Genomic DNA, 56197 nt, shown 5'->3' on the forward strand with positions numbered 1-56197 from the left:
TCGACAACATGAGCCCCGAGATGCTGCGCCAAGCCGTCGGCATGGTGGACGGGTGCGCCCTGACCGAGGCCTCGGGCCGGATCAACCGCGACACCGTCGGCGCGGTCGCAGCCTCGGGCGTCGATCTGATCTCGGTCGGTTGGATCACCCACAGTTCGGCGATCATCGATCTGGGGCTGGACGCGGCGTAAGCCCAAGCCGGGCGCCCCGCTCCACCACCGCCCGCGCCAGGACCTGACAGAGCGGCGATCGCACAACGCGACGCAAGTCCCTCCCCCTCTGCGGGGGAGGGTGGCCGCGGAGCGGACGGGAGAGGGGCAGCGCGAGGCTGCCGCCTGGCCGCCGTCGACCAGCCATCTCGTGAAACGGGGTTCCCCTCTCCCGACCCCCTTCGGGGGCCACCCTCCCCCGCAGAGGGGGGAGGGATGCGGCGATGGCGTTGCGTCGGAAAACAATCACGTCGCGCTGGCCGCCCGCCTCGACGACGAGGTGGCCGATCCAACGCGCCCCCGACACGCACGGCAGACGCATTCCTTCCCCTCGAACGGCCAAGCTGACATAGTGTGGCCACATGGTCACGAGGCCGGCCGAACCGGTGGTGCGGCGCAAATCAAGCTTGGCTTTGACGGCCGAGCGTTTACGCCTTGGCGATGATCCGCACGGCATCGTGCGCCGAGAGTTCGCCGCGTTCCCCCACATCCCGCCTGTCCCCAAGAGGACCTGATGCGCCGTTTCGTCACCGCCCTGAGCGGGCTCGCCTGCGCGACGATCGCGCTGGCCGGCCCCGCCGCCGCCTACGAGATCGACCCGCTCACCCGCCAGCCGCTCTCCGACGTGCTCACCGTGCGCGTGCGCGCGCAGCCGGTCCCGACCGCCAACGCCGCCCTGCCGGCCGCCGACCCGCTCCAGCAGAGCCCGGCCGCCGCCGTGCCGCAGGCGACCGCCATCGGCCGCGAGACGGTGCCGTATTCCGGCCCGCACGCCCCCGGCACCATCGTGGTCTCCACCGCCGAGCGGCGCCTCTACCTCGTGCTGCCCGGCGGCGAGGCGATGCGCTACGGCGTCGGCGTCGGCCGGCCCGGCTTCACCTGGGGCGGCACCCAGACCGTCACGATGAAGCGCGAATGGCCGGATTGGCGCCCGCCGGCCGAGATGCTGCGCCGCCGCCCCGACCTGCCGCGCTACATGAAGGGCGGCATCGAGAACCCGCTCGGCTCGCGCGCGATGTATCTCGGCAACACGATCTACCGCATCCACGGCTCCAACGAGCCGGAGACGATCGGCACCGCCGTCTCCTCGGGCTGCATCCGCATGACCAACGAGGACGTGGCCGACCTCTACACCCGCGTGAAGGTGGGAACGCGGGTGATCGTCCAGCGCTGAGCAGAAGCCTCGACACGTTCGAAGAGCGTCGGCCCGATGGGCCGGCGCTCTTTTCGTTTCCGGTGTTAAGCGAACGGCTCCCCATACCAACCCCCTCATCCTGAGGTGCCGCGCAGCGGCGTCGAAGGAGGGCTCCAGCGGAACGCGCGATCCCTGGAGCCCTCCTTCGAGGCTTCGCTACGCTTCGCACCTCAGGATGAGGGCGAGGATGGGATGGGCTGTCTTGCGGGGGCCGTGCCGGCTCGGCGGCGTCTCAGCGCGCCTCGCCGCGATCCGTGATCGGCCGCAGCACGGGCACGTCGAAATAGACGCGCTCGACCTCGATCTCGAAGCCCACCGCGTCGAACCGCAGCGTCTCATCGGGCGCGGTCAGCACGTCGAGGCGCCAGCCCTCGTCGGTGCGCTCGTAAGGCTCCACCTGCATCTGGTCCTGATAGACCAGGGCGATGTGCCGAAGCGTCGGGAGCGACTTGTAGAACTTGAGCTTTCCGCCCCGGTCGTGGTCCATCGTCGAGGGCGACAACACCTCGACCACCACGAGCGGATCGGTGACGGCGGTCCGGTTCTGCCGCGGGCCGCAGCGGACGACGATGTCGGGGCGGGTCTTGTCCCGGCCGCGGCTGTCGTCGGAGCGCTGGACGCGCATGCCGCCCTGGTAGCTCCGGCACCCGGTCGCATCCATCGCGAGCTTGAGCGGCGCGCCGATATTGCCCGCGATCTGCTCGTGGTTCTCGGTCGGATCGCTCATCATGACGAGCTCGCCGTCCACGAGCTCCCAGTCGCAGTCGTCGGCCTGCGCCGCCACGAACCGGTCGTAGTCGGCGATGGTCAGGGCGTCGGGCTGATGGGCGGAGCCGGCCATGGAGCACTCCCGTCGGATGAACCTAACCGACCGCTCACGCCTGCGCGAGCCAGGAACATCGCCGTTCCGCCCCCGGTTGCGCCAGCGACAACCAGGGAGAAACACATGGTCGATGCCAGCCACATCCGCGAACACGCCACCGTCGTCGGCTCCGACGGCGGCCATGTCGGCACCGTCGATCACGTCGACAAGGGCGAGATCAAGCTGACCAAGACCGATCCGGACGCGGGCGGCCTGCACCACTACATCCCGCTCGACTTCGTCGATTCGGCCGACGGCGATCAGGTGCGGCTCAATAAGCCCGCCGACGAGGTGAAGCGCGAGTGGAGCACCTCGGGCGCCGCCTGATTCTCTTGTGAGTGAGGGGCGGCGCTTGGCCGCCCCGTCTCAGTGGCAGCCGCAGCTTCCGCTGCCGCATCCGCCGCCGCTGGTCTGTCCCCCCTTGGCCGGCGCGCTCGCGGTGCGGTCGCGGGTCAGGCCGCGCTCGTCGAGTTCCTTGAGGTAGGTCTGCCAGCGGTTCCGGTACTCGCGGCCGAGATCGTACAGGTAGCCCCAACCGTAGATGCCGGTGTCGTGCATGTCGTCGAAGTGGAGTTTTACTGCATAATTGCCGACCGGCTCGACCGACAGGATCGCCACCTCGCGCTTGCCGCCGATCACCTTGCGCTCCGCCGGGGAATGGCCCTGCACCTCGGCCGAGGGGCTCGACACCCGCAGGTACTCCGCCGGCAGATCGAACCGGCCGCCATCCTCGAAGGCCACGCGCAGCGTCCGCTTGTCGCCGGTCAGGCGGATTTCTGTGGGCCAGCGCTCGCTCATCGGGCAAGTCTCACGTATTTGCTCGCGTATCTGATCCGCGCCGGGATCGGTTGTGGGCCGGCGCATAAACCCTCATATGGCCGAAGATGTTGGATCTGTCAGCCGACAAGCCGAACGCCGCCGAAGCCCCCCGCGACGAGGCGCCGCCGCGCCTCAGACCGGCGCCCCTGATCGACCCGTTCCAGCGGGCGATCACCTACCTGCGCCTGTCGGTCACCGACCGCTGCGACTTCCGCTGTGCCTATTGCATGGCCGAGGACATGCAGTTCCTGCCCAAGCGCGACCTGCTGACGCTGGAAGAGCTGGACCGGCTCTGCGGCGTGTTCGTGGAGCGCGGCGTGCGCAAGCTCCGCATCACCGGCGGCGAGCCGCTCGTGAGGCGCGATATCATGCAGCTCTTCCGCCGCCTGTCGCGCCACCTCAAGAGCGGCGCGCTGGACGAGCTGACGCTGACCACGAACGGCTCGCAGCTCGCCCGCTTCGCCCCGGAACTCGCCGATCTCGGCGTGCGCCGCATCAACGTCTCGCTCGACACGCTCGACGCGCAGAAGTTCAAGGAGATCACCCGGCGGGGCGATCTCGGCGTGGTGCTCGCCGGCATCGAGGCGGCGCAGCGGGCCGGGATCAAGGTGAAGATCAACGCCGTGGCGCTGAAGGGCGTCAACGAGGACGAGATCGAGCCGATGCTGGTCTGGGCGCACGAGCGCGCCATGGACATGACCCTGATCGAGGTGATGCCGCTCGGCGAGATCGACGGCGATCGCACCGACCAGTTCCTGCCGCTCTCGGTCGCCCGGCAGCGGCTCGAAGAGCGCTTCACCCTGACGCCGCTGCCCGACCGCACCGGCGGCCCGGCCCGCTACGTGCGCGTCGAGGAGACCGGCGGGCGGCTCGGCTTCATCACGCCGCTGACGCATAATTTCTGCGAGAGCTGCAACCGCGTGCGCCTCACCTGCACCGGCAAGCTCTACATGTGCCTCGGCCAGGAGGACGCCGCCGACCTCCGAGCGGCGCTCCGCGCCTCCCCCGACGACGCGCTGGTGACCCGTGCCGTGGTCGAGGCGATCTCGCGCAAGCCCAAGGGCCACGACTTCGTCATCGAGCGCGCCCGCCCGGCGGCCGTGCCGCGGCATATGAGCGTAACGGGGGGCTGAGGCGTCGCCTCTCGCCCCCTTCATCCCACCCACACCCTCATCCTGAGGTGCCGCGAAGCGGCCTCGAAGGAGGGCTCCAGGGATCGCGCGATCCGCTGGCAGCCTCCTTCGAGGCCTCCGCTTCGCTCCGGCATCTCAGGATGAGGGGGTGGGGTGGGAGGCGCGTCGATCCGACGAATCCTCATGCCAGCGGCCGCAGGGTCTCCAGCACGTCCCGCTTGCCGAGCCAGCCCTGTACCCGGTCGCAGTACTGCGCGATCCGCGGGATGTTCGCATAATGCGCCAGCGATCCCTCCACCATCGCCCGTAATTCCAGGCAGCGGGCGGCGTCGAGGAGGAAATCGAAGCCGCCGAGCGGCGGCTTGAAGGTGGTGCTGCCGGAAACCCCGTAGCGGGCGGCGATCTCAGGGTAGACCGGCCAGACGCTGCCGCTCAGCGGATCGGGCAACACGTCCTCGCAGCGCACCGCGCGGGCCGGGATGCCGGCCCGATGCAGGGCAGCGCGGGCCAGATCCTCCAGCACGAACAGCTTTGGATGGTTGATCGTGTGCATGAAGCAGCCGCGGCGCATCCAGCCGGCGAACAGGCGGTCGAGGTCGAAGCCGTGCGCGCGGCTCGTCGCCAGAAGCGAATCGCGGGAGGCAAACCAGCCGTCGAGATAGCCGACCTTGGAGAACACCTCGGCCCGGAACAGCGAGACGATCGCGTCGGCGGAAAAGCCCTGCGCGAAGCCGTAGACGATCAGCGCCGAGTGGTAGTCGCCCATCGGCGAGCCGAAGTTGCGGCCCTTGTGGCCGATATAGACGATGTCCGGATGGAAAGCCGGGAAGACGATGGTCGGCAGCGGGACGAAGACCCGCGCGGCCGCGCGCAGGCGCGCCGGCGTGAGCGCGCCGAGCCCGGTCCCCTCGATCGGCAGGGCGATCGTGAGGTCGGCCCCCGCCGCACGGTCGAGCAGCCCCTCGGGGCTCGTCTCGAAATGCGCGAGGTTGGCGGGCTCTACCGCGGCGACCTCAGCCTCCGGCGCAAGGAACTGAAGGCACCCACCCAGGACCGCGACCTGGCAGTTGGTGCCGACGACGAGGATGCGTCTAGCCACGGCCGCGCGTCTCCGGCCAACAGCTCCTCGTCGCAGATGACCGCGGCCTGCGCGGCAAACTCGACCTGCGCCTCGTGCAGGCTGCGCGACGAGGCGGGAAGGGCGTCGGCATCGCCGCCCTCGGTGAGATGGCGGAAGAACACCCGCATGACATGGTCGACACCGTCCTTGCTGACGGATCTGAGATCGCTCTCGAGATAGCGGAAGGCACCCTCGGGCGAGGTGACGATCTCGTAGGAGGGGAAGTAGAGCGTGTCGTCGCGGGTGTCCGCGAGGCGCTGCGCGGCGACCCGCAGCACCGCCTTGCTGTGCACCGTCGATTGCAGCACGTGGCGCGGCGCGTAGGTCGCCACCAGCGGCACCGGCGACACCGTGAGGATGATCCGCGCGCTCGGGTTCACCGCCTTCAGCGCGTCGGCGAAGGCGGTGAGGTCGGCGATGACCCCCTCGACCGGCTGGTCGACGAAGACGTACGTTTCCGGGTCGAAGCTGCCCGCCGCGACGCCGGGGCAGAGCGGGAAGGCGGCACCGTCCACGGCGGCCTGCCAGCCCTCGGTGAGGCCGAGGGTGAAGACGAACACGTCGAGTTCTTCGAACAGCCGCCGCACCTGCGCGAGATGCGTCTCCCGCTCGGCCTCGATCGCCTCCGGCGAGGCGAAGCCCTCGGGCTCGATGCGCGGGCGAAAGGGATCGGCGAAGCGTCCGTCCGGCCGGGTCCAGGCGGCGTCCTGCGGCGTGAACCGGCCATAGGCCCGCTCGATGAGCTGGCGCAGCTGGCGCGCGGTGTAGACGTTGCCGTAGCGCGCCGAGAACAGGCGGAACCCCCGCGCCCGCGCTGCCTCCGGCGCCGTGCCCTCGGGCGCGTCCTCGGTGACGAGATAACGGTAGCCGCTTGCCTGGAGCCGGTCGGCGATGTGCTGCGCGAAGCAGCTTCCGGCGGTGGCGATCCGGGTCTGGCGGGTGAGGCGGAACGCGGGCGGGATCGGCGGCCCGGCCATCGGATCGAGCGCGAACAGCGGAACCCCGCCGACCGAGCGGTCCCAGAAGGCGTGATCGGCGAGCCCCGAGTAAGGGTTCTTCTTGGGTGAGGGGCGGTCCGTCATCGGCGGGCGGACCGTAGCGGAGCGGGGAGAGGGCGGCAACGTGGGGGGCGGCCAGTCTGGTCGCGGGTTCTACGATGCCTTGGACGAACCTGTCCGCTCCATCGGCTCATCGCGTGATACGACCTTCAAAAGGCCGGCATCCACGGTGGCGAGCGCGTCCACCGGTCGCGTGAACTCGACCTCGAAGGCCGCGCCGCCGGCCCAGATCGCGACGACGGTCCCGACCGACCCCAGCGGCACCGGGGCGCCCTCGTCCGCGAGCACGTCCGCCAGCAGTTCGACCCGATCGAGCTCGCGGAGGCCTTGCCGCTCGCCGCCGACGGCTGGAGACGACGGCGCCTCCGTGACGACGGTGAGGATGCGGTGGACCATGTCGGGAAACTACGTCCTACGGCGTGTACCGCAAGCCCCGACACCTTGTCCGCATTTTGAATGCGTCTACGTCGGCGATAGAGCGAGCCTTACAGAATCCAACCAAGAGCCGGAGACACCACACCCATGGCAAACGTCGCATTCCTGGGGCTCGGCGTGATGGGCGCGCCGATGGCGGGGCATCTTGCCAAGAAGGGTCACGCGGTCACGGTCTACAACCGCACGGGGGCGAAGGCCGAGGCGTGGGTCCAGGCGAATGGTGGGAAGGCCGCCGCGACGCCGCGGGAGGCGGCGGCGGGCGCCACAATCGTGTTCGCCTGCGTCGGCAACGACGACGATCTGCGCTCGGTGGTGCTCGGCGAGGACGGCGCCTTCGCCGGGATGGAAAAGAGCGCGGTGTTCGTCGATCACACCACGGCGTCCGCGGAAGTCGCGCGCGAGCTGTCGGCGGCGGCCGATGCGGCGGGTCTGCGCTTCATCGATGCGCCGGTCTCCGGAGGGCAGGCGGGGGCCGAGAACGGCGTGCTCACCGTGATGTGCGGCGGCGAGGAGGGTGCGTTCGCGGAGGTCGAGCCGGTGATCGCGGCCTTCGCCCGCTCCTGCCGCCTGCTCGGGCCCTCGGGCTCGGGCCAGCTCACCAAGATGGTCAACCAGATCGCCATCGCCGGGCTGGTGCAGGGGCTGTCCGAGGCGATCCACTTCGCCAAGCGGGCCGGGCTCGATGTCGAGGCGGTGCTGGAGGTGATCTCCAAGGGCGCCGCCGGCTCCTGGCAGATGGAGAACCGCGGCAAGACTATGAACGCCGAAAAGTTCGATTTCGGCTTCGCGGTGGAGTGGATGCGCAAGGATCTCGGCATCCTGCTGGCCGAGTCGCGCCGCAACGGCGCGCGCCTGCCGGTGACGGCGCTGGTCGATCAGTTCTACGCCGAGGTCGAGGCCATGGGGGGCAAGCGCTGGGACACGTCCTCGCTCATCGCCCGGCTGCAGCGCTCAGGCGCGTGAGCGCGAGGGCTCGCGCTTCGTCCGGCGCGAGCCAGTGCCAGTCCGCCCCCATCTGGTGGCGGAACCACGTGTGCTGGCGCTTGGCGTAGCGGCGGGTGTCGCCCTGGCCCCGGGCGATCGCCTCGTCCAGCGAGAGCGTGCCGTCGAGATGCGCGATCAGCCCCGGCACGCCGTGGGCGCGCATCACCGGCAGCAGCGGGTCCAGGTTTTTCGCGCGCAGGGCCGCGACTTCATCCAGCGCGCCGTCCTGCATCATGGTGAGGAAGCGCGCGTCGATCCGGCGGCGCAACTCCTCGCGCTCGACGGCGAGAAACATCTTGAGGAGCGGGCGGCCCGCGAGCGGACCGGGCTGGCGGCTGTCGTGGAACGAGCCGATCGGTCGGCCGGTGGCCGAAAAAATTTCGAGCGCCCGCATCACCCGCATCCGGTCGGAGGGGCGCAGGCGCGCGGCGCTCTCGGGATCGCGCTCGGCGAGCCACGCGTGCAGGGCTTCGGTCGGCCGGCTCTCGGCTTGCGCGCGGATCGCGTCGCGGATGGCGTCGGGCACCTCGGGAAGGTCCGACAGACCCTCGTCGAGGGCGCGGAAGTAGAGGCCGGTGCCGCCGACGAAGATCGGCAGCCGGCCCGCCACGTCGGCTTCGGAAAGAATCGCCGCGGCCTGCCGCTGGAAGTGCCCCACGGAAAAGTTCACGGCGCCGTCGATGCTGCCGTAGAGACGGTGCGAGGCCAGCCCCTCCTCCGCCGGGCTCGGCCGGGCGGTGAGGACGCGCAGATCGGAATAGACCTGCATCGAGTCGGTGTTGATCACCACGCCGTCGAAGGCGCGCGCCAGCGCCAGCGCCAGGGCCGACTTGCCCGAGGCGGTCGGCCCTGCGATGAGAACCGCCGCCGGGCGGTCGCTGTCCGATCCGTCCGCCACCGGCACGGCGTCCTCTCCGAAGATTTTTCCGCAATGACTCTCGTCGCGACGCTGATAGCAAACCCGGACCGGCCCGCCATCACCGACGCGGTGCTGGCCGAGGCCCGCCGGGTGCTCGGCACCGATCACCAGCCGCGCATCCTGCACGGCGAGGTCGCCGCGGAAGTGCTGGTCCCGGCCGAGCCCGAGGAGGCGGGCGCGCTCACCGAGCGCCTGCGCGCGGCGCTCGACGGCGAGCCCATCGACATCGCCGTGCTGCCCGGCGGCGCCCACCGCCGCAAGCGGCTGTTTCTCGCCGACATGGATTCGACCATGATCGAGCAGGAATGCATCGACGAACTCGCTGACCTCGTCGGCATCAAGCCCGAAGTGAGCGCCATCACCGAGCGGGCGATGCGCGGCGAGATCGCGTTCGAGCCGGCGCTGCGCGAGCGGGTCGGGCTGCTGAAAGGTCTGCCGGTCGGCGTGATCGACGGGCTGATCCGCGACCGCATCCGCCTCACGCCGGGCGGGCGCACCCTGGTCGCGACGATGCGGGCGCACGGCGCCTATGCCGCCCTCGTCTCGGGCGGGTTCACGCTGTTCACCGGGCCGATCGGCGCAACCATCGGATTCGACGAGACCCGCGCCAACGTCCTCGACGTCACTGAGGGGCACCTGACCGGCTGTGTGGTCGAGCCCATCGTCGGGGCGGAGGCCAAGCGCGCGACCCTGATCGAGCTGCGCGGGCGCCTCGGCGTTTCCGCGAGCGAGACGCTGGCAGTGGGCGACGGGGCGAACGACCTGCCGATGCTCGGGGAGGCGGGGGTGGGCGTGGCGTTCCGGGCCAAGCCCAAGGTCGCCGCGGCGGCGCGGGTGCGGATCGAGCACGGCGACCTGACGGCACTGCTGTACCTGCAGGGGTACTCGGCGGCGGAGTTCGTGAGCTGAAGAAGCCTTCTTCCCACCCAACCCCCTCATCCTGAGGTGCGGAGCGAAGCGCAGCCTCGAAGGAGGGCTCCAGTTCGCGCGCGATCCCTGGAGCCCTCCTTCGAGGCTGCGGCGCGGCACCTCAGGATGAGGGGGTGGGATGGGAGACGCCTTGTAATGACGGCGCGCCTCAGCTTGAGGCCTTCCGGCGGTAGAGGACGCCGACCAGCGCCAGCGACACCGCGAGCGAGAGCGACAGCGCCGCGACGTAGGTGAGCGCGATGCCCTCCGTCGGCGCGAGCCGGATCACTGCGAGGTTGAAGGCGCACAGCCCCACTGCGCCCGACACCGTGCCGCGGATGGTGGCGACCGCCGCATCCCGGCCGCTCTGGGCGTGGACGAAGACGATCAGCGGCCACGCGATCACCGGCACCGGCGCGAGCAGGCCGCTGAGCGCGGGGCCGAGCAGCGGCGCAGCGAGCGTCACCATCACGACGAGGCCGGTCGAGACGGCGATGCGGGCGGGCAGATCCCAGGGCGGCAGGCGAGCCGGGCGGGTGCCCGCGGAGGCGCCGCGGGTGAGAACCAGCAAGAGACCGGTCAAGGCGAGGTCGGCGAGGACCAGGCCGGTGTCCGAGCCGATCCGGCCGGCGGCGAGCGCCCAGAGCGCGAATCCGCCGAACCCGGCGAAGCAGGAAAAGAGAACCGAACGTCGGCTCGCCAGGAGGTAGGCGAGATACGAGACCAGCACGGCGCCGACGCCGACGAGGGAGCCGTGGGCGGCGGCGCCCGCGAAGGGCAGGCCCTGTTCCAGGGCGAGGTAGAGCGAGATCGGCCCGGAGGTGAGCGGCAGGCCGGCGACGATGCCGCCCGCGGCCGCGCCGAAGCGCCGGTTCACGAGCGTGACCAGCGCCATCAGCAGCGGCGTGACGGCGAGTTTGACCGCGAACAGGCCCACCCGCCGTCAGTCGGTGATCAGTCGAGGCCGATCGCGACGAAGCGCACGTCGCCGCTGAGGCTGGCGACCAGCAGCAGCACCGACTTGCGGCCGTCCTTCTTCAGCGCCTCGACGCGCTTGGTGACGTCGGTGGGGGACGACACCGCCTCCTGGCCGACCTCGACGATCACCTCGCCCGGCTGGATGCGCTTGTCGGCGGCGGTCGAGTTCGGATCGACCTTGGTGACGACGACGCCGCTCTTCACCGTCTCCTTGATGTTGTAGCGCTTGCGCGCCTCGTCCGAGAGACCGGTGAGGTTGAGGCCGAGAATCTGGCGGTTGACCGATTCCGGCTCCGGCTGCTTGGCGTTGGCGGTCTGGACCTTCTCGCCGTCCTCCAGGCGCCCGAGCAGCACGGACTTGGTCTGCTCCTCGCCCTTGCGGACGACCTGCACGTCGACCGTCTTGCCGACCGGGGTCGCCGCGACGATGCGGGGCAGTTCGCTCGACGACTTCACCGGCACGCCGTTAAACTTCACGATCACGTCGCCGACTTCCAGCCCCGCGGTCTTGGCCGGGCCCTTCTCGTCGATGCCGGCCACCAGCGCGCCCTTGGCGCCGCCCTTGAGGCCGAGCGCCTCGGCGGTGGCGTCATCGACGTTCTGAATGCGCACGCCGAGCCAGCCGCGGCGCACCTCGCCGAACTGGCGCAGCTGCTCCACCACCGGCGAGGCGGTGCCCGAGGGCACGGCGAAGCCGATGCCGACCGAGCCGCCCGACGGCGACAGGATCGCCGTGTTGATGCCGATCACCTCGCCGTCCATGTTGAACAAGGGACCGCCCGAATTGCCCTTGTTGATGGCCGCATCGGTCTGGATGTAGTTGTCGTAGGGACCGGAATCGATGTTGCGGCCCCGCGCCGAGACGATGCCGGCGGAGACCGAGCCGCCGAGCCCGAACGGATTGCCGATCGCCATCACCCAGTCGCCCGGGCGCATCTTGTCGGAATCGCCGAAGGGCACGGACTTGAGCGGGCGCTCGGCCGTGGGCTTCACCCGCAGCACGGCGAGGTCGAGCTTGGGGTCCTTGCCGACGATCTCGGCCTTCAGCTTCACGCCGTCGCTGAGGATGACCTGGATATCGTTGGCGTCGCCGATGACGTGGTTGTTGGTCACCACGATGCCCGACGCGTCGATGATGAAGCCCGAACCCAGCGAGTTCGACTTGCGCGAGGGCGAGCGCGGGCTGTCGTCCTCGCTCTTGGGGCTGCCCTGGTTGTTCCCGCCGCCGCGGCGCTTGAAGAATTCCTCGAACAGGTCCTCGAACGGCGTGCCCTGCGGGAGCTGCGGCAGGCTGCGGCCGCTGCTCTTGGCCTCCACCGTGGTCGAGGCCGAGATGTTGACCACCGCGTCCGTCACCTTCTCGGCGAGGTCGGCGAGGGATTCCGGGCCCTTGGCCAGGGCGGGCAGCGGCAGCGCGACCGCGACGCCCAGACAGACGCCGGTGAGCGCCGAGGCGGCGCGCCGGGCGAACGAGGGCCGACGGGCCCGGTCGGCATTCGCGGCGAGTCTCGCAGCGGGCATCATGGGCGGTTTCCTCATGGTCTCGGGTGCGGCCCCGTTCGTCGGGCCCGCCTATAGATTCCGCGGCCGGCACCCCGATCAAGGTGCCGGCCGCGGATGCCGCAGTGGTCTCTCTAGTGCCGCATCGACTTTTTCCGAAAGCCGGTGTCCACCTTTCGGGTCGATGCTCTAGCGCACCGTCCCCGTCGTGCCGGGGCTCGCGTCGGACTTCGCCGCGTCGCCCTTCGCCTCGGGCTTACGCCCCTGCGGATCGGCGAAGTAGCGGAAGAAGTCCGAGTTCGGGCTCAGCACGAGGCGGGTGTCCTGACCCTTGAGCGCGTGCTCGTAGGCCTGCATCGAGCGGTAGAAGGCGAAGAAGTCGGCGTCCTTGCCGAAGGCCTCGGCGAGGATGCGGTTCTTGTCGGCCTCGCCCGCACCGCGCAGCTCCTCGGCCTTCTGGTTGGCCTCGGCCAGGATCACGGTGACGTCGCGGTCGGCCTTGGCGCGGATCAGGGTCGCGGCCTGATCGCCGTTGGCGCGGATGTCGGTCGCCTCCTTCTTCCGCTCCGAGGTCATACGGTCGTAGACCGCCTGACTGTTCTTGGCGGGGAGATCGACGCGGGTCATGCGCAGATCGACGATCTCGACGCCGAGCCCCTTGGCCTCGCGGTTCACGCTCTCCTGGATGTCGTTCATCAGCTGGGCGCGGTCGGTCCGCACCAGCGCGTCGCGGCTGGAGCGGGCGAGTACGTTGCGGAGCGCCGAGTTGGTGAAGCTCGCCAGACGTTGGTTGGCCTGGGGAATCGTGCCGACCGACTGGTAGAACTTCAACGGATCGACGATGCGGTAGCGGGCGAAGGCATCGACTTCGAGGTTCTGCCGGTCTGCGGTCAGCAGGGGCTGCACCGGCAGGTCGAGGTCGAGCACGCGCTTGTCGAACAGCACCACGCTGTCGACGAACGGCACCTTGAAGTAGAGGCCCGGCTTGTTCTGGCCGACGGGGTTCAGCACGTCGCGGACGCGGCCGAGCTGGAGCACCAGCGCCTGCTGCATCTGCCCGACGGTGAAGACCGAGGCGTAGAGGCCGACGGCGATCGCGGCCGCGATCACCATCAGGCCCGTGCGGAGGGCGGGATTGTTCATCGGCTCGTCGCTCCGCTCGCAGCAGGGGCCCGCAGGGTGTCGGTCAGGGGCAGGACCGGCAGCACGCCGGCCGCCGCCCCGGCGCCGGACACGCCGGAGCCGTTCTGATCGATGATCACCTTGTTCACGGAGCCGAACACCTTCTCCATCGTCTCCAGGAAGATGCGCTCGCGGATCACCGCGGGCGCGGCCTTGTAGGATTCGTACACTTGGCTGAAGCGGGCGGCCTGACCGGTCGCGTCCGCGGTCGCCTGGGTGCGGAAGGCTTCGGCGCCCTGCACCACCTGGCTCGCCTTGCCTCGGGCCTGGGGCACCTCGCGGCTGGCGTAGGTCTCGGCCTCGTTGCGCACCTGCTGGGCGTATTGCTGGGCGGCGTTCACATCGATGAAGGCCGGGCGCACTTCCGGCGGCGGGTTGACGCTGGTGAGCTGCACCACCTCGATGCGCACGCCCGCGCCGTACTCGTCCAGCGCCGATTGGAGGATCTCCTTGACCTCCTGGGCGATGCTCGACTGCTCGTTCGTCAGGATCGGCTGAATGTTGCGCCGGCCGATCACCTCGCGCATGGCGCTCTCGGCGATGGCCTTGATGGTGCCGTCGGGGTTGGCGAGGTTGAAGACGTAGTCCTCGGCCTTCAGCGGGTTGACGCGCCACTGCACTTCGAAGTCGAGATCGACGATGTTCTCGTCGCCGGTGAGCATCAGGCTCTCTTCCGGCACGTCGCGGGTGCGGGTGGTGCCGCCGGCGACGTAGCCGATCGGGATCGAGTTCACGACGCCGACATTCGGCTTCTGCACGGTGCCGATCGGGTAGGGGAAGTTGTAGCGCAGGCCCTCGCCCGTCGAGCCGGTGTAGCGCCCGAAGATCGTGTTGATGCCGACCTCGTTCGGCTTCACGATGTAGAAGCCGGTGAGCAGCCACGCGCCGACCACGAGGCCCGCCGCGATCAGGAGGCCCTTGCCGCCGCCGAAGCCGCCGCCGGGCATCACGCCGCGCAGGCGGTCCTGTCCGCGCCGGAGCAGATCCTCGAGATCGGGAGGCGTCTTGCCGCCGCCCCCGCCACCCCAGGGACCGCCGCCGTTACCGCCGCCACCGCCGCCGGGCCGGCCCCAGGGGCCGCCACCGCCGCCGCTCTGATTGCTCCAAGGCATTCTCGACGTGAACTCCTGCTCAGGCTGCGCCGGCACGGCGCGACGATTTTCTCAAGCCGCGAGAACGCGTTTACCGCAGCCTCGGAACACGCCGCGCACCAGAGTGGCCGCGGGCATTCCTGTCAAGGCTGGCAGGTGGGCGCGGGCGCCGTCAATGGCAACCGCAACCACCGGCTCATCCCCCGCCGGGGCCCTGCGGCCAATGCGCCCCGGTTCGTTCAACGGCCGGACCGGCGCTCCCAATCCACGAAGTGGAAAGGAAACTCGTCGCGCTCCCCCGCCGGATGACGCTCCCGCAGCGTCTCGTGAAACTGCGAGCGGTCGAACTCGGGGAAATGCACGTCGCCCTCGGGCGCAGCCTCGACCTCGGTGAGGTGGAGCCGGTCGGCGTACGGCAGGGCGAGTGCGTAGATCTCGGCCCCGCCGACCACCATCAGTTCGTCTTCGCCCGCCGCCGCCACCGCCTCGTCCCAGGAATGCACGATCTCGGCACCGGGGATCGTCAGGGCGCGGTCGCGGGTCAGGACCAGGCTGCGCCGGCCCGGCAGCGGCCGGCCGATCGAGTCCCAGGTCTTGCGGCCCATCAGGATGGGCTTGCCGAGCGTCAGCGCCTTGAAGCGCTTGAGGTCGCTCGACAGGCGCCAGACGAGGCCGTTGTCGCGGCCGATCACGCCGTTCTCGGCGATTGCGGCGATGAGGGAGACGCGGGAGGCCATCAGACCGCCACCGGGGCCTTGATCGCGGGATGGGGCGCGTAATCCTCGATGGCGATGTCGGCGAACGTGAAGTCGAACAGGGAACGGACCTCCGGGTTGAGCCGCAGTTTCGGCAGGGCCTTGGGTTCGCGCGAGAGCTGGAGCCGGGCCTGATCGAGGTGGTTCACGTAGAGATGCGCGTCGCCGAAGGTGTGGACGAAGTCGCCCGGAGCGTATCCGGTCACCTGCGCCATCATCGCGGTCAGCAGGGCGTAGCTCGCGATGTTGAACGGCACGCCGAGAAACACGTCGGCCGAGCGCTGGTAGAGCTGGCACGAGAGCCGCCCGTCGGCGACGTAGAACTGGAACAGGCAGTGGCACGGCGCCAGCGCCATCCTGTCGAGGTCGGCCGGGTTCCAGGCTGAGACCACGAGGCGGCGCGAATCGGGGTTGCGGGCGATCTCGTCGAGCACCCAGGCGATCTGATCGACCGTGCCGCCGCCGGGCTTTTCCCACGAGCGCCACTGGCGCCCGTAGACGGGGCCGAGATCGCCGGCCTCGTCCGCCCACTCGTCCCAGATCGTGACGCCGTTCTCGCGCAGGTAGCGGACGTTGGTGTCGCCCTTCAGGAACCACAGCAGCTCGTGGATGATCGAGCGCAGATGCAGCTGCTTCGTCGTGACGAGGGGGAAACCCTCGGCGAGGTCGAAGCGCATCTGGTGGCCGAACACCGACAGTGTACCGGTGCCGGTGCGGTCCTCCTTGCGGGTGCCACCCTCGAGGATGCGGGTCAGGAGATCGTGATACGCGCGCATGTCCGCTCCGGTCTGACGGGGCGCGCGGCGGATGTCGAGTCGCGGCTCACTTCAGCGTAAACCAGCCGAGCTGGTAGGTGACCAGCGCGAGATTGCTCCAGGCGTGGAGCAGGATGCAGGGCCAGAGCCGGCCGGTGCGCCAGCGCAGCCAGCCGAGGGTGAGCGCGAGCGGCAGCAGGGTCAGCGGCCGGGCCAGCGCGTTGAGGGCGGTGGCGTTCCGGGGCGCCGGCTCCAGCCCGACATGGGCGAGGCAGAAGATCAGCGCCGTGACCACGATGGTCGCCGCCGGCCCGAGGAAGGCGCTGGCGCGGGCATAGACCTCGCCGCGCAGCAGCAGTTCTTCCGCCAGCGGCGCCAGCAGGACGACGAAGGCGAACCACAGGACGATCATCGTGGAGGACAGGAACGGCGAGATGCGCACGCCGTGCCCGAAATTGACGTTGAGCGCCGCCGCGGTCGCGGTCACCCAGGCGATGTGGATCAGCGGCCAGAGCGGCAGGAGCCAGAGCAGCCGCCGGGTCGAGGCGCGCGGCAGCGCCGGTTCCGCGAAGCCGAGACGGCGACCCAGGGCGCCCGGCCCGGCACCGCGGCAGGCGAAGGCCGCGAGCCCGACGACGAGGAGCGCCATCAGCACCTGGCGCAACGCATCGGTGACGACGCCGCGGGCGGCGAGTTCGGCCAGCGGCAGGCGCGGGCGCAGCTGCGTCGGCATGAACGGATCGATCCCGAGGCGCCAATCGCCGACGAGCCGCACCAGCGGACCGGCGACGAGCGTCGCGGCGACGAGGATCGCGAGCGGCACGAGCACCAGCCCGAGCATGCGGGCCAACCACGCGACCGGGGCGCTGGCGAGGGTGATCCGGGGCGATTCGGGGACGAAATGCGCGTTCGGGCCACCCTCGGGGGGCGGCAAATCGGCCACGCTTCCAGCGCGGAGCGGGTCTGAGCGCGGATCGCTCTTCAAAACCGCCGTCGGCCCCTCTATATTCGCCTTGCCGGTCGCAAGGCCGGCTATGGCGATAAACGTTCTTCGCAATAAACCTATCGGACCCGGGGGCGGTACCCGGCGCCTCCACCCGAACCCAGGACCGATGGCCGCATGGTCGCGATGCTGGGTTCCGGCGGGGGCGAAATAGGATCGACGAGGGCGTAAAGGGAGCACTTTCGCTCGGCATGGTTCCGCCGTTATCGGGCCTTTGCAATAGTTGCCAACGACAACTTTGCTCCGGTGGCTGTCGCCGCGTAAGCGGTGCCAAAAACCGACCTAAAGTCCTAGCGGGTAGCACCGTTTAGGCGGGGTTCGGAGGTACCTGGCAACAGAAACCTCCACTCAATTTCCACGTCCCGGCGCTGCCGCCCTCCGGCCGTGACCGGACAAGCGAGCGCCGATGGCCGAAGATCTGATCCGTTACGATCTCCTGGTTCAGGATGCCCTGCGCGGCGTCGTGCGCAAGGTGCTGACCGACGCGGCCCGCGAGGGGCTCTCGGGCGAGCACCACTTCTACATCTCGTTCCGCACCGAGGCGCCGGGCGTGCGCATGTCGCAGCGCCTGCGCGAGAAGTACCCGCAGGAGATGACGATCGTCCTGCAGCATCAGTTCTGGGACCTGAACGTCACCGAGCACACCTTCGAGGTCGGCCTGTCCTTCTCCGGCGTGCCCGAGCGGCTGCTGATTCCCTACGACGCGCTGTCGGGCTTCTTCGACCCCTCCGTCCAATTCGGCCTCAAGTTCGACCTGAACGAGGGGACCGAGGCCGAGGATACCGCCGAGGCGCCCGCCGCCGCGCCGAAGCCCGGCCCCCGCGGCGCGGCCTCCGAGCCCGCCGAGATCAAGCCGAAAGGCACCGGCCTCGCCCCCGTCGCCGCCGGCCCGAAGATCGTCCCGGCCCTGCCCATCGCCCGCGAGGCGAAGGAGGCCGAGGACGGCGGCAAGGCCAAGGACCCGGCGAAGCCCGAAGCCGCCGAGAAGGGCGACAAGGAAGCGAGCGCCGAGGTCGTCAGCCTCGATGCGTTCCGCAAGAAGAACTGAACCGGTCATCCAACCCCACCCCCTCATCCTGAGGTGGCGACGCGAAGCGGCGCCCTCGAAGGAGGGCTCCAGAGATCGCTGAGCGAGCTGGAGCCCTCCTTCGAGGCCGCTTCGCGGCACCTCAGGATGAGGGGGATGGGTGGGATACGGCGGGCAGGCCGTTTACCGCAGCAACGCAAAATTCTGCGATGGCGACCCGCGGTCGGGCAATTTCGGTATCCAAACCCGGGATCATTCGGTAATCCAACCTGACGGCACCGGGCCGTCGGCGGGAGGATGCGCGGGTGAAGGGGCGGGGCAGCTCACAGGCTTGGCTCGTCGTCGCCCTTGTGCTGGCGCTGGGGGGCCTCGTTCTGGCCCTCGAACCGCGGGTCGTGAGCCGCCTGCCCGATCTCGACGGCCTTTTCGCGAGATTTGCCGAGAAGCCGGCCGCCGCTCGCGCGCCGGCAGTTCAGCCCGAAGCCAAATCTGAGGCCAAGCCGGTCCAGCGCACGGCGCTCGAGAACGGTCGCATCGTCGTCAAGCTCGATGCCGACGAGCGCGCGCGCATCGGCGTCGAGACGCGGAAGGTCGTGCCGGGCAGCCACCGCATCGAGATCCAGGCCTACGGCTCCGTGCTCGATCTCGCCCGCGTCACCGAACTCACCAACGCCTATGCCAGCGCCCAGGCCGCGCTCCAGACCGCCCAGGCCAAGGCCGAGGTGTCGCGCAGCGCGTTCCAGCGCGCGCGCAACCTCGGCGCCTACGCCACGCAGGTGCAGGTCGAGACCGCGGAGGGAACCTACCAGACCGATCAGGCCACGCTCTCGGCGGCGCAGTCGCAGCTGCGCACGCTCGCGGCCACCGCCCAGCAGGAATGGGGCCCGGTGATCGGCAAGGCGATCGTGGAGCGCTCGCCCACGGTCACGCGGCTGATCGAGCGCACCGACTTCCTCGTGCAAGTGACGCTACCGCCGGGCGAGACCCTGAAGGGGCGGCCCGACACGGCGTTTGCCGAGGTGCCGCCGCAGAGCGAGCGGGTGGCGCTGCGCTACGTCTCGCCCGCGACCCGCACCGATCAGCGCATCCAGGGCATGAGCCTGTTCTACCTCGTCGCCGGCGACAGCGGCCTGCTGCCGGGCCTCAGCACGCTCGCCTTCATCACCGGCGACCGGGCGGCGCAGGGCATCCTCGTGCCCGAGGACGCGGTGGTGCATTGGCAGGGCGGGGCGTGGTTCTACCGCGAGGTCGGCGAGGACGGCTTCGCCCGCCATCCGCTGCCGCCGAACGCCGCGATGTCGGCCGATTCCTACGTGGTCGGCGATCTCGCGGAGGAGACCGAGATCGTCGTCGGCGGCGCGCAGGCGCTGCTGTCCGAGGAGGCGAGGGCGCAGGCGCCCGCGCCGATGGACGACGACGACTGAGATGGCCGAGTCTCCGGCCGTACCACACACGGGCCCCCAGGCCGCCCTCGTCGCCTTCGCGGTGCGCTTTCCCGGCGTGGTCCTGGCGCTCTGCCTCGCGCTGCTCGTCTACGGCGTCATGGCGCTGGGGGAAGCCAAGTACGACGTCTTCCCGGAATTCGCGCCGCCCACCGTCTCGGTCCAGACCGAGGCGCCGGGCCTGAGCCCGGAGCAGGTCGAGGTCATCGTCACGCAGACGGTCGAGGGCGCGATCAACGGGCTGCCCGGCATCGCGTCTCTGCGGTCCACCTCGATCCAAGGCCTGTCGGTCGTCACCACCACCTTCACCACCGGCACCGACATCTACCGGGCGCGCCAGCTCGTGAACGAGCGCCTCGCCACCATCGCGAGCCGCCTGCCGCAGGGCGTCATGGCGCCGACCATGACGGCGCTGACCTCGTCCACCGGCACCGTGCTCGTGCTGGGCCTCACCTCGCAGACGCGCTCGCTGCTCGATCTGCGCACCGTCGCCGACTGGCGCCTGCGCCTGCGCCTGCTCGCCGTCCCCGGCATCGCCGAGGTGCTGGTCTACGGCGGCGATCTCCGCTCGATCCAGGTGCAGGTGCGCCCGCGCGACCTGATCCGCTTCGGCATCGGCCTCAACGACGTGCTGTCGGCCGCCCGCAAGGCGACGGGCGTGCGCGGCGCGGGCTTCGTGGATACGTCCAACCAGCGCATCGCCCTGCAGACCGAAGGCCAATCGCTGACGCCGGAGGAAGTCGCCCGCACGGTGCTGGTCAACGAGGGCGGCGCCAGCGTCACGCTGGGCGACGTCGCCGACGTGCGCGACGCCCCCGAGCCGCCGATCAGCGCGGCGCAGATCGACGGCGTACCCGGCGTGATGCTCTCCGTCGGCGCGCAGATCGGCGCCAACACGGTCGAGGCCACCGCCCGCGTCGAGGCCGCGCTCGCCGAACTGCGCCCCGGCCTGGAACGCGAGGGCATCCAACTGCGCACCGACCTGTTCCGGCCGGCGAACTTCGTCACCGTCGCCAACGGCCACGTGATCCAGGCACTGACGCTCGGCGGATTGCTCGTCGTCGTCGTGCTGTTCCTGTTCCTGCTCGACTGGCGCACCAGCCTCATCAGCGCGGTGGCGATCCCGCTCTCGCTCATCGCCGCGGTCGCGGTGCTCGCCGCACTCGGCGAGAGCCTCAACGCGATGACGCTCGGCGGGCTCGCCATCGCTATCGGCGAAGTCGTGGACGACGCGGTGATCGGCGTCGAGAACGTGGTGCGGCGCCTGCGCGAGAACCGCCGTCTGGACGCCCCACTGCCGGGCCCGACCGTCGTGTTCGACGCCGTAATGGAGGTGCGCACCTCGGTCGCCTACGCGACGCTCGCCGTGCTCCTCGTCTTCCTGCCCGTGCTGGCGCTGACGGGGGTCGCCGGTCGCCTGTTCGGGCCGCTGGCGCTGACCTACATCCTCGCCGTCATCGCCTCGCTTGCGGTGGCGCTGACGCTGACGCCCGCGCTCGCCGTGCTGTTGCTGGCCCGCCGCAAGCGGCTGCCGACCCACGATCCGCTGCCGATGCGCGCCTCGCGTGCCGCCTACATGCGGCTCCTCGCGCGCATCGACCGCGCGCCAAAGACCATCATGGCGATGGGGCTCGCCGCCGTCATCGCCGCAGGCGCCGCGGTGCCGTTCCTCGGGGGCGCCTTCCTGCCCGACCTGAAGGAGGGCCACCTCATCCTGCACATGGCGGCGGCGCCGGGCACCTCGCTGGAGCAGTCGCTGCGGCTGGGTCAGCACATCACGCAGGCGCTGAAGCAAGTGCCCGGCGTGCGCGCCGTCGCCCAGCAGGTCGGGCGGGCGGAAGCCGGCTACGATGTCGGCGGCACGCATTACAGCGAGATCCATATCGATCTCACCGCCGGCCTCGACGGCGCGGGCCAGGAGGAGGCCGAGGCCGGCATCCGCGCGCTGATGGCCCGGACGCCGGGCGCGGGCTTCTCGCTCAAGACCTTCCTGACCGAGCGGATCGAGGAGACGGTCTCAGGGTTCACCGCGCCGGTCGCCGTCCACGTCTTCGGCAACGACCTTGCCGCGATTGAGGCCGCCGCCCGCGATGTCGCCCGCGAACTCGCCGAGGTCAGGGGCGCCGCCGACGTGCAGGTGGTCTCGCCCGCGGGGCTGCCGCAGATCAACGTGTCGCTGCGCGCCAACGATCTGCGCCACTGGGGCCTCGACGCCGTCGAGGTCTTGGAGATCGTCCGCACCGCCTATCAGGGCGATGTCGTCGGCCAGACCTACCAGGGCAACGCCGTGTTCAACGTCACGGTCATCCTGGAGAAGGCCGTCCGCACCCGGCTGTCGAGCCTCGGCGATCTGCCGATCCGGGTGCGCGGCGGCAGCTTCATTCGGCTCGCCCAAGTCGCCGACATCTACGAGACCTCCGGCCGCTACGCCGTTCAGCATATCGGCGCGCAGCGGGTGCAGACGATCACCTCGAACGTCGAGGAGCGCGATGTCGCCTCCTTCGTCGAGGCGGCCCGGCGCAAGCTCGCCAAGGAGGTGAAGCTGCCGCCGGGCGTCTATGTCAGCTTCGCGGGTGCCGCCGAGGCCCAGGCCAAGGCGCGGCGCGACCTGATCGCCTATTCGGCGCTCGCCGGTCTCGGCATCGTCGTGCTGCTCGCCGTCGTCACCGGCTCGACCCGCAACCTGATCCTCGTGCTGGTCAACCTGCCCTTCGCCTTCGTCGGCGGGGTCGCCGCGGTCGCCGCCACCGGAGCGGTGGTCTCGCTCGGCTCCATCGTCGGCTTCGTGACGCTGTTCGGCATCTCGCTTCGCAACACCATCATGATGGTCTCGCATTACGAACACATCACCGCGGTCGAGGGACGGGTCTGGGGCCGCGTGGCGGCGATCGAGGGCGCGGCAGATCGTCTCGTGCCGATCCTGATGACCTCGCTGGTCACGGGCCTCGGCCTGCTGCCGCTGGCGCTCGGCGCGGGCGAACCGGGCCGCGAGATCGAGGGGCCGATGGCGCTCGTGATCCTCGGCGGCCTCGTCACCTCGACGGTACTGAATCTCCTGATCCTGCCGACGCTGGCCCTGCGCTACGGCCGCTTCGGCGCCCCGCGCCCGGCCGTCTGAATCGCTGCTTCGTTACCCGCGCCGGCTCGAACTGGATCGAAGTGTCTTGCATTTGACGGATTACGCTCCCCCCGGCCTCTCGACTTGAGTGTTTTGGTCCCAATAACCCACAACGCAAACGTAGTTTTTTAAATTGCTCCCTTGCGTCTTCGTGCGACCCGTATGATCTTGGCGCCCGAGGGGCCCAAGGAGCGGACAAGCAGGATGACGGAAGAGAGTCAGAAATCGTTCAACGACTTCGTGGAACTGGCGAGTGACATCGTCTCCTCCTACGTGTCGAACAACTCAGTGCCCGCGTCCGAGCTTCCCGGCCTGATCATCAACGTTCACGCAGCCTTGACCGGGCTCGGCGGCCCGACCGCGGCGGCCGCCCCGGCGGAGGAGGCGATCGAGAAGCCGACCCCGGCGCAGGTCCGCAAGTCCGTGACCCCGGACGCGATCATCAGCTTCATCGACGGCAAGCCCTACAAGACCCTCAAGCGCCATCTCGGCACCCACGGTCTCGACCCGTACTCGTATCGCCAGCGCTACAACCTGCCGAACGATTACCCGATGGTGGCTCCGAACTACGCCGCGCAGCGCTCGGCGCTCGCCAAGTCGATCGGCCTGGGCCGCCCCGGCGGTCGCATCGAGGAGCCGGAGCCCCAGCCCGAGACCACGAAGCCGTCTCGCTCGCGCCAGAAGGTCGCCTGAGCCCACGGCGCGACGCGTTTCCGGGTCGCGACCGTTGTTCTACATCCCGTGCCGGACCGCTCCTCGGGGCGGCCGGCGCTTTCGATTCGGGGCAAGGCATGGCGGGCGCGGCCCATCTCATCGTGGACGTGGCCGGCACGCCCTGCGCCCTGCCGCAGGCCGACATCCGCGAGATCCTGCCGCTGCCGCGCCTGCACGCGCCGCCGACCGTCGGCGGGCCGGTGGCGGGGCTGCTCGATCTCGGCGGCGAGCCGGTGCCGGTGGTGGACCTCGCGGTGCTGTTCGGCCTGCGCGACGAGGCGGCCACCGACGACCCTTATCGCCATATCGTGCTGGCCCGGGGCCGCCCGCTCGGCCTGCTGGTGGACCGGGCGCTGGACGTCGTGACCGTGGCAGGCGGCAGCCTCAAGCCGGTCGATCCGGCGCGCAGCCTGAACGGCTGCGTCGTCGCCGAGTTCGCCCACGGCAAGGGTCTCGTCCATCTGCTGTCGCTCGACTGCGTCCTGACTTTCGAAGAGCGGGCGCGGCTCGACGCCTTCGCCCTGAGCGCCCGGCAGCGGCTCGCCCGGTTCGGGAGCCCCGAGGCTGCCCGACCCGCGTGACGCGCCCGCCCGAACGCGCGCGCCGCGCCGCGACCCATGCCGACGATCCGGGCTTTGCCGCGCTCAAGGAGCGGGTGATCGCGCGCACCGGCCACAGCTACTATTCCGACAAGGACGACCTGCTGCACGACCGGGTGCGGCGGCGGCTCAAAGTCTGCGGCCTGCCCGACTGCACCGCCTACCTCGCCCGCCTCGAAGGCCCCGGCGGGCGCGACGAGTGGGCGGCTTTGGAAGCCGAGATCACGATCGGCGAGACCTTCTTCTTCCGCTACGCCGAGCAGTTCGAGGCGCTTCGCGCCCGCATCCTGCCCGACCTGATCGCCGCGCGCGCCGATGTCCGCGCTTTACGCATCTGGAGCGCGGGCTGCTCGACCGGGGCCGAACCCTACTCGGTGGCGATCCTCGTGCGCGACCTGCTCGGAGAGGCGCTGCCGGAGTGGTCGGTGACGATCCTCGGCACCGATCTGAGCGTCGAGGCGCTCGCCACCGCCCGCCAGGCCGAGTTCGGCCCCTGGGCGCTGCGGACGCTGGACGAGGCCGACCGCCTGCGCTGGTTCCGGCGTCAGCCGGCCCGGCCCGGCCGCCCGCACGGCTCCTACGCCCTGCGGCCGGTCTATCGCCGGATGGTCCGGTTCGAGCGCCAGAACCTGCTCTCGCTGATCGAGGGCCCGCAGCCGGCGATGGGCACGAACTTCGACCTGATCCTGTGCCGCAACGTCCTTATCTATTTCAACGCCGAGCACGTGAACGGCATCGTCCGGGCGCTCGGCCAGCGGCTCCAGCCCGGCGGCTGGCTGCTGATCGGCCACGCCGAGCCCAACCCGGCCTTCGCGCAATGGCTGGAGCCGGTGGCGCTGCCCGGCACCGTCGCCTACCGGCCCGCGGGCACGGAAACCGGCGAGGCGCCGCCCGCGCCGCAGCCGTTCCTGCCGTGGACACCGGAGGCCCCGCCCGCCTTCGTGCCACCGACGCTCCCCGAACCGCCTCCAGCGCCGGTCGCTCCGCCGCAGCCGGTCCCGGACATCGAGGCTCCGGCAGCGGCCGACCTCCTCGAAGAAATCCGAAGACTCGCGGATGCGGGCGAGACCGCGCAGGCGTGGCGGCTCCTTCAGGAAGAAATCGGCGGGCGCGGCACCGATCCGGCCCTGCGCTACTACGAAGGTCTGCTGACGCTCGATCTCGGCCGCGAGGCGGAGGCCGAGCGGGCGTTGCGGGGCGCGCTGTTCCTCGACCGCGGCTTCGTCATGGCGCATTACCAGCTCGGCCTGCTGCTCGCCCGGCACGGGCGGCGGGAGGAGGCCATGCGCGCCCTCGACAATGCGCTACGCCTCGCGCAAGGACTGCCGCCCGAGACAATCCTGCCCGAAGGAGACGGCGTGAGCGCCCATCGCCTGGCCGAGAACGTGCGGCGGCTCCTCGCGAGCGGGCCCGCCGCATGAAGGCGGCCCTCGAGGCGCAACGCGACGCCCTGCTCGACGCCCGCGCGGCGGCGCTCGCCGCCCGCTCGACGCAAGCCGAGCGCACGGTCGAGACTGAAGGCTTCCTCGTCTGCGCCTGCGGGTCCGAGCGCATCGGCCTGCCGCTCGCCGCGGTCGCGAGCGTGACCCCGCTGCCGCCCTGCACCGCGCTTCCCGGCGCGCCGACGACTTTACGCGGCATCTGCGCCATATCCGGCACCATCGTCAGCGTGCTCGACTTGTCCGCCTGCCTCGGCCTCGGCACGGGCGCGGAGGACAGCCATCTCGTGCGGCTGCGGGCGCAGGAGCCGGCGATGGCGCTGGCCGTGGACCGCGTCGTCGGCATCGCCCGCATCGAGGCACGGCCCGCCGACGCCCTGGGAGACGGCGCGCTTCTGGGCTATGTCCCGCCGGGCTCCGACCGGACCGGCGATGTCCGCGACGGCTTCTCGATCCTCGACCTGCCGGCGCTGCTGGCCCGCTTCCTCACCTGACGGCCCGGCCCTTCCGGCCGGCCCCGCACCGGAGCCTTCGAACGCCCGTGTCGCTCTCGATCGGAAAACGCATCCTCTTCGGCTTCGTGGCCGCGAGCCTGATCGTGGCGCTGCTCGGCGCCTACGCCCTGCGCCAGATCGCGACCGTGCGCGACGTGACCGATACCATCGTCGGCCGCGACATCGGCGTGCTGCGCCAGCTCGACGATCTCGGCAACGTCTCGCGCAACATGGGGCTCGTGCGCCGCAACGCGGTGATCGCGGTGCTGGCCTCGTCGCAGGGCAATGCGCAGCGGCAGGACGACTATCTCGGCAGCTACCGCCAGAACGCCGGCGAGCTGGAACGCCTGCTCGGCATCGTCGCGGCGGAGGTGAAGGAATACCGCGCCGCCGCGATCTCGCCGGAGCGCGCCTCCGCCTGGATCCGCTTCGGCAGCGTCATCGACGAGGTGAACGAGAGCTTCAAGCAGGTGCGCACCGCGAGCGAAGTGCAGTTGCAGGCCGTCGCCGCCAAGGACATCGCCGCGGTCGAGGGCCGCAACGACGAGATCAACCGCCTGCACGACGGCCTCTTGCGCAGCATCGGCAACGCCCGCACCGCGCTCGACGGCGTGATCGCGGTCGGCCAAGCCAGCGTGCGCGAGGTCTACGAGGCGAGCCGCCTGTCGATCGGCATCACCGTCATCGCCTCGGTGATCCTGTCGATCCTCGTCACCATCCTGATCAGCCGCGCCGTGGTGCGCCCGCTGGAGACCGTCATGCGCTTCGTCGAGCGCATCGGCGCGGGCGACCTGACCGGGCGCATCGAGCGCACCGGCCGGGACGAGATCGGCCGCCTCAGCACGACGCTGAACGGCATGGCCGAAGGGCTCGCCGACCTCGCCCGCACCAACCGCGCCGCCACCGCCGACCTCAACGCGGCGGCAGCCGAAATCCGCGCCTCGGCCCAGGAGCAGGCAGCGAGCGTCGAGGAACAGTTCGCCGCCGTGCAGGAGACGGCCGCGACGGTGGACGAGATCACCCATTCGGGCGCGCAGATCTCCAAGCGCGCGAGCGAGGTCATCGCCACGGCCCAGGCCGCCGCGCAGACCGCCCGCTCGGGGCTGCGCGCCGCCACCGACACCGCGAAGGCGATGGACTCGATCCGCGAGCAGGGCGAGGCGGTCGCGGGCAACATCGTGGCTTTGAGCGAGAAGACGCAGGCCATCGGCGAGATCATCGTCACGGTCAACGACATCTCGGAGCGCACGCATCTCCTCGCGCTCAACGCCGCCATCGAGGCGGCGGCGGCGGGCGAGGAGGGCCGCAGCTTCGCGGTCGTCGCCTCGGAGATGAAGCTCCTGGCCGATCAGGCCAAGCAGGCGACCGTGCAGGTGCGCGGCATCCTCGGCGAGATTCAGCGCGGCATCAACGCGTCCGTCATGCTGACGGAGGAGGCGGTCAAGCGCGCCGCCGCGGGCAAGACCCGCACCGACTCGACCGTGCGCACCATCGAGGAGATGGCCGCCCGCGTCGAGGAGGGCGTCCAGACCTTCCAGCAGATCGTGGCCTCGACCAACCAGCAGCAGCTCGGCATCGAGCAGGTGATGGGCGCGCTCCAGAACATTCGTCAGGCGAGCCAGCAGACCGCCGCCGGCACCCGCGAGGTCGAGACCGCGTCGGCCAACCTCACCGAGCTGGCCCAGGGGCTGATGGCTTTGGCCGAGCGCTACCGGCTCTAAAGCCACATGGACATCCGCCAACTGCTGCTGGCCGCCTTCGAGGTCGAGCACCGCGAGCATCTCGAAGCGATCCGCGCCGCGCTCGCCGCCGAGGGCGGCGTCGATTGGCACGACGTCTTTCGCCGCGCCCACAGCCTGAAGGGCGCGGCGCGCGCCGTCGATCTGCCGCCGGTCGAGGCGGTGGCGCATCAGCTGGAGGCCCTGTTCGAGCGCATCAACACCGGCCAGCATCCCCTCGACCGGGAGGCGCGCGCCGCGACCCATCTCGCGCTCGACCGGATCGAGGCGTTCGTCGCCGCGGGCGGCTCGGCGGCGATGCCGGACGACGCGCTCGCCGCACTCGCCGCCTGCCTCGACCCGTCCGCGCCCAAGCCCGCCCCGGAGCCCGAACCGGCACCCGCGCCGCCGCCCGCCTCGTCGCCGCCCCCCGCGCCGGAACAGTCGGCGGGCGAGCCCTCGCTCGCGGTCCTGCGCGTGCCCGCCGCCGCCGTCGAGGCGCTGACGCGGGCAAGCCACGGGCTCTGGGCCGCGCTGCCGGGCCAGACGGCCGCGGCCGAGCGCGCGACCCGGCTGACGGCGCAGTTGCGCGACATGCGCCGCCGCTCCGAGGCCGCCCAGCGCCCCGGCGAGACCGGGGGGCTCGCCGACGCCGCAGCGCTCCGCCGGGCGCTCGCCGACATCGAGGCCGGGCTCGGCGCACTGGCCCGCGAAGCCTCCGATCTCGCGCTCGGCCAAAAGGCCGCCAACCTCGCCGTCGAGACCGCCGCCGCCCGCGTGCGCGAGGAGGCCGAGCGTCTCGCCCTCGTTCCCGCCGAGACCGTGTTCGGCGGGCTCGCCCGGATGGTGCGCGACCTCGCCCGCGCCGAGGGGCGCGACGTGGAGGTGAGCGCCCGCGGCCTCGATCTCCCGGTGGAGCGCGCCATGCTCCAATCGCTCAAGGACCCGGTGCTGCACGCGCTGCGCAACGCGCTGAGCCACGGCGCCGAGCCGCCCGAGACGCGCCGCCGCGCCGGCAAGCCGGACGCGCTGTCGATCCTCCTCAGCGTCGAGGCGCAGGGCGGACGCCTCGTCATGGGCATCCACGACGACGGGCGCGGACCCGACCTCGCAGCGATCGCCGCGACCGCCCGCCAGCGCGGTCTGCTCGCCCCCGGCGACGAGCCCGACGCGGAGGCACTGCTCGCCCTGCCGTTCGAGCCCGGCTTCTCGACGGCGGGCACGGTGGACGCGCTGTCGGGGCGCGGCATGGGCCTCTCGGTCGTCGCCGAAGTCGCGCGCGCGCTGCACGGGCAGGTTAGGCTCGCCCCGCGCACCCCGCACGGCACCTCGCTGATCCTGACGCTGCCGCTCTCCGCCGCCCGGCGGTCCGTTGTGATCGTCGAGGCCGGCGGCACCCGCTACGCCCTGCCGAGCGGCGCCGTCGAGGCGCTGACCCGGCTCGACCCGGATGCGCTCGAGACCGTGGCGGGACGCCCGGTCGTCCCGGTCGAGGGCGACGCGGAGCGCACCGGCACCACGCCGCCCGTCGCCTCGCTCAGCGCCCTGCTCGGCGTGCCCGAAGCCGCGCGGGACAGCGCGACGGTGCCGGCCCTGCGCCTACGCGGCGCGCAGGGGCGCTGCGTCGTCACCGTCGATGCGTTGCACGACGTGCGCCGGCTGCTGGTGCTGCCGGCCCCGCCCTTCGGCGTCGATCCGGCGCTCGTCACCGGCACGGTGGTGCTCGGCACCGACACCCCCGCCCTGGTGCTCGACCCCGACGGCCTCCTCGCGCGGCTCGGACAAGCCGGCCCGAGGGCTTCCCAGAACCGTACGAAACCATACAATTCGACGGACGGAACGATGGCGGAGACGCGGCGTTCGACGATTCTCGTTGTCGATGACTCCATCACGACCCGCACCCTGGAGAAGAGTATCTTGGAAGCGGCGGGCTACCGCGTCATCGTCTGCGTCGATGGACAGGAGGCGCTCGACCGCCTGCGGGCGCGCATCGAGCCCGTCGATTGCGTCGTGGCCGACGTCGAGATGCCGCGCCTCGACGGCTTCGGCCTCGTCGAGGCGTTGCGCCGGGAGGAGGATTTCGGGCGCCTGCCCGTCGTCCTGATGACCTCGCGCGGCGACGAGGCGGACGTGGCCCGCGGCCTCGAACTCGGCGCCGACGCCTACCTCACCAAGCAGAAATTCGACCAGCGCGAGCTTCTGGACACCATCGGTCAGCTGCTGTGAGCCGGGGAAGCGACCTTTCCGCGCCCAAGGGGCGCGTGCGCGTGCTGGTGGTCGAGGATTCGCTCGTCGTCCGGACGCTCCTCACCCACATCATCGGCCGCGATCCGCGGCTCGAACTCGCGGGCGCGGTCGAGTCCGGCGAGGCGGCGCTCGCCGCCCTCGACACCGTGCGGCCCGACGTGATCTCGATGGACATCCGGCTGCCCGGCATCGACGGACTGGAGACGACGCGCCGCATCATGGCCGACCGGCCGACGCCGATCGTCGTCATCGCCGATTCGGTCGAGGATTCCTCGCTCAAGATCTCGATGAACGCGCTCAGGGCCGGTGCCCTGTCGGTGGTCGAGAAGCCGGTGGCGACGACGAACGACGGCTACGACGCGGTAGCGGGGCAGATCTGCACGCAGCTGCGCATCATGGCCGCCGTTCCGGTCATCCGCCGCCGCCCCATCGGCGCCGAATGGGCCGCGCGCAAGACCGCGCCTGCGGCCGAGCCGCCGCCTCTCTTCGAGCCGGTCTCGGCCACCCCCAGCGTGCTCGCCATCGCAGCCTCCACCGGCGGCCCGCCCGCCTTGGCAAAAGTGATCGGCGGGCTTGCCGCCGACTTCCCGCTGCCGGTGCTGCTCGTCCAGCACATGGGCGCGGCCTTCATGGAGGGCTTTGCCAGCTGGCTCGACGGCGTGGTGGCGCTCCCGGTGGGGCTCGCCCGCGACGGCGAGATGATGGCGCCGGGCCGCGTCTACGTCGCGCCGGGCGACCGGCATCTCGAACTCGGTTCGGGTGGCGTGCTGCGCGTGAGCGACGCCGCCCCGGTCGGCGGCCAGCGCCCGGCCGCGACCGTGCTGTTCGCTTCCGTCGCCCGCCAAGCGGGCCCGCAGGGGATCGGCGTGCTGCTCACCGGCATGGGCGAGGACGGCGCCACCGGCCTCCTCGACATGCGCCGGGCCGGCGCCGCCACGGTCGCCGAGCACGAGAGTTCGGCCGTGGTCTACGGCATGCCGGCGGCAGCCGTGCGGCTGTCCGCGGCCTCGCGGGTGCTGCCGCTCGATCAGGTCGCGCCGCATCTCCTCCGCCTCGCGCAGGGGAGGCCGGCATGAGTGCAGGCATGAGCGCGGGTGTGGCCGAGGCGGCGGCGCGGGAGCACCGCCTGCTGCTGGTGGAGGATTCCGAGACCCAGGCGCTCGAACTGCGGCTCCAGCTCGAAGCGCAGGGCTTTTCCGTCGAGCGCTGCGCCACGGCGGAAGCCGCGCTCGATCTCCTCAACACCGACCTGCCCGACCTCGTCGTCGCCGACCATCACCTTCCGGGGATGAACGGCGACGAGTTCACCCGGCAGATGCGCCTGTCGCTGCGCACCCGCGCGCTCCCCGTCGTCATGCTGACGAGCGCCCGCGACGGCGAGCGTCACGGCTTCGAGAGCGGCGCCGACGCCTATGTCGAGAAATCCGCCGACCGCGACCTGCTCGTCCTGCGCATCCGCGCCCTGCTGCGCGAGCGCAAGAGCGGCGCCGCGGAAGGCCCGTCCGGCGCCGCCTTCCGCCGGGGCCGGGTGCTGATCGTCGATGGCAGCGCTACCTACCGGGCCTTCTTCACCGGCCTGCTCTCGCAGGAGGGCCACACCGTCGTGGCCGCCGCCGACCGTGCCGCCGCGCTCGCGGCGCTGGACGAGCCGGAGGCGAGCTTCGACTGCGTCACCCTCGACCTCGTCGGCAGCCCCTATGACGGCATCGCGCTCTGCACCGAGATCGGCGCGCGCCGCCTCAAGCAGGGGGAGGCCGACGGCGCGGGCTTCCCGCTGATCGGCATGGCCGGGGCCAAGCCCGACAAGAGCCTGCTGGTGGCGGCCTTCGCCGCGGGCGCCGACGATGTGGTGTCGAAGGCCGACGGCGAGGTGCTGGCGATGCGGGTGCGCGGCCTCGTGCGCCGCCGCCTGCTCGAAGAGGACAACCGCCGCATCTCCGGCGAATTCGGCGACCGCGAGCGCGCCGTCGAGCGCGCCCGCGCCGAAGCGGAAGCCGCCGCCGCCCGCGCGGCGCTGGCCGACGCGCTCCAGCAGGCCAACCGCGATCTGGAGGACGCCAACCGCAAGCTGACCGAGGCGCAGGCCAAGCTGGTCCAAGCCGCCAAGATGGCCTCGCTCGGCGAGCTGGTCGCGGGCATCGCCCACGAGATCAACAACCCGCTCGCCTTCATCCTGGCCCACCAGGGCACCGTCGAGCGCATCCTGGGTGAGCTGCCCGCCCCGGAAGCCCCAGACAGCGCGCGTGCGTTGACCAAAGCCCGCGACCGCGTCGGCTCGATGCGGCTCGGCCTCACCCGCATTCAGGACCTCGTCCTGAACCTGCGAAAATTCTCGCGCCTCGACGAGGGCGAGCGCGGCCTCGTCAACGTGCCCGAGGCCATCGAGACGGTGCTGGCGCTGATCCAGCACAAGCTCGGCACCCGCATCGCGGTCCGGCGCGACTTTTCGGGCCGGGCGGAGATTCACTGCACGCCCGCGCTCCTCAATCAGGTCGTGATGAACATCCTCGGCAACGCCGCCGACGCGATTCCCGGTGACGGCACCATCACGATCGCGACCGCGTCGGACGAGGAGACCGACACCATCCGCATCAGCGACACCGGCCCCGGCATTCCCGAAGACTTGCGGGAGAAAATCTTCGAGCCGTTCTTCACCACGAAGCCGGTCGGATCGGGCACCGGGCTCGGCTTGGCGATTGCTTACAGCGTGGTTCAGGCGCATAGCGGCTCGCTGACCGTGGAGACGGCCCCGGGTGGGGGCGCAAGCTTCGTCATCGGCATCCCGAGGCAGTCGGCAGCGGCATGAGCAGAGGCACGATCCTGGCCGTCGACGACGAGCCGGACATCCTGATCGCCCTCGAAGACCTGTTCGAGGACGAATATCGGGTGCTCACCTCGGCCAAGCCGGAGGAGGCACTCGAGATTCTGCGCGCCGAGCCCGACATCGCCGTCGTCGTCTCAGACCAGCGCATGCCCGGCATGACCGGCGACGCGCTGCTGGCCGAAGCCCGCCTGTTCCACGAGGCGCAGGCGATCCTGCTCACGGGTTATGCCGACATCTCGGCGGTGATCGCCGCGCTCAACCGCGGCGGCATCATCGGCTACGTCGCCAAGCCCTGGGACCCGACGCTGCTACGCGCCACCGTGCGCAACGCCTACGAGCGCCACCGCCTCGGCCGGGATCTCGCCACCGAGCGCGCCCTGCTGCGCGGCCTGCTCGACCACGCCGAGGAGGCGATCTCGTTCAAGGATGCGGGCGGGCGCTTCGTGCGCCTCAACGCCCGCAAGGCCGCGCTGATGGGCGGCGAGGTCGAGGCGAGCCTCGGCCGCACCGAGACCGCGATCACCGACACGCCCGAGGCGCACGAGACCGTGGAGGCCGACGCGCGCGCGGTGGCCGCGGGCGAGGCGGGCTCGACGGTGATCGCCCGCGGGGCGCTCGGCGCCGAGCGCTGGTCGCACGTCATCCGCGTGCCGATCCGCGGGCTCAACGGGGAGGTGACCCACCTCGCCACGATCGAGCGCGACGTCACCGAACAGAAGAGCCTGGAGGCGCGGCTCCGCCAATCGGACAAGATGCAGGCGCTCGGCACGCTCGCCGGCGGCATCGCCCACGACTTCAACAATCTGCTCACGGCCATCCTCGGCAGCCTCGAACTGGTGGGCCCGAAGATCGCCGACCAGCCGCGGGTCAAGCGCCTCGTCGACAACGCCACGGGCGCCGCGCAACGCGGCTCGGCCCTGACCAAGCGCCTCCTCAGCTTCAGCCGCTCGAACGACCTCAAGGCGCGCCCCGTCGATCCGAACGCGCTGATCGAGGGCATGAGCGCTCTGTTCGGATCGAGCCTCGGCAGCCTCGTCACCGTGGCGCGCGACCTCGACCCGGACACGCCGCGCGCTCTGGTCGATCCCGACCAGCTCGAACTCGCCGTGCTCAACCTCTGCATCAACGCCCGCGACGCCATGCCCGACGGCGGGCGGGTGACGATCATGACGCGGCGCGCCGACATCAGTGACGATCCCGACCTGCCCCCCGGCCCCTACGCCGTCGTCACCGTCACCGACGAGGGCACCGGCATCCCGCCCGAACTCTTGGAGCGAGTGTGCGAGCCGTTCTTCACGACGAAGGCGGTCGGCCAAGGCACGGGGCTGGGGCTCGCCATGGTGTTCGGCCTCGCCCAGCAGGCGGGCGGTCGCTTGCGCATCACCAGCGAGGTCGGCGTCGGCACCCGGATCGAGCTCGCCCTGCCGCAGGCCGGCGACGTGCCCGAGGCGGACGCCGTCGAACCCGCGCCGGAGGTGGCGACCGCCGCGGCGCCGGCCCGCATCCTCGTCGTCGACGACGACCCGGAGGTGCGCCACGTGACGGCGTCGTTCCTCAGCGGTTTCGGCTACACCGAGACCGAGGCCAAGGATGGGCGCACGGCGCTCGCCATGATGGAGGAGGGCGACGGGTTCGACCTCGTCGTGGCCGACCTCGCCATGCCCGGCATGACCGGCGTCGAACTCGCCGCCGCGATCCGCAGCCGCTTCGCCCACGTGCCGGTGCTCCTGCTCACCGGCCACGCCGAGGCCGTGCCGATTCCCGACGACCTGCCGGTGATGCAGAAACCGTTCGCCTCGGCCGAACTCGCCGCGCGGGTGTCCCAACTGTTGGCCGGCGGCGCCTGATCCTTTCCGTCGGCGTGAGGTTGTCTAGGCGGCCGAATTACCACTTCAGCCGCGTCCCGGCCGCCACATTCGCGCGAACTTAGCTTTGGATCGTTGCACTTACGCTTGGCCGGAACGAAGATCGTCCTGTTCCGGCCTGACCGGTTCGCGAAACGATTCTTCCCTAGGGGCCGATCATGACCAGTGTGAACGTCGAGATGGTGAAGTGCGCCTGCCCGGACTGCGTCTGCGTGGTCTCGCTCGAAGGCGCGGTGAAGCGCGAGGAGAAGGCGTTCTGCTGCGACGCCTGCGCCGACGGTCACCCCGAGAAGGACGGCTGCGACCACGCCGGCTGCACCTGCCACGGCTGATTTTCAGGGTAGCGGCAATTCGTAGAGCCGCGCCGGCAGGCCTCTGAACGGGGTCTCGACCTGGAACAGGTGACCGGCCATCGGATCGATGGCCGGATCGCGCCCGCGCAGGCAGGTCGTCACGTAGAGCGTCGTGAGGTCCGGGCCGCCGAAGGCGCATTTCGTGACCAAAGCCGTCGGGATCGGCACCACGCGCTCGATCGTGCCGTCGGGGCGGAAGCGCGTGATGCGCGAGGCGCCGTAATGGCAGATCCAGAGATGGCCCTCGGCGTCGAGCGTCAGGCCGTCGGGCTTGCCCCAGCCGTCCTCGAAGCGGATCAGCGGCTCCGCCGGACCGATCTCTTCGCTCTTCAGGTCATGGGTCCGCACGATGCCCTCGGCCGTATCGATGGTGTAGAGGCGCCGCCCGTCCGGGCTCGCCACCGGCCCGTTCGTGACCGCCGCGTGCCCGCCGAAGGTCACGAGGTTCTTGCCGTCGTAGCGGTGGTAGCTGCCGGTCTCGGCCTCCTCCGCGTCGTCCATGCTGCCGAAATAAAGGCAGCCGTCGGGGCCGATATTGCCGCTGTTGAGACGGTTGCCGGGCGGAAAATCGTCGGGGCGGACGATCGGGCGGCGCGTGCCGTCGGTGAGGTTCAGCGCCGCCACGCCCGAGCGGAAGCCCGCCACCACGATCTGCGGGTCCGGCGTCGGCAGGGCGAAGCTGAGCTTCTCGTCGAGGGCGATCCGCTTCGTCTCACCCGACCGCGTCCAATGCCGCCAGATCGCCGGGTTCTCGATATCGACCCAGAGCAACGAGGCGTCGCGCGCATCCCACAGCACTTCCTCCCCGAGGGTGCAGCCGCAGGCCACGGCGACGCGGACCGGATCGGGATGGGTCGTCGGGGTCATCGGGGCTCCAGGCGCGAGACGGCACGTACCGTTAACGCCGATCCGCACCGTTGGTCTCGAAGTCTCGGGACCTGTTTGGCGGGCTCGCCCCATTCATCACCCTCATCCTGAGGTGCGGAGCAAAGCGGAGCCTCGAAGGAGGGCTCCAGGGATCGCGCGACTGGCTGGAGCCCTCCTTCGAGGGCGCCGCTTCGCTCCGCACCTCAGGATGAGGGGATTGGGTAGGACGAGCCGGTCGACCAAGCTCTTAGCGGGTCTGCTCCGCAATGATCTCGGTGTTGATGGCGAAGGCCGCCATCGCGCCTTCCGCGGCGGCCACCACGGCGAACTGGACGCGGCGCGAGGCGTCGCCGGCCACGAACAGGCCCGGCACGTTGGTGCGCTCGTACTCGCGGGTCGGCACGACGCCGCGCCCCTCGTCGAGATCGCAGCCGAGTTGCGCGATGAGCGGGGAGGGGCTGCAGGCGAACGGCATCACGAACAGCGCCGCGCAGGGGATGTCGCTGCCGTCGCGGAAATGCAGGCGGTGCGGACGTGCTCCGTCGCCGTCGAGCCGCTCCACCGCCGCCTCGACCACGCGCACACCGTTGCGAGCCAGCCGTTCGCGGTCCTTGGCCGATAGATCGCCATCGCTGCCGTCGGTGCAGAGGGTGACGTCGCGGCTCCAGGCCGACAGTTCGAGGGCGAGCCCGCAGCCGCCGTGCCCGCGCCCGTAGATGGCGAGCGGCCGGTCGCGCACCTCGTAGCCGTCGCAATAGGGGCAGGAATGGACGCCCGTGCCCCAGTAGGTGTCGAAGCCGGCGACCGGCGGCAGATCCTGGCGCAGGCCGGTGGCGAGGATCATGCGCCTGGATCGCGCGCGTCGCCCGTCGGCGAGGCGCACGGAAAAACCGTCCCCGTCGCGGGAAGCGCCGGTCACCTCGATCTCGCGATGCTCGACGGTGTCGTAGCGGGAAAGGTCGGCCCGTCCTTTCGCCCGCAATTCGGTTGGCGGGGTGCCGTCGCGGGTGAACAGGCCCCAGGTGGCCGGGGTGTCGGCGTTGCGGGGCTTGTTTGCGTCGCAGATCAGCACGCGCCGCCGGGCGCGGCCGAGGATCAGGGCAGCGTTGAGACCGGCCGGGCCGCCGCCGACGATGATCACGTCGTAGGTCAAGTCATCCATGGAGCCTCCCGGGCTGACCCGGGAGACAAGTGTTCGGATAAAGAAGAGTTCAGTCGCAGCCTGCTCAGGCGGCGGACTTCACCGGCACGCCCTTCTCGGACAGGAACTGCTGCAGCTCGCCCGACTGGAACATCTCGCGGGCGATGTCGCAGCCGCCGACGAACTCGCCCTTCACGTAGATCTGCGGGATGGTCGGCCAGTTCGAGAAGGCCTTGATGCCCTCGCGGATGCCCATGTCGTCGAGCACGTTCACGCCCTTGAACGGCACGCCGAGGTAGTTGAGGATCTGCACGACCTGGCCCGAGAAGCCGCACATCGGGAATTGCGGCGTGCCCTTCATGAACACGACGACGTCCTGGGACGCGATCTCGTTCTGGATGGTGGTGTTGGTGTCAGTCATGGGTAACCTCAAGGCCTTTCGGTTGCTGTCATATCGCCGGTCGCGGCGAGCTTCTCAAGGAGGGCCGCCACGGTCAGGGCCTCCGTGGTCAGTTCCTCGAAGGTGAAGGGGCATGTCTGCGGCAGATTGCGGGGGAGGCGGGCGGCATACTCGGCGAGGTCGCCGGCCGCGGCCGTCATGCCTCGCTGCCAAGCGGCATCGAGATCGATCACTCGCCGCGTCGACGGCTTCGCTTCCTCTTGGAGTCGCTTCCTGAAAGCGGCGATCTCGACGCGCCAACGGTTGCGGCTCGGGGCGTCCGGGTCGGCCAACAGCTTCAAGAGATGCTCGAACAGCAGCTCCATCTTGCGGACCACGCCGCCGGTCTGCGAGCGGCCCACGTACAGAAGCTCCTCGATCAGGTCCGGCCAGTCGATCTGGCGCGACAGGGGATCGGACCGCTCGGCGAGGCGCACGAGCAAGGCTGCCTGCTGATGGCACCAAGCGGCTGTGTCGATCTCAATCGCGTCAGGCTGGCTGCGCCTGCGCTCGGCGAAAGCATGGATGTCGCGTGCGCGCCGTGCCGGGTCGGAGCCCACGGGGCGGGCAATCTGCAACCGGTCGAGCCACGTGTCGATGCCGCCCTCCGCATCCCATGCGTAGACACCGAGCGCCGCGCGGAGGGCCCGACGGTCGATGCGTCCGTCAGAGCCGAGAGACTTCGGGATCGCCTCGAACAAGCGCTCGTGGAGGCTGACAGCGAAGTCTTCCGGCGCGACGAGGTCGCGAAGTCCGTCGTAGGCCGAGGGGTTCGAGAGAACGGCCGCGAGCAGTTCACGCTCCCAGACCAACGCCTCCCCCCAGGTGGGAAGCGTCTGGGTATCCTCGATCAGAACTGAGGACGAATTGCTCATCGCCAGGCTCCAGGCGGAGCCCTAATCCTGGGGGACGCCCGTGGTCAGCGCAAGGGCGTGGAGCACGCCGCCCATGCGCCCCTGGAGCGCGCCGTAGACCATCTGGTGCTGGGCGACGCGAGTCTTGCCCTTGAAGGCGGCGGAGATGACGGTGGCGGCGTAGTGGTCGCCGTCGCCGGCCAAATCCTTGATCTCGACCTTCGCGTCGGGCAGCGCCTCGCGGATCATCGACTCGATCTCGTGGGCATCCATCGGCATGGGGGTGTCTCCCGTGTTCTCGTCAGGCCGCGGGTGCGGCCGGCTGGCTCGCCATGTAGGCCGGGAACCACCCCTCGTGCGCGGCCTTCAGGTCAGCCACGGCAACCGTCTCCTCGCCCGGCAGGACGAGGTCCTGGCCGCCGACGATGCCGACGGTCGTGGCGTCGATCCCCTGGGCCGAGGCGCTGTAGAGCAGGTCGGCGGCGGCCTCCGCCGGGAGCGCGATGAGGTAGCGGCCCTGGTCCTCGCCGAACAGGTAGGCGTGGGCCGGCATCGCGCCGTCCGGCACCGCGGGCAACGTCGCGCCGAGGCCGCCGGCCATCGCCATCTCGGCGAGCGCGACCGCGAGGCCGCCGTCGGAGAGATCGTGGACCGTGTCGGCGATGCCCGACAGGATCAGGCTGCGCACGAAGTCGCCGGCCTTGCGCTCCGCGGCGAGATCGACGGGCGGGGGCGCGCCCTCCTCGCGGCTGGCGATCTCGGACAGGTAGAGCGACTGGCCGAGCCAGCCCTGCGTGCGCCCGATCAGCACCAGCACGTCGCCCTCGCGCTTGAGCGAGAGGGTGGCGTGGCGCTCGACGTCGTCGAGCACGCCGACGCCGCCGATGGTCGGGGTCGGCAGGATGCCGACGCCGTTGGTCTCGTTGTAGAGCGAGACGTTGCCGGACACTACGGGGAAATCGAGGGCGAGGCAGGCCTCGCCGATGCCCTTGAGGCAGCCGACGAGCTGGCCCATCACCTCGGGCTTTTCCGGGTTTCCGAAATTGAGGTTGTCGGTGATGGCGAGCGGGCGCCCGCCCACCGCGGTGATGTTGCGCCACGCCTCGGCGACCGCTTGGCGCCCGCCCTCGACCGGATCGGCCTCGCAATAACGCGGCGTCACGTCGGTGGAGATGGCGAGCCCCTTCGGCCCGTCCTCGATGCGCACGATCGCCGCGTCGCCGCCGGGCTTCTGCACGGTGTTGCCGAGGATGAAGTGGTCGTACTGCTCGTAGACCCAGCGCTTGGAGGCGAGTTCCGGCGAGCCGATCAGCGCTTTGAGCGCCTGGGCGTTCGGGACCGGCGCGGCCACGTCCGCGGCGGCGATCACCGGCTGGTGGGTGTTGGCGATGTGGGGGCGGTCGTAGAGCGGGGCCTCGTCGCCGAGTTCCTTGATCGGCAGGTCGGCGACGGTCTCGCCGTTGTGCTTGATGACGAAGCGCAGCGTGTCGGTGGTGTGGCCGATCACCGCGAAGTCGAGGCCCCACTTCACGAAGATGGCTTGCGCCTCCGCCTCCATGCCGGGCTTGAGCACCATGAGCATGCGCTCCTGGCTCTCGGACAGCATCATCTCGTAGGGGCTCATGCCCTCTTCGCGGGTCGGCACCTTCTCGAGATGCAGTTCGACGCCGAGGTCGCCCTTGGCGCCCATCTCGACCGCCGAGCAGGTCAGCCCCGCCGCGCCCATGTCCTGGATCGCGATGACGGCGCCGGACGCCATCAGCTCCAGGCAGGCTTCCAGCAGCAGCTTTTCCGCGAAGGGATCGCCGACCTGCACGGTCGGGCGCTTCGACTCGCTCGCGTCGTCGAACTCGGCCGAGGCCATGGTGGCACCGTGGATGCCGTCGCGGCCGGTCTTGGAGCCGAGATAGACGATCGGATTCCCCACCCCCGTGGCGGCGGCGTAGAAGATCGCATCGGTGCGAGCCAGCCCCACCGCCATGGCGTTGACGAGGATGTTGCCGTCGTAGCGCTTATGAAAGCCCACCAGCCCGCCGACGGTCGGCACGCCGAACGAGTTGCCGTAGCCGCCCACCCCCGCGACGACGCCCGAGACGAGATGGCGGGTGCGCGGGTGATCCGGCGAGCCGAAGCGCAGCGCGTTGAGCGCCGCGATGGGGCGCGCGCCCATAGTGAAGACGTCGCGCAGAATGCCGCCGACGCCGGTCGCCGCGCCCTGATACGGCTCGATGAAGCTCGGATGGTTGTGGCTCTCCATCTTGAAGACGCAGGCCAGACCGTCGCCGATATCGATGACGCCCGCGTTCTCGCCGGGCCCCTGGATCACCCACGGGGCCGAGGTCGGCAGGCCGCGCAGGTGCTTGCGGGAGGACTTGTAGGAGCAGTGCTCGTTCCACATCGCCGAGACGATGCCGAGTTCGGTCAGCGTCGGCTCGCGGCCGACCAGGGCACGGAAGCGTTCGTACTCGTCGGGCGTCAGACCGTGCTGGCGCACGAGCTCGGGAGTGATCGGAACGTCGTTGCGAAACATCCGCAGACCTTGCCTAAAACCTTCGCCGCGCGAGAGCCCGAAACGGCCCCACTCGATCCGCAGCCTACCCCCGCGTGAGGGCTGGCGCGACGCGGGCTCCGCTCTAGTGCGGAACGGGTGCGGCTGCAAACGCCGAACGGCATCGCAATAGGATCGCGCGCGATCCGGTCCGGGCTTTTCCTCACATTTCCTTGATCGGCCGATGGACGGCAAGCCCATGTGGGCCCGACGTCAGGCGCCGACCTTGGCCGGCGCGCCGAGGCGGGCGACCGCTTCGTGGACCGGCTCCGGGCCGGCCACGAAGGCGGCGTAGTCGAAGGCGCCGGGCGCCCGGCTCGACATCAGCAGCTGGAAGTGCATCCTGAACAGGTTCCAGCGCCGCCGCGCGACGATCTCGGGCTCGATCAGGTCCGCGATCGAGACCCGCAGCACCCCGATGCGGTCCGGCGGCGGAGCGGTCAGGCCCGATGCGCTCAGCGGGTCGCGCAGGTGGATCGACAGCCAGTCCCACTTGGCGCGGATGTCGAGCCAGCCGAAGCGCGTCTCGGCGCCGATGCGGCTGAGCGCGGCGCGCGCCCGCTCGGCCCGCGCGTCGAGGGTGATCCAGGGTATGACGCTGCCGATGGTCACCAGCGTCACCGGGGTGCCGCGGCTGCCGAAGCCGGGATCCTGCGCGAGCGCCCGGTCGAGGGCCTCCAGCGCGAGGAAGCTCGACGAGGAATGGCCGATCACCACGATCTCGGAGGCGTGCCCCTCGGCGGCGCGGATGCGCTCGGCCCAGGGGTCGAGCCGCCGGTGCATCGCCTGTTCGCGGCCCGAGGCGTGCTCGTGGGTGAAGGCGGTGTCGTCGACGAGATGCGCGACGTAGAGGGGCTTGCCCCGCGTCACATGCATGACGAGGCCGAGGATCGCGTAGGCCAGCAGCGGGACGAGGGCCGTCTGGGCGAGGCCGGGCAGGGGTGCAAGCGACACCAGCCCCGCGGCAAGCGCGAGGCTCAGCACCACGAAAGCGAGATACAGCCCATGAACGCCGAGGATGACGCGGTGGAAGCGCCGCGCCTCGCGTCGAAAAACCTTGAGATAGCCGCTGCGCCACAGCCGCCACCACAGCGCCGGCACCTCGACGAGGCGGCGCAGGTTGGTGCGGGGAAAGCGGGCGCGGACGATGTCGTCCCAGCGCAGCAGGCTGTAGCGCACCTGGGTCGTCGCGCCGTCGATCGCGCCCGTCACGTCCCAGTCGAGGCTGATGCCGTCGCCCGCGCGCACGGGCTCGCTCACGGCGATGCGGATGCCGCGGCGATCGGAGGTGATGCGGCTCTCGCGGCGAAACAGGCCCCAATAGGTCTCGGGTTCGCGCGGGTCGAAGCCCGGCAGGTAGAAGACCTGCCGCACCGGCTCGGATGGGTCGGGGCGGGAAATGGCGGACGGCCTTTCTTGTCCGAGATGCGGCCGGCGGCCTGTCCCCTGGCCTACACGATGGGGCGCGGGCGGCGCGAGGGCAAAAGGGCAACGCCGAAGGCTTCAAACCACCCCCGTCATTCCGGGGCCGCGAAGCGGAACCCGGAATCCACCCGTGATGCGCGGCTATACGAGGCGCCGCGGCCGGTCGTGGATTGCACGCCTCCGGCGCGCCCCTTCGGGTCCGGGTTCTCGCCTGCGGCGAGCCCCGGAATGACGGGGGGTTGGGGTGTCACCCCGCCTCCAACCACTCCCGCAGCTTCGTCCAGCGGCGGCGCACCGTGCCGTCCTGCACCGCCATGCGGATCGCCCTCGGCTGGCCGACCAGCACGACGAGGCGGCGCCCGCGGGTGAGCCCCGTGTAGAGCAGGTTGCGCGCCAGCATCGTGCGGTGCTGCGTCACCAGCGGGATCACCACCGCTGGATATTCCGAGCCTTGCGCCTTGTGGATCGTGGTGGCGAAGGCCGGCACCAGGGTGTCGAGTTCGTTGAACGGATAGACCACGAGCCGCCCGTCGAAATCGACGCTCAGCGCCTCTTCCGCCACGTCGAGGGCCGCGACCGTGCCGAGATCGCCGTTGAACACGTCGCGGTCGTAGTCGTTGCGGGTCTCCATCACCCGGTCGCCGGGGGCGAAGCGCCAGCCGAAACGCTCGACCAGGATCGGCGGATCGGGGTTCAGCACCGCCTGGAGCCGGTGGTTGAGGTTGCGGCTCCCCATCGTGCCGCGGATCATCGGCGTCAGCACTTGGATGTCGCGGGCGGGGTCCAGGCCGAAGCGGCGGGGGATGCGGCGGGCCACCAGTTCGACCAGGGTGTCGAGTCCGGCCTCGGGCTCGTCGATCTCGACGATGTGGAAATCGCTCGTCTCGCCCCGCGGCGGTGCCTCGGGCAGACGGCCGGTGTTGACCCGGTGGGCGCTGGTGACGATCCGGCTCTCGGCGGCCTGCCGAAAGATCTCGGTGAGGCGCGCCACCGGCACGCGGCCGGAGGAAATCACGTCGGCCAGCACCTGCCCCGGCCCGACCGAGGGCAGTTGATCGACGTCGCCGACGAGGATCAGGGCGGCGCGCTCCGGCACCGCCTTGAGCAGGGCGTGCATCAGCGGCACGTCGACCATGGAGGTCTCGTCGATGACGACGAGATCGGCGTCGAGGGGGTTGGCCTCGTCGCGCTGGAAGCCGCCGTGGCGGGGGTCGATCTCCAGCAGGCGGTGGATCGTGCGCGCCTCGATGCCGGTCTGCTCGGCCATCCTCTTCGCGGCCCGGCCGGTCGGAGCGGCGAGCAGCACGCGCACGCCCTTGGCGGAGAGGATGCGCAGGATCGCGTCCAGCGTGCTGGTCTTGCCGACGCCCGGCCCGCCGGTCAGCACGCAGAGCTTTTTTGAGAGGGCGAGGCCCACGGCCTCGGCCTGGGAGGCGGAAAGCGCTTTTCCCGTCTTCGCCTCGACCCAGGGGCGAGCGAGGGTGAGGTCAATTGGGGGCCAGGGCGGTGGACCGGCGGCGCGCTCCAGCAACCGGGCGGCCATCGCCCGCTCGGCCCCGTGCAGACCTTTCAGGAACAGGCACGGCTCGCCGGCGAGCGTGTCGGCGACGACCTCGCGGCCCTCGCGCAAAGCCAAAGCGGCGGCGCAGCGCACGAGGTCGGGGCCGACTTCGAGCAGTTCGGCGGCCGAGCGCACCAAAGCCTCCACGGGCAGCCCGCAATGGCCCTCGTCCATCGCCTTCTGGAGCGCGTAGCTGATCCCGGCGGTGAGCCGCTGTGGCGCCTCGCGGGCGAGGCCGAGGCGGATCGCGATGGCGTCGGCCGTGCGAAAGCCGATGCCGCGGATGTCGCGCGCAAGGCGATACGGATCTTCGGCCATCACCTTGAGGGCGTCCTGGCCGTAAGTCCGAAAAATGCGGGTCGCACGCGCGGTGCCGACGCCGTGGGCGTGCAGGAAGATCATGATCTCCCGCACCGCCCGCTGCTCGGCCCAGCCCTTCACGATCCGGGCCGCGCGGGTCCGGCCGATGCCCTCGACCTCGGTGAGGCGGGCCGGCTCGGCCTCGATGATGGCGAACACCGCCTCGCCGAAGGCCGCGACGATGCGCTTGGCCATCATCGGGCCGATGCCGCGCATCTGCCCCGAGGCGAGGTAGCGCTCGATGCCCTCGATCCCCGTCGGCGGGGTGACCTGCAGCGTCTCGGCGCGGAACTGGAGCCCGTGCTCGCGGTCGGTGGTCCAGCGGCCGGACGCCGTCATCCACTCGCCTGCGGCGATGGCCGGCGCGTGCCCCACCACCGGCACGAGATCGCGCTTGCCGCGGGCATGGACCTTGAGCACGCAGAAGCCGGTCTCGGCGCTGTGGAAGGTCACCCGCTCGACGGAGCCCGCCAGCACATCCATGCGTCACCAAGTCGAGGTTTCGAACGGACAAGTCCTTTCGCGGGTCCAGGGCGGAGCCCTGGTCTTGGTGGGAAACCGGGGCTCTGCCCCGGTGCCCCGCCAAAGGGATGATCCCTTTGGGAACCCCGGACTTACGCGGCTCGTCCGCGCCCGGCCTTCTTGGCCGGCGGCCAACCGAGCGCGCGGAGGCGGGCCTTCGCGTAGTCGCGAACTTCCTCGCGCGTGCCGTGGGGCATGGCGTTGAGGATGCCCTGGGTCCGCTCGTCGAGCATCAGGTCGGTGACGGCGTTGATCGACTCGGCCTCGTCGATCAGGCGCTTCAGGTCGGCCTCCTGCTCAGTCACCTCGTCGAAGGCGGGCGGGGCGTCGTAATCCTCGTCCACCGCGCGGATCGGCACGCCGTGGCTCTGGCGGAACTCGTCGGCCTCCTCCTCGGAATAGACGAGGCCGTGCAGCTCGATCAGCTTGAGGATCACCCGGTCCTTCGCCCGCTTCTCGGCCATGGCGTAGACATAGGCCGCCTGCCGCCCCGAGACGCGGTAGTTCACATTCACCAGCGCCTCGCCGATCGACCACTCGATCCGCTCCTCGCCGGCCTTCTCGCCGGGCATCCGGCCGGTGACCAGAATCACCGCCTCGTCGCGCTCCGAGCGGATCAGCGTCGGCGGGTCGAAGCGGATGCGGGTGTGGGCGGCGATGCGCTCCAGCGTCTTGTGGTAGATCACGGCCGTGCCCTGCACGCGCCAGACATTGCCCGCGAAGGGCTCGCCGTAGCGCACGAGGATGTCGGCGATCTGCTTGTCGGCGGTTCTCATGGTGACGTCCCTGAGGCCCGTGAGGGGGTGCGCTGCGGCCGCGCTTGTTCGTGTTTTGTTCTGTTGATGATTTATATGTGGATAAGTGTGGACGACGCAACGCGCCCGCCTGCGGCGGCCGGTCGCTGGGGGCTGTGGATAAGGCTGTTAATGGGTCGCGTCGGCTTCCCCGTCACTCCGTCAATGCGAGGCGGAGCCGAAGCAATCCAGCGCTCCGCACTATCAATGAAAGGCGCGTACGTGGCCGTGTCGTCGGCGCGGTCTCGCCCTCTCCGGGGCACGTGCGCCCTGGATCGCTTCGGCTCCGCCTCGCGATGACGGGTTGGCGCCTCAGCCCGGCGTGCCGCGCCCGCTCGCGGCATCGCTCAGGAACTCGCGGATCGCATCCGCGAACCGCTGGCCGTACGCCTCGCGCTTGCGCTCGCCGACGCCATGGATCGAGCGCAGGGCCCAGAGATCGACCGGCTTGCCGCGGGCCATCTCGATCAGCGTGCGGTCGGGAAACACCATGAAGGCGGCGATACCCTCCGCGCGCGCAATGGTGGCGCGCAGGCCCCGCAGATGCTGGAACAGCGCCTCGTCGGCCTCGTTCAGGCCGTCCGCGGCGTCCTCGCTGCGGGTGGTGCGGCGGCTCCTCGGCTCCGCCTTCTTCGGCTCCGGGTCGGGGCGCACCTGCACGGTCTCGCGGCCGAACAGGATCGCCTCGCCCTTCTCGGTCATGACGAGGCCGCCATAGCCGTCGGTGTTCTCCGCGACCGCGCCCGCGGCGAAGAGCTGGCGCAGGAGCGCGCGCCACGCCGCCACCGGCTTGTCGGCGCCGACGCCGAAGGTTTTCAGCGCCGTGTGGCCGTTGCGACGGATCGGCTCGCTCTCCTTGCCGTGCACCACGTCGCAGACGTAGGCCGCGCCGAAGCGCTGGCCGGTGCGCACGATGGCCGACAGGAGCTTTTGGGCCGAGACGGTGCCGTCGATGAGCGAGATGCCGCCGCGGCAGAGGTCGCAGCGGCCGCAAGGGGCGCTCGCCTCGCCGAAATAGCCGAGCAGCGACTGGCGGCGACACACCGCGCCCTCGCACAGGGCAATCATGGCTTCGAGCTTGCGCCGCTCGACCCGGCGGCGCTCGTCGGGAATCTCCTTCTCGTCGATCTGGCGGCGGCGCAGCGCCATGTCGTCGAGGCCGTAGAGGGTGAGCGTGTCGGAGGGCAGCCCGTCGCGGCCGGCGCGGCCGATCTCCTGATAATAGCCCTCGATGTTGGTCGGCATGTCGGCGTGGCAGACGTAGCGCACGTCCGGCTTGTTGATGCCCATGCCGAAGGCGATGGTGGCGGTCATCACCACCCCGTCCTCCTGCAGGAACGTATCTTGGTTCCGCGCCCGCGTGCCCTGGTCGAGACCGGCATGATAAGGCAGGGCGTTGAAGCCGTCGGCCTTCAACGTGTCGGCCAGCTGCTCCACGCGCTTGCGCGACGAGCAGTAGATGATGCCGCTCTCCGAGCGCCGGTTCTTCAGGAAGCGCTCCAACTGCCGCGTCGGGTTGTCCTTCGGCTGGAACGTCAGGCGGATGTTCGGCCGGTCGAAGGAGTGGACGAAGGTTCTCGGGGGCCGCCCCGCCGGAAACAGCCGCTCGGCGATCTCGGCGCGGGTCGCGGCATCCGCCGTCGCGGTGAGCGCCAGCGTCTGCACGTTGCCCAGCGCCTCGCGGGCGCGGGCGATCTCACGGTATTCGGGGCGGAAATCGTGGCCCCATTGCGAGACGCAATGCGCCTCGTCCACCGCGAGCCGGCGCACGCCCGCGCTCTGCAACGCGTCCATGCAGCCGTCCATCAGCAGCCGCTCGGGCGAGACGAACAGCAGACGCAGCTCGCGCGAGCGGATCTTTCGCCACGTCTCGCGGGACGCGGTCTCCGCAACCGTGGAGTTGAGGGTCGCGGCCTCGATGCCGAAGGCGTGCATCTGCTGCACCTGATCGTGCATCAGCGCGATCAGCGGCGAGACCACCACGGTCAGCCCGTCATCGACCAGCGCGGGCAGCTGGTAGGTCATCGACTTGCCCGAGCCCGTCGGCATCACGGCGAACACGTCCTGCCCATCGAGCACGGCGCCGATCACCTCGTCCTGCCCGGGCCGGAAATCGTCGTAGCCGAAGGTTTTTTGGAGCGCGGCACGGGCCTCGGCGAGGCGAGCGGACATGGGGTCTCGAAGGCTCAAGGAAGGGGAGGGCCGGCGCGCTTGCCCGCGCGCCGCACGCCTTCTAGCTTATCGCAGGAGCGCGAGGCACGCAGCCATGTCCCTGACGATCGACGACGACGAGATCGACCGGCTCGCCGAGCGGCTGGCCTCGGTCGCGCGGGTCGACAAGGAAGAGGCGGTGCGTATGGCACTCGCCAACGAGCTGCAACGGCGCGAAGGGTCGCTGGCGGATCGGATCAAGCCGATTCAGGATGCGTTCGCCGCATGGCCGCAAACAGGCTTGAAGGCCGACAAAGCGTTCTTCGATGAGATGAACGGCGAGCCCCGATGTTCGTCGATGCGTCCGCGATGGTCGCCATCATCGCGCGGGAGCCCGGATCGGGAGCCATGCTCGATGCCGTTGAGAACGCTTCGATTCGCCTCACGTCGGCCGTCGCTATTCTCGAAACGGTGATGGCGCTGCGCCGCTTGGGCGGCGGAACGGTCGAGCAGGCAGAACAGCTGGTGCGCCAGTTCCTGAAGGATGCTGCGATCGAGGAGTTCCTGATCTCCGCGGAAGAATCGGGCGCGGCGATCCGCGCTTACGCCCGGTATGGCAAGGGCCAGGGCCATCCGGCGCAACTCAATCTCGGCGACTGCTTCGCCTATGCCTGCGCGAAGACCCGCGGCGTGCCGCTCCTGTTCGTCGGCAACGACTTCTCACGCACCGACATCCCGTCGGCCCTGCCGTAACCTCACGTCCCATCCAAAAGAATCCGACCGTCGGCCACCCGCACGAGGTCGGCCCGGCCCTCCAGCTCGCCGAACAGCGCCGGGTCGGCCCCCGTCATCCACACTTGGCTCTCCAGCGCCTCCAGCGCATCGAACAGCCCGCCGCGGCGGCGCGGATCGAGATGGGCGGCGACCTCGTCGAGGAGGATGAGGGGCGAGAGCCCGCTCATGGCGCGCACGAGGCGCGCATGGGCCAGGACGAGGCCGATCAGCAGGGCCTTCTGCTCGCCGGTGGAGGCGGTGGCCGCCGGCACGTCCTTGGGGCCGTGGCGGACGACGAGGTCGGTGGTCTGCGGGCCGATCAGGGTGCGGCCGGCGGCGCGGTCGCGGTGGCGGCCCTGCATCAGGGCGCGGCGGAAGCGGTCCTCGGCCTCCAGCGCCGGCCAGACCGCGACGAGGTCGTCGAGGTCGCCTTCGAGCCGCACCGAGGCCCAGGGGAACGGCGCGGCGTCGTCGCGCGTCTCGGCGATGAGCCGGTCGAGGCGCTCGGCGGTCTCGCGGCGGGCGAGGGCCACGGCGACGCCGAGTTCGGCCACCTCGCGCTCCACCGCGTCGAGCCAGCGGGTATCGTCAGGGCGCTCGTCGAGCAGGCGGTTGCGCGAGCGTAAAGCGCGTTCCATCGCCGAGACGCGGGCGCCGTGGCTGGCATCGACCGCGAGCACCAACCGGTCGAGGAAGCGGCGGCGGTCGCCCGCGGGGCCGCGGAACAGCCCGTCGAGATCGGGGGTGAGCCAGACGACCCGCAGGAATTCCGAAAAGGCGACGGGCGAGGGCGCCGCCGCCCCGTCGATGCGGCAGACCCGCGTGCCGCGCGCCTCGTAGACCGGCGGCTCGTAGCCGGTGCCGAGCCGATGCTCGGCCTCGCTGCTATTGAGCGTCACGGAGACCGCGAAGCCGCCGGGGCCGGTGACGCGGGCCATGGTGGCGAGGTCGGCCCGGCGCAGGCCCCGGCCGGGGCAGAACAGCGACACCGCCTCCAGCACGTTGGTCTTGCCCGCCCCGTTCTCGCCGACCAGCGCCACGAAGCGGCGCGCGGTCGAGAGGTCGAGATCGACGTGGTTGCGGAAGTCGCGGGCGATCAGGCGGGTGAGGCGCGTGCCTCCCGGCGGCATATCCATCTCAGCGATATAGCCGATCCGCCGCGCGCCGGAAGCGGCCTCACACCCGCATCGGCATCAGCACGTAGAGCGCGGGCGCGCCCTCGCGGTCCTGGATCAGGGTCGGGGAGCCCGGATCGGCGAGCTTGAACAGGGCGGTGTCGCCCTGAAGCTGGGCGGTGATGTCGAGGAGGTAGCGGGCGTTGAAGCCGATATCGAGGGCGGAGGCCTCGTAGTCGGCGTCGAGCTCCTCGGTCGCCGATCCGGCATCCGGGTTGGTCACCGAAAGCGCCAGCCGCCCCTCCGTCACCGAGAGCTTCACGGCGCGCCCGCGCTCCGACGAGATGGTCGAGACGCGGTCCACCGCGCGGGCGAAGGCGTCGCGCTCCACCGTCAGGCGCTTGTCGTTGCCGGTGGGGATGACGCGCTGGTAGTCCGGGAAGGTGCCGTCGATCAGCTTCGAGATCAGCGTCACGCCGCCCGCGAAGGTGAGGCGAATCTTGGCCGGCGAGATCTCGACCGCGACGCTCTCGCCGCCGTCGTCCACGAGCTTGATGATCTCGGCCACCGCCTTCCTCGGCACGATGATGCCCGGCATGCCGCGGCTGCCCTCGGGTGCCGTCGTCTCGACGCGGGCGAGCCGGTGGCCGTCGGTGGCGACGGCGCGGAGCTTCGCTTCACCCTCGACCTCCACGGTGTGGAGATAGATGCCGTTGAGGTAGTAGCGCGTCTCCTCGGTCGAGATCGCGAACTGGGTTTTTTCGATCAGCAGCTTCAGCTCGGCGGCGGGGATCGAGAAGGAATGCGGCAGCTCGCCCGCGGCGAGATCGGGGAAGTCGCCCTCGGGGAGCGCACCCAGCGCGAAGCGCGAGCGGCCGGAGCGGATCGTCATCTGTCCGGTCTCGCCGGAGGTCTCGAGCGAGACCTGCGCGCCGTCGGGCAGCTTGCGGACGATGTCGTAGATGACGTGGGCCGGCACCGTGGTGGCGCCCGCGTCCAGCACGTCGGCCGGCACGGTCTCGGTCACCTCGATGTCGAGGTCGGTCGCCTTGAGCTGCAGGCCGTTCTCGCCGGTGCGCAGGAGGACGTTGGAGAGGATCGGGATGGTGTTGCGCCGCTCCACCACCCGGTGCACGTGGCCGAGCGATCTGAGGAGGGCCGCGCGCTCGACAGTGACTCTCATCGATGAACCCGTGATCTCTCGCAACGAAGCCCGCCCGCTAGCGGCCCGAGCGGGGAGGGGCCGCACAGCTTGGCGAAGCGCCCCCGCGAAGGCAAGGGCGTGGAGGGGGCTGTCCCGCCCCTGCGCGCAACGGGGCTCGCTGAGTGCGCAGCCCCATTCACCCACACCGTCATTCCGGGGCGCGAAGCGAACCCGGAATCCATGACTGGCCGCGACGCATCGTTCAGCGTCGCATCACGGGTGGATTCCGGGTTCCGCTCCGCGGCCCCGGAATGACGGTGGAGGTTTTCAATCCTGAAGCATGCGCTTCAGCAGCTCGACCTCGTCGCCCAGCACCGCGTCCTCGCCGATCTGCTTCTCGATCTTGCGCACGGCGTGGAGCACCGTCGTATGGTCGCGCCCGCCGAAGCGGCGGCCGATCTCGGGGAGCGAGCGCAGCGTCAGCACCTTCGACAGGTACATGGCGATCTGGCGCGGCTTGACGACCGCCGCGGTGCGGCGCTCGGACAGGATGTCGGAGCGCGAGACGTTGTAGCGCGAGGCCACCAGCTTCTGGATGTCCTCGATCTTCACGCGCTTGGGCTCGCGGTTCTTCACGAGGTCGCGAATCGCCGATTCCGCGGTCTCGACCGTCACCGGGGCGCCGGTGAGCGTGGCGTGCGCCAGCAGCCGGTTGACTGCGCCTTCGAGGTCGCGGCCGTTGGCCGTGATCGCGCGGGCCACGTAGGATGAGACCTGGGGCGAGACCTCGAAGTTCGGATGGCTCTGGCGCACGGCCGCGAGCCGCGCCGACAGGATCGAGGTGCGAAGCCCCTCGTCGAGCGTGCCGATCTCGACCACGAGGCCGCCCGCGAGGCGCGAGCGCACCCGCTCGTCCAGCGTCTCCAGTTCCGTCGGCGGACGGTCGGAGGCCACCACCACCTGGCGGCCGGAATCGATCAGGGCGTTGAGCGTGTGGCCGAACTCGGTCTGGATCGACTTGCCCTGGATGAACTGCACGTCGTCGAGGATCAGCAGATCGATCGCCCGCAGCTTCTCCTTGAAGGCGAGCGCGCTCTGGGTCTTCAGGGCGTTGACGAAGCCGTACATGAAGCGGTCGGCGGTGAGATAGATGACGCGCCGGCCCGCCTCGCGGGCGGCGTGGCCGGCCGCGTGCAGCAGGTGCGTCTTGCCGAGGCCCACGCCGGCATGGACGTAGAGCGGGTTGTAGAGCGCGCCCTCGCCGTCGTTGCGGGCGACTCGCTCGGCCGCCGCGTGAGCGAGCGCATTAGAGCGGCCGACGACGAAGCTCGCGAAGGTGAGGCGCGCATCGAGCGGCGCGCCGTTGAGATCGACCGCGCCGGCCTCGCCGCGGGGCACCGCGATCTCGGTCTCGACCATCGGGCCGGGGCCCTGGAGCGCGGCCGGGGTCGCGGTGGCGTGGAGCCGGGTCAGCGGGCCGCTGGTCGGGCTCGGCTTGCCGGCGCTCGGGGCCGGGCGGACCGGCGCCGAGGCGCCGCGCACGCCGACCTCGATCCGGCCGACGCCGTCGGCCTCGGCCCGGAAGGTGCTGAGCACCCGGTCGAGATAGTGCGATTCGATCCAGCTCTTGAGGAAGCGAGTCGGCACGGTGAGCCGGGCGACGCCGCCCGAGACCTCTTCCAGTTCGAGCCGGGCGAACCAGCTCGCAAAAACGTCCTCGCCGAGTTCGGCCCGCAGGCGCCGCTTCACCCGCCCCCAGGCGGCGGAGACATCGACGCCCCGCCCATCTCCGCCATTCCCGCCGTCCGCCATGCTGCCGTCGAGGTGCATCGAAACTCTCCTCGCAGCCGCCCGGCGGACCGGACGGCTGCGTACGCAGTACAAAACGAGAGGGCCCACCCGAATCGGGCGGGACCGAAGGAACCCCGCGGCGCTGTCAAGAGGCAGGCCTGCGGTCATCGCTCAAGAAGGCTGTGTATCAACAATCCTCTATCGTTCTCCTAACAACGGGACGATCGGGGACAACTTCTTCGCCGGCACGGAGTCGTGATCGCGCGCTGCCAGAGTCGTAGGCATGGGGGCATCTTGGGGAAGACTCGCGCGCGGCCGGTGCTGACCTTGTGGGGCGCTTGCCCCCGCAAGGTTTCGTTAAGCTACACGCTCCGACACGACTTCGGGAGTCGTTAACGTTTCACACGTGGTTAACGAAGACTTGCCGGGGCCGGAATCAGCCGACGCAAGAGGCGGCCGGGGACAAGCGCGCTGCGGCTGTGGAGAAGCGGCAGAGTCCGGTGCATGGCGCGGAGGGGCCGGCGGGGCGCTCCGGGCAACGAAAAAGCCCGGCGCAAGGCCGGGCTCGGGTCGTCCGTATTGATGGGCCCCGGTCGATCGACCGGGGGAGGGGCCCTTAGGCCGCGATGGCCTTCACCCGGGCGGCGAGGCGCGAGACCTTGCGCGAGGCGTTGTTCTTGTGAACGATGCCGTGCTGGGCGGCGCGCATGATCTCCGGCTCGGCGGCGCGGAGCGCGGCCAGCGCGTTGTTCTGGTCGCCGGAGGCGATGGCCTCCTCGACCTTGCGGACGAAGGTGCGCATCCGCGAGCGGCGCGAGCGGTTGATCGCCGTGCGCTTGGCGATCTTGCGGGTCATCTTCTTGGCCGACACGGTGTTGGCCATGGGGCATCCTCGTCTGGTCGCGGCGGCAACGACCCGAGCGGGCTCTTCCCCGTGTCGGTCAGCGCAGCCTGAATGATTGGCAAATGGCGAAGCGTCCGGTCACTCGAAGCGACCGGCCGCGGAGCGCGTCCTATAGCGACGCCCCCGCATGTCGTCAACAAATCCCCCAGCGCGACCGCGCTGGGGTTTTTTGTTTTGCCTCAGGCGCCGGCAGCCGCATCCGCGGCTTTGGCTAACGCTCCGCTCGACGCCTCGGCTGACGCCGAGGCCCGCTCCGCGCGGCGCTCTTCGCGCCGGGCATGCGGCCGTGCCTCCTGCGACGGCAGGAATATGTGTGACAGTCTCACCACGAGTCCGGCCCCCTCGATTTTCCTGTCCCCGAACCGCGGCGGGAGCGTTGCCAAGCGCGATCCGATCCGCTAATGCCCCCTCACGTTCGGCGAAAGGCACTGCCCGCCGGACCCGCGCTGCGGTAGCTCAGTGGTAGAGCACCTCATTGGTAATGAGGAGGTCGAGAGTTCAATCCTCTCTCGCAGCACCATTCACACCACGACATCATCCTAGAAAATCGAGATCGCTGTCTCTCAGCTTGATGCTGAGGCTACATAGACGTGTCTCCGCCCTGCGGCACGCGCTCCCGAAATCCCGGCTATTCTCTGTGCGGGCGCGCTACACCTTCATATCGACCATCTGACCCTGGCCGGGCGGGGCTGGCGGGGAGGCCGATTGGGCGACCAGTTGCGCCACCGAGCGCTCGGTGGCGATCTGCTGGCGGGCGATGGCGGTGCCGACCTGCTGCGAGAACGCGGCGGCCTGCATCTGGACGGCTTGGGCGGCGATGGTGCTCATGCCGGCAAGCCTAGGGACGGGGCGGTGAACGAACCGTATCGCCCGTGAACCGGCCGGTTGGCGGAAGCGGCACACCGCGCCATAAGGCGGCCCGGCCAGGGGGCCTTCGTCGGCCGCATCCGGGCCGATCTCTCCCCCGCCGCCGCCTTACGCTTTCCGCGATCGGTCCCCCAAAATGCCTCCCGACAGCCCCTACGATGCGTCCGGCGGGGAAAATCTTCCCCTCCACGCGCTGCTGGGCCGGTTCGAGAGCATCGGCGACAATTGCGAGTTCGGCCTCGTGCAGCGCTATGCCGGCATCGAGCCGCTCGGGCTCCTGCGCTTCTCCGCCTCGCGGATCGATCCCCTGCTCCACGCCCTCGATTCGGATTTCGAACTCTACGGCCGGGGCGACGACCTGTTCGTCTATCCCCACGTGACCGGCTACCTGTTCTGCCGCAGCCGCCGCTACGAGTTCGAGTACAACACCGGACATCTGGACGGCAGCGACGATCCCGCCGCCGTGCTGAAGCGCGAGGCCCGCAAGGTCGGCTACCTCAAGCGTCGCCTGCTCGAAGACCTGCGACTCGGCGAGAAGATTCTTTTGCGCAAGGCCGGGCCGGAGGAAGGCCCCACGGAAGCCGCCGCGCTGCTGCGGGCGCTGCGCCGGCACGGGCCGTCTGAGCTTCTCGTCGTGCGGGCAACGGACGGCCCGGCCACCGTGCGTCGCCACGAGGGCGGCTGGTGGGAGGGGACGGTGGCGCGCTTCGCCCCCTACGATCTCGCGGCCGCCGTTCACCTGCCGCCCTGGCTCGACCTGTGCCGCCGCACGTGGAGTCACGTTTACGATCTGCCCGATTCGGCTCCGACACCCCCGCGCAACCTCCTACCGCCCCTGGACCGCCGGCCGCGGCGGCACCGGCCCGATCCTGGCGCGGACCAGACGGTGTTCGGCCCGCTCATCGATCTCGAGCCGCGCGACCGCAAGGCGGTGCATGCCCTGACCTGCTGGGTCTGGATTCCGAAGGGCTATCGCGGGGAGGGGATCGCGGCGGCCATCGGCGACCGGCGCATCCGCTGGCGCGAGGCCGATCTCGCGCTGCGGGACCGGTGGCAGAAGGTCCACGTCACCGCGACGCTGCCCGAGGAGCACCGGAAGCTGCGGGTCGGCCTCGTCTCCCGCGGCCGCGACGCCGGCTTCTTTCGATCCGCCGGCTGGGTTTTTGCCGAGAGCCCCGAGCCGGACGCGGCCGAGCGCCCGCCTCTCTTGGCCCGGCTGTTGGCGCGCGGCTGAATGCGGGGCGGGTGCCAAGTTTCTTTTTTTGCCTCAGACGCCGGCGCCCGCGTCCGCGGGCTTAGGCTTCTCGCTCCGCTCGACGCCTCGGCAAGCCGAGGCCGCTGCGCGGGGCGCTCTTCGCGCCCGGGATTCGGTACAATCGCTCTTCAAGCGATTGTCCTCCTGCTATGAGCGCTCGACCGACAAAAAACCCGGACCGCGCATGACCCCGGACGCCATCGACGCCCGCCTGACCGACATCTTCCGCGAGGTCTTCGACGATCCGGCCCTCGTGCTGCGGCCGGAGATGACTGCCCGCGACGTGGCCGGCTGGGATTCGGGGCGGATGGTGGAGATCCTGATGGGGACCGAGGAGGCGTTCGGGATCACCTTCACCACCCGCGAGGTCGATGCGCTCGCCCGCGTCGGCGACCTCGCGGAGACGGTCGCCCGCAAGCTCGGCCGGACCTGACGTGCCCGATCTCGACTGGCTGCCCGATCCCGGCCCCTGGGCCGAGCGGCTGGCGGCCTTGCGCCAAGCCCCTTCGTGGGATGGCTTCGTCGCTCTCGCGAACACCCGCCTCAACGCGGTCCGCACCAACGCGCTGGCGCGTGCCCTCGACGCCGCCTTTCCGGAGCCGCCGCAGGGGCTGGCACGCCCGCTCGTGCGGCTCGCGGTGCTGGGCTCCTCGACCGTCTCGCATCTCCTGCCCGCGATCCGCGTCGCCGGCCTGCGGCGCGGATTGCGGATCTATCTCTACGAGGGGCCCTACGGCGGCTATCGCCAGGAGATCCTCGATCCCGCCTCCGGCCTCCACGCCTTCGCCCCCGACGACATCCTGCTCCTCTTCGATGCCGCCCACGCGACCGCCGGCTTCGACGTGGCGCAGGATGCCGAGCAGGCCCGCCGCGCCGAGGACGCGGTGCGAGACGATTGGCGTCGGCTGTGGCGGGCGGCGCGGACGGGTTTCGGCTGC

At 70.5% G+C, this 56197-nt stretch carries 52 protein-coding genes, 1 tRNA gene and 1 other RNA gene (2 of these 54 cut by a window edge); 26 read left to right on the top strand and 28 right to left on the bottom strand.

Translation table 11 applies throughout. The annotated features are described in order from the left end of the window. Together nadC and AAHG03_RS07750 are read left to right on the top strand one after the other, a co-directional pair. Nucleotides 1-191: the end of a carboxylating nicotinate-nucleotide diphosphorylase gene (gene nadC / locus AAHG03_RS07745; RefSeq protein WP_342149969.1), read on the top strand. 679 nt of this gene lie to the left of the window's left edge; only the last 191 of its 870 coding nucleotides appear in the window; its start codon lies off the left edge, out of view; the stop codon is at nt 189-191. Between the two features lie 532 nt (nt 192-723). Continuing rightward, nucleotides 724-1383, top strand: a complete 660-nt coding sequence (locus AAHG03_RS07750) for a L,D-transpeptidase (protein WP_342149970.1) — start codon at nt 724-726, stop codon at nt 1381-1383. Nucleotides 1384-1636: 253 nt separating this feature from the next. On the opposite strand, the gene AAHG03_RS07755 is transcribed toward AAHG03_RS07750, so the two are convergent. Next, nucleotides 1637-2245 (bottom strand): Uma2 family endonuclease, encoded by a 609-nt coding sequence (locus tag AAHG03_RS07755; RefSeq protein WP_342149972.1) that lies wholly within the window; start codon nt 2243-2245, stop codon nt 1637-1639. Between the two features lie 105 nt (nt 2246-2350). Between AAHG03_RS07755 and AAHG03_RS07760 the strand changes: the two genes are divergently transcribed. Further along, nucleotides 2351-2593: a DUF2171 domain-containing protein gene (locus tag AAHG03_RS07760; protein ID WP_342149974.1), complete on the top strand. Its 243-nt coding sequence runs from the start codon at nt 2351-2353 to the stop codon at nt 2591-2593. A gap of 39 nt (nt 2594-2632) precedes the next feature. On the opposite strand, the gene AAHG03_RS07765 is transcribed toward AAHG03_RS07760, so the two are convergent. Beyond that, complete coding sequence (locus AAHG03_RS07765; RefSeq protein WP_342149975.1) at nt 2633-3064, bottom strand: gamma-butyrobetaine hydroxylase family protein; 432 nt, start codon at nt 3062-3064, stop codon at nt 2633-2635. Nucleotides 3065-3231: 167 nt separating this feature from the next. Here AAHG03_RS07765 and moaA point away from each other — a divergent pair, with 167 nt between their 5' ends. After that, a complete protein-coding gene (moaA, locus tag AAHG03_RS07770; RefSeq protein WP_412759730.1) occupies nt 3232-4218 on the top strand; it encodes a GTP 3',8-cyclase MoaA in 987 nt (328 codons plus the stop codon). A gap of 181 nt (nt 4219-4399) precedes the next feature. Here moaA and AAHG03_RS07775 read toward each other — a convergent pair whose 3' ends face one another. The 3 genes from AAHG03_RS07775 to AAHG03_RS07785 form a co-directional block, all read right to left on the bottom strand. After that, nucleotides 4400-5317, bottom strand: coding sequence for a WcbI family polysaccharide biosynthesis putative acetyltransferase (locus tag AAHG03_RS07775; protein WP_342149978.1), 918 nt, complete (start codon nt 5315-5317; stop codon nt 4400-4402). After that, entirely contained in the window at nt 5218-6420 is a 1203-nt protein-coding gene (locus AAHG03_RS07780; protein ID WP_342149979.1) for a GSCFA domain-containing protein, read from the bottom strand. Before AAHG03_RS07780 ends, AAHG03_RS07775 begins: the two co-directional genes overlap by 100 nt. 69 nt (nt 6421-6489) lie before the next feature. After that, nucleotides 6490-6792: a DUF4926 domain-containing protein gene (locus AAHG03_RS07785; protein WP_342149981.1), complete on the bottom strand. Its 303-nt coding sequence runs from the start codon at nt 6790-6792 to the stop codon at nt 6490-6492. A 126-nt stretch (nt 6793-6918) separates the two neighbouring features. On the opposite strand from AAHG03_RS07785, the gene AAHG03_RS07790 reads away from it, so the two are divergent. Further along, nucleotides 6919-7794: an NAD(P)-dependent oxidoreductase gene (locus AAHG03_RS07790; RefSeq protein WP_342149982.1), complete on the top strand. Its 876-nt coding sequence runs from the start codon at nt 6919-6921 to the stop codon at nt 7792-7794. Here the strand turns inward: AAHG03_RS07790 and miaA are convergent. After that, a complete protein-coding gene (gene miaA, locus AAHG03_RS07795; RefSeq protein ID WP_412759724.1) occupies nt 7763-8713 on the bottom strand; it encodes a tRNA (adenosine(37)-N6)-dimethylallyltransferase MiaA in 951 nt (316 codons plus the stop codon). The two genes, AAHG03_RS07790 and miaA, sit on opposite strands and share 32 nt — an antisense overlap. Nucleotides 8714-8746: 33 nt before the next feature. Here miaA and serB point away from each other — a divergent pair, with 33 nt between their 5' ends. Then, nucleotides 8747-9643 carry a phosphoserine phosphatase SerB gene (serB, locus tag AAHG03_RS07800; protein ID WP_342149985.1) on the top strand — a complete coding sequence of 299 codons (897 nt, stop codon included), beginning with the start codon at nt 8747-8749 and terminating at the stop codon, nt 9641-9643. Between the two features lie 169 nt (nt 9644-9812). Here the strand turns inward: serB and AAHG03_RS07805 are convergent, their stop codons facing one another. The 7 genes from AAHG03_RS07805 to AAHG03_RS07835 all read right to left on the bottom strand — a co-directional run bounded on the left by AAHG03_RS07805 (nt 9813) and on the right by AAHG03_RS07835 (nt 16838). Next, nucleotides 9813-10580: a hypothetical protein gene (locus AAHG03_RS07805; protein ID WP_342149987.1), complete on the bottom strand. Its 768-nt coding sequence runs from the start codon at nt 10578-10580 to the stop codon at nt 9813-9815. Nucleotides 10581-10597: 17 nt separating this feature from the next. Beyond that, nucleotides 10598-12142 (bottom strand): DegQ family serine endoprotease, encoded by a 1545-nt coding sequence (locus AAHG03_RS07810; protein ID WP_342149989.1) that lies wholly within the window; start codon nt 12140-12142, stop codon nt 10598-10600. Between the two features lie 168 nt (nt 12143-12310). Further along, nucleotides 12311-13264: a protease modulator HflC gene (gene hflC / locus AAHG03_RS07815; protein ID WP_342149991.1), complete on the bottom strand. Its 954-nt coding sequence runs from the start codon at nt 13262-13264 to the stop codon at nt 12311-12313. Next, complete coding sequence (hflK, locus tag AAHG03_RS07820; protein ID WP_342149993.1) at nt 13261-14415, bottom strand: FtsH protease activity modulator HflK; 1155 nt, start codon at nt 14413-14415, stop codon at nt 13261-13263. The genes hflC and hflK overlap by 4 nt, the downstream gene beginning before the upstream one ends. A gap of 218 nt (nt 14416-14633) precedes the next feature. Beyond that, entirely contained in the window at nt 14634-15131 is a 498-nt protein-coding gene (locus tag AAHG03_RS07825; protein WP_342149994.1) for a dihydrofolate reductase, read from the bottom strand. Continuing rightward, nucleotides 15131-15925 (bottom strand): thymidylate synthase, encoded by a 795-nt coding sequence (locus AAHG03_RS07830; protein WP_342149996.1) that lies wholly within the window; start codon nt 15923-15925, stop codon nt 15131-15133. The genes AAHG03_RS07825 and AAHG03_RS07830 overlap by 1 nt, the downstream gene beginning before the upstream one ends. A 46-nt stretch (nt 15926-15971) precedes the next feature. Next, nucleotides 15972-16838: a CPBP family glutamic-type intramembrane protease gene (locus AAHG03_RS07835; protein WP_412759725.1), complete on the bottom strand. Its 867-nt coding sequence runs from the start codon at nt 16836-16838 to the stop codon at nt 15972-15974. 42 nt (nt 16839-16880) lie between these two features. Here AAHG03_RS07835 and ssrA point away from each other — a divergent pair. The 14 genes from ssrA to AAHG03_RS07905 all read left to right on the top strand — a co-directional run bounded on the left by ssrA (nt 16881) and on the right by AAHG03_RS07905 (nt 34726). Further along, nucleotides 16881-17256: a transfer-messenger RNA gene (gene ssrA / locus AAHG03_RS07840) on the top strand. A 57-nt stretch (nt 17257-17313) separates the two neighbouring features. After that, complete coding sequence (locus tag AAHG03_RS07845) at nt 17314-17955, top strand: SspB family protein (protein WP_342149999.1); 642 nt, start codon at nt 17314-17316, stop codon at nt 17953-17955. Between the two features lie 284 nt (nt 17956-18239). Continuing rightward, nucleotides 18240-19358, top strand: a complete 1119-nt coding sequence (locus AAHG03_RS07850) for an efflux RND transporter periplasmic adaptor subunit (RefSeq protein ID WP_342150000.1) — start codon at nt 18240-18242, stop codon at nt 19356-19358. A 1-nt stretch (nt 19359) separates the two neighbouring features. Then, nucleotides 19360-22494 (top strand): efflux RND transporter permease subunit, encoded by a 3135-nt coding sequence (locus AAHG03_RS07855; RefSeq protein ID WP_342150001.1) that lies wholly within the window; start codon nt 19360-19362, stop codon nt 22492-22494. Nucleotides 22495-22698: 204 nt separating this feature from the next. Further along, nucleotides 22699-23187 (top strand): Ros/MucR family transcriptional regulator, encoded by a 489-nt coding sequence (locus tag AAHG03_RS07860; protein ID WP_342150003.1) that lies wholly within the window; start codon nt 22699-22701, stop codon nt 23185-23187. Nucleotides 23188-23285: 98 nt separating this feature from the next. Next, nucleotides 23286-23789: a chemotaxis protein CheW gene (locus AAHG03_RS07865; protein ID WP_342150005.1), complete on the top strand. Its 504-nt coding sequence runs from the start codon at nt 23286-23288 to the stop codon at nt 23787-23789. Continuing rightward, the gene (locus tag AAHG03_RS07870; RefSeq protein ID WP_342150007.1) at nt 23786-25228 is read left to right on the top strand and encodes a CheR family methyltransferase; all 1443 of its coding nucleotides are present in this window, start codon (nt 23786-23788) and stop codon (nt 25226-25228) included. Before AAHG03_RS07865 ends, AAHG03_RS07870 begins: the two co-directional genes overlap by 4 nt. Beyond that, the gene (locus tag AAHG03_RS07875; protein WP_342150008.1) at nt 25225-25740 is read left to right on the top strand and encodes a chemotaxis protein CheW; all 516 of its coding nucleotides are present in this window, start codon (nt 25225-25227) and stop codon (nt 25738-25740) included. The genes AAHG03_RS07870 and AAHG03_RS07875 overlap by 4 nt, the downstream gene beginning before the upstream one ends. 47 nt (nt 25741-25787) lie before the next feature. Then, nucleotides 25788-27461 carry a methyl-accepting chemotaxis protein gene (locus tag AAHG03_RS07880; RefSeq protein WP_342150010.1) on the top strand — a complete coding sequence of 558 codons (1674 nt, stop codon included), beginning with the start codon at nt 25788-25790 and terminating at the stop codon, nt 27459-27461. Nucleotides 27462-27467: 6 nt separating this feature from the next. Next, nucleotides 27468-29684, top strand: a complete 2217-nt coding sequence (locus AAHG03_RS07885; protein ID WP_342150011.1) for a hybrid sensor histidine kinase/response regulator — start codon at nt 27468-27470, stop codon at nt 29682-29684. Nucleotides 29685-29719: 35 nt separating this feature from the next. Next, on the top strand, nt 29720-30781 hold the full coding sequence (gene cheB / locus AAHG03_RS07890; protein ID WP_342150012.1) for a chemotaxis-specific protein-glutamate methyltransferase CheB: 1062 nt from the start codon (nt 29720-29722) through the stop codon (nt 30779-30781). Then, a complete protein-coding gene (locus tag AAHG03_RS07895; protein WP_412759726.1) occupies nt 30778-32511 on the top strand; it encodes a response regulator in 1734 nt (577 codons plus the stop codon). The genes cheB and AAHG03_RS07895 overlap by 4 nt, the downstream gene beginning before the upstream one ends. Next, nucleotides 32508-34376, top strand: coding sequence for a response regulator (locus AAHG03_RS07900; RefSeq protein WP_342150013.1), 1869 nt, complete (start codon nt 32508-32510; stop codon nt 34374-34376). Before AAHG03_RS07895 ends, AAHG03_RS07900 begins: the two co-directional genes overlap by 4 nt. 176 nt (nt 34377-34552) lie before the next feature. Beyond that, nucleotides 34553-34726, top strand: a complete 174-nt coding sequence (locus tag AAHG03_RS07905; RefSeq protein ID WP_183564086.1) for a metallothionein — start codon at nt 34553-34555, stop codon at nt 34724-34726. Between the two features lie 3 nt (nt 34727-34729). Here AAHG03_RS07905 and AAHG03_RS07910 read toward each other — a convergent pair whose 3' ends face one another. The 10 genes from AAHG03_RS07910 to recQ form a co-directional block, all read right to left on the bottom strand. Further along, a complete protein-coding gene (locus AAHG03_RS07910) occupies nt 34730-35614 on the bottom strand; it encodes an SMP-30/gluconolactonase/LRE family protein (protein ID WP_342150015.1) in 885 nt (294 codons plus the stop codon). A 247-nt stretch (nt 35615-35861) separates the two neighbouring features. Further along, on the bottom strand, nt 35862-36776 hold the full coding sequence (locus tag AAHG03_RS07915; RefSeq protein ID WP_342150016.1) for an NAD(P)/FAD-dependent oxidoreductase: 915 nt from the start codon (nt 36774-36776) through the stop codon (nt 35862-35864). A 64-nt stretch (nt 36777-36840) separates the two neighbouring features. Next, nucleotides 36841-37176 carry a Grx4 family monothiol glutaredoxin gene (grxD, locus tag AAHG03_RS07920; RefSeq protein ID WP_056243117.1) on the bottom strand — a complete coding sequence of 112 codons (336 nt, stop codon included), beginning with the start codon at nt 37174-37176 and terminating at the stop codon, nt 36841-36843. Between the two features lie 8 nt (nt 37177-37184). Then, a complete protein-coding gene (locus AAHG03_RS07925; RefSeq protein ID WP_342150017.1) occupies nt 37185-38069 on the bottom strand; it encodes a DUF29 family protein in 885 nt (294 codons plus the stop codon). A gap of 21 nt (nt 38070-38090) precedes the next feature. Further along, complete coding sequence (locus AAHG03_RS07930) at nt 38091-38327, bottom strand: BolA family protein (protein WP_091944311.1); 237 nt, start codon at nt 38325-38327, stop codon at nt 38091-38093. Nucleotides 38328-38349: 22 nt separating this feature from the next. Beyond that, nucleotides 38350-40578 (bottom strand): phosphoribosylformylglycinamidine synthase subunit PurL, encoded by a 2229-nt coding sequence (gene purL, locus AAHG03_RS07935; protein ID WP_342150018.1) that lies wholly within the window; start codon nt 40576-40578, stop codon nt 38350-38352. A gap of 231 nt (nt 40579-40809) precedes the next feature. After that, on the bottom strand, nt 40810-41970 hold the full coding sequence (locus AAHG03_RS07940) for a hydrolase (protein ID WP_342150019.1): 1161 nt from the start codon (nt 41968-41970) through the stop codon (nt 40810-40812). Between the two features lie 298 nt (nt 41971-42268). Next, nucleotides 42269-44425: an SF1B family DNA helicase RecD2 gene (gene recD2 / locus AAHG03_RS07945; protein WP_342150020.1), complete on the bottom strand. Its 2157-nt coding sequence runs from the start codon at nt 44423-44425 to the stop codon at nt 42269-42271. Nucleotides 44426-44556: 131 nt separating this feature from the next. Then, on the bottom strand, nt 44557-45240 hold the full coding sequence (locus AAHG03_RS07950) for a trna delta -isopentenylpyrophosphate transferase (protein WP_342150021.1): 684 nt from the start codon (nt 45238-45240) through the stop codon (nt 44557-44559). A 330-nt stretch (nt 45241-45570) separates the two neighbouring features. Further along, complete coding sequence (gene recQ, locus AAHG03_RS07955; protein ID WP_342150022.1) at nt 45571-47430, bottom strand: DNA helicase RecQ; 1860 nt, start codon at nt 47428-47430, stop codon at nt 45571-45573. 94 nt (nt 47431-47524) lie between these two features. On the opposite strand from recQ, the gene AAHG03_RS07960 reads away from it, so the two are divergent. Together AAHG03_RS07960 and AAHG03_RS07965 are read left to right on the top strand one after the other, a co-directional pair. Beyond that, nucleotides 47525-47884 (top strand): type II toxin-antitoxin system VapB family antitoxin, encoded by a 360-nt coding sequence (locus AAHG03_RS07960; protein ID WP_342150024.1) that lies wholly within the window; start codon nt 47525-47527, stop codon nt 47882-47884. Then, the gene (locus tag AAHG03_RS07965; protein WP_342150284.1) at nt 47818-48162 is read left to right on the top strand and encodes a type II toxin-antitoxin system VapC family toxin; all 345 of its coding nucleotides are present in this window, start codon (nt 47818-47820) and stop codon (nt 48160-48162) included. The genes AAHG03_RS07960 and AAHG03_RS07965 overlap by 67 nt, the downstream gene beginning before the upstream one ends. A gap of 2 nt (nt 48163-48164) precedes the next feature. Here the strand turns inward: AAHG03_RS07965 and recF are convergent, their stop codons facing one another. The 4 genes from recF to rpsT all read right to left on the bottom strand — a co-directional run bounded on the left by recF (nt 48165) and on the right by rpsT (nt 53116). Continuing rightward, nucleotides 48165-49319 (bottom strand): DNA replication/repair protein RecF, encoded by a 1155-nt coding sequence (gene recF, locus AAHG03_RS07970; protein ID WP_342150025.1) that lies wholly within the window; start codon nt 49317-49319, stop codon nt 48165-48167. A 40-nt stretch (nt 49320-49359) separates the two neighbouring features. Beyond that, nucleotides 49360-50481: a DNA polymerase III subunit beta gene (dnaN, locus tag AAHG03_RS07975; RefSeq protein ID WP_342150026.1), complete on the bottom strand. Its 1122-nt coding sequence runs from the start codon at nt 50479-50481 to the stop codon at nt 49360-49362. Between the two features lie 288 nt (nt 50482-50769). Beyond that, nucleotides 50770-52272 carry a chromosomal replication initiator protein DnaA gene (gene dnaA / locus AAHG03_RS07980; protein WP_342150027.1) on the bottom strand — a complete coding sequence of 501 codons (1503 nt, stop codon included), beginning with the start codon at nt 52270-52272 and terminating at the stop codon, nt 50770-50772. A gap of 577 nt (nt 52273-52849) precedes the next feature. Further along, nucleotides 52850-53116, bottom strand: a complete 267-nt coding sequence (gene rpsT, locus AAHG03_RS07985) for a 30S ribosomal protein S20 (protein ID WP_342150028.1) — start codon at nt 53114-53116, stop codon at nt 52850-52852. Between the two features lie 466 nt (nt 53117-53582). Between rpsT and AAHG03_RS07990 the strand changes: the two genes are divergently transcribed. Then, nucleotides 53583-53657: transfer RNA gene (locus tag AAHG03_RS07990), tRNA-Thr, on the top strand. A 128-nt stretch (nt 53658-53785) separates the two neighbouring features. Here the strand turns inward: AAHG03_RS07990 and AAHG03_RS07995 are convergent. Then, nucleotides 53786-53965 carry a putative motility protein gene (locus AAHG03_RS07995; RefSeq protein ID WP_342150029.1) on the bottom strand — a complete coding sequence of 60 codons (180 nt, stop codon included), beginning with the start codon at nt 53963-53965 and terminating at the stop codon, nt 53786-53788. Between the two features lie 175 nt (nt 53966-54140). On the opposite strand from AAHG03_RS07995, the gene AAHG03_RS08000 reads away from it, so the two are divergent. From AAHG03_RS08000 to AAHG03_RS08010, 3 genes are all read left to right on the top strand, one after another. Then, on the top strand, nt 54141-55238 hold the full coding sequence (locus AAHG03_RS08000; protein WP_342150031.1) for a hypothetical protein: 1098 nt from the start codon (nt 54141-54143) through the stop codon (nt 55236-55238). Between the two features lie 205 nt (nt 55239-55443). Then, nucleotides 55444-55692 (top strand): acyl carrier protein, encoded by a 249-nt coding sequence (locus AAHG03_RS08005; RefSeq protein ID WP_342150032.1) that lies wholly within the window; start codon nt 55444-55446, stop codon nt 55690-55692. 1 nt (nt 55693) lies between these two features. After that, a protein-coding gene (locus AAHG03_RS08010) for an HAD-IIIC family phosphatase (RefSeq protein WP_342150033.1) crosses the window boundary here: on the top strand, nt 55694-56197 show its 5' end (the start). Its footprint extends 1368 nt past the window's final position; 504 of the gene's 1872 nt are visible here — the first part of the coding sequence; the start codon lies at nt 55694-55696; its stop codon lies off the right edge, out of view.

It is taken from the genome of Methylorubrum subtropicum (assembly GCF_038442325.1).
GTDB lineage: Bacteria > Pseudomonadota > Alphaproteobacteria > Rhizobiales > Beijerinckiaceae > Methylobacterium > Methylobacterium subtropicum.

Excerpts from the sequence above, each read along its gene's own strand:
- AAHG03_RS07750 (WP_342149970.1), top strand. The coding sequence starts at position 724 with ATGCGCCGTTTCGTCACCGCCCTGAGCGGGCTCGCCTGCGCGACGATC.
- AAHG03_RS07755 (WP_342149972.1), bottom strand. The coding sequence starts at position 2,245 with ATGGCCGGCTCCGCCCATCAGCCCGACGCCCTGACCATCGCCGACTAC.
- AAHG03_RS07760 (WP_342149974.1), top strand. The coding sequence starts at position 2,351 with ATGGTCGATGCCAGCCACATCCGCGAACACGCCACCGTCGTCGGCTCC.
- AAHG03_RS07765 (WP_342149975.1), bottom strand. The coding sequence starts at position 3,064 with ATGAGCGAGCGCTGGCCCACAGAAATCCGCCTGACCGGCGACAAGCGG.
- AAHG03_RS07780 (WP_342149979.1), bottom strand. The coding sequence starts at position 6,420 with ATGACGGACCGCCCCTCACCCAAGAAGAACCCTTACTCGGGGCTCGCC.
- AAHG03_RS07785 (WP_342149981.1), bottom strand. The coding sequence starts at position 6,792 with ATGGTCCACCGCATCCTCACCGTCGTCACGGAGGCGCCGTCGTCTCCA.
- AAHG03_RS07790 (WP_342149982.1), top strand. The coding sequence starts at position 6,919 with ATGGCAAACGTCGCATTCCTGGGGCTCGGCGTGATGGGCGCGCCGATG.
- serB (WP_342149985.1), top strand. The coding sequence starts at position 8,747 with ATGACTCTCGTCGCGACGCTGATAGCAAACCCGGACCGGCCCGCCATC.
- AAHG03_RS07810 (WP_342149989.1), bottom strand. The coding sequence starts at position 12,142 with ATGCCCGCTGCGAGACTCGCCGCGAATGCCGACCGGGCCCGTCGGCCC.
- hflC (WP_342149991.1), bottom strand. The coding sequence starts at position 13,264 with ATGAACAATCCCGCCCTCCGCACGGGCCTGATGGTGATCGCGGCCGCG.
- hflK (WP_342149993.1), bottom strand. The coding sequence starts at position 14,415 with ATGCCTTGGAGCAATCAGAGCGGCGGCGGTGGCGGCCCCTGGGGCCGG.
- AAHG03_RS07825 (WP_342149994.1), bottom strand. The coding sequence starts at position 15,131 with ATGGCCTCCCGCGTCTCCCTCATCGCCGCAATCGCCGAGAACGGCGTG.
- AAHG03_RS07830 (WP_342149996.1), bottom strand. The coding sequence starts at position 15,925 with ATGCGCGCGTATCACGATCTCCTGACCCGCATCCTCGAGGGTGGCACC.
- AAHG03_RS07845 (WP_342149999.1), top strand. The coding sequence starts at position 17,314 with ATGGCCGAAGATCTGATCCGTTACGATCTCCTGGTTCAGGATGCCCTG.
- AAHG03_RS07855 (WP_342150001.1), top strand. The coding sequence starts at position 19,360 with ATGGCCGAGTCTCCGGCCGTACCACACACGGGCCCCCAGGCCGCCCTC.
- AAHG03_RS07860 (WP_342150003.1), top strand. The coding sequence starts at position 22,699 with ATGACGGAAGAGAGTCAGAAATCGTTCAACGACTTCGTGGAACTGGCG.
- AAHG03_RS07865 (WP_342150005.1), top strand. The coding sequence starts at position 23,286 with ATGGCGGGCGCGGCCCATCTCATCGTGGACGTGGCCGGCACGCCCTGC.
- AAHG03_RS07875 (WP_342150008.1), top strand. The coding sequence starts at position 25,225 with ATGAAGGCGGCCCTCGAGGCGCAACGCGACGCCCTGCTCGACGCCCGC.
- AAHG03_RS07885 (WP_342150011.1), top strand. The coding sequence starts at position 27,468 with ATGGACATCCGCCAACTGCTGCTGGCCGCCTTCGAGGTCGAGCACCGC.
- AAHG03_RS07895 (WP_412759726.1), top strand. The coding sequence starts at position 30,778 with ATGAGTGCAGGCATGAGCGCGGGTGTGGCCGAGGCGGCGGCGCGGGAG.
- AAHG03_RS07900 (WP_342150013.1), top strand. The coding sequence starts at position 32,508 with ATGAGCAGAGGCACGATCCTGGCCGTCGACGACGAGCCGGACATCCTG.
- AAHG03_RS07905 (WP_183564086.1), top strand. The coding sequence starts at position 34,553 with ATGACCAGTGTGAACGTCGAGATGGTGAAGTGCGCCTGCCCGGACTGC.
- AAHG03_RS07910 (WP_342150015.1), bottom strand. The coding sequence starts at position 35,614 with ATGACCCCGACGACCCATCCCGATCCGGTCCGCGTCGCCGTGGCCTGC.
- AAHG03_RS07915 (WP_342150016.1), bottom strand. The coding sequence starts at position 36,776 with ATGGATGACTTGACCTACGACGTGATCATCGTCGGCGGCGGCCCGGCC.
- grxD (WP_056243117.1), bottom strand. The coding sequence starts at position 37,176 with ATGACTGACACCAACACCACCATCCAGAACGAGATCGCGTCCCAGGAC.
- AAHG03_RS07925 (WP_342150017.1), bottom strand. The coding sequence starts at position 38,069 with ATGAGCAATTCGTCCTCAGTTCTGATCGAGGATACCCAGACGCTTCCC.
- AAHG03_RS07930 (WP_091944311.1), bottom strand. The coding sequence starts at position 38,327 with ATGCCGATGGATGCCCACGAGATCGAGTCGATGATCCGCGAGGCGCTG.
- purL (WP_342150018.1), bottom strand. The coding sequence starts at position 40,578 with ATGTTTCGCAACGACGTTCCGATCACTCCCGAGCTCGTGCGCCAGCAC.
- recD2 (WP_342150020.1), bottom strand. The coding sequence starts at position 44,425 with ATGGATGTGCTGGCGGGCTCCGTCGAGCGGGTGACCTTCCACAGCGCC.
- AAHG03_RS07950 (WP_342150021.1), bottom strand. The coding sequence starts at position 45,240 with ATGAGAACCGCCGACAAGCAGATCGCCGACATCCTCGTGCGCTACGGC.
- recQ (WP_342150022.1), bottom strand. The coding sequence starts at position 47,430 with ATGTCCGCTCGCCTCGCCGAGGCCCGTGCCGCGCTCCAAAAAACCTTC.
- AAHG03_RS07960 (WP_342150024.1), top strand. The coding sequence starts at position 47,525 with ATGTCCCTGACGATCGACGACGACGAGATCGACCGGCTCGCCGAGCGG.
- AAHG03_RS07965 (WP_342150284.1), top strand. The coding sequence starts at position 47,818 with ATGCTCGATGCCGTTGAGAACGCTTCGATTCGCCTCACGTCGGCCGTC.
- recF (WP_342150025.1), bottom strand. The coding sequence starts at position 49,319 with ATGGATATGCCGCCGGGAGGCACGCGCCTCACCCGCCTGATCGCCCGC.
- dnaN (WP_342150026.1), bottom strand. The coding sequence starts at position 50,481 with ATGAGAGTCACTGTCGAGCGCGCGGCCCTCCTCAGATCGCTCGGCCAC.
- dnaA (WP_342150027.1), bottom strand. The coding sequence starts at position 52,272 with ATGCACCTCGACGGCAGCATGGCGGACGGCGGGAATGGCGGAGATGGG.
- rpsT (WP_342150028.1), bottom strand. The coding sequence starts at position 53,116 with ATGGCCAACACCGTGTCGGCCAAGAAGATGACCCGCAAGATCGCCAAG.
- AAHG03_RS07995 (WP_342150029.1), bottom strand. The coding sequence starts at position 53,965 with ATGAGCACCATCGCCGCCCAAGCCGTCCAGATGCAGGCCGCCGCGTTC.
- AAHG03_RS08000 (WP_342150031.1), top strand. The coding sequence starts at position 54,141 with ATGCCTCCCGACAGCCCCTACGATGCGTCCGGCGGGGAAAATCTTCCC.
- AAHG03_RS08005 (WP_342150032.1), top strand. The coding sequence starts at position 55,444 with ATGACCCCGGACGCCATCGACGCCCGCCTGACCGACATCTTCCGCGAG.